Annotated in this window: 52 protein-coding genes and 1 riboswitch (1 of these 53 cut by a window edge); of the genes, 23 read left to right on the forward strand and 29 right to left on the reverse strand. The window is 69.5% G+C overall.

All coding sequences use genetic code 11. From position 1 onward, the window contains the following. Window positions 1–574 precede the first annotated feature (574 nt). On the forward strand, window positions 575–1,537 hold the full coding sequence (locus FDN03_RS00565; protein WP_138173091.1) for a nitronate monooxygenase: 963 nt from the start codon (window positions 575–577) through the stop codon (window positions 1,535–1,537). Here the strand turns inward: FDN03_RS00565 and panC are convergent. From panC to FDN03_RS00630, 13 genes are all read right to left on the reverse strand, one after another. Further along, window positions 1,534–2,415 (reverse strand): pantoate--beta-alanine ligase, encoded by an 882-nt coding sequence (gene panC / locus FDN03_RS00570; RefSeq protein WP_138173093.1) that lies wholly within the window; start codon window positions 2,413–2,415, stop codon window positions 1,534–1,536. The genes FDN03_RS00565 and panC overlap by 4 nt on opposite strands. A 4-nt stretch (window positions 2,416–2,419) precedes the next feature. Continuing rightward, the gene (locus FDN03_RS00575) at window positions 2,420–3,286 is read right to left on the reverse strand and encodes a DUF2520 domain-containing protein (RefSeq protein WP_138173095.1); all 867 of its coding nucleotides are present in this window, start codon (window positions 3,284–3,286) and stop codon (window positions 2,420–2,422) included. 3 nt (window positions 3,287–3,289) lie between these two features. Next, window positions 3,290–4,651: a PH domain-containing protein gene (locus FDN03_RS00580; RefSeq protein ID WP_138173097.1), complete on the reverse strand. Its 1,362-nt coding sequence runs from the start codon at window positions 4,649–4,651 to the stop codon at window positions 3,290–3,292. Then, window positions 4,648–5,133 carry a PH domain-containing protein gene (locus FDN03_RS00585; protein WP_171021076.1) on the reverse strand — a complete coding sequence of 162 codons (486 nt, stop codon included), beginning with the start codon at window positions 5,131–5,133 and terminating at the stop codon, window positions 4,648–4,650. The genes FDN03_RS00580 and FDN03_RS00585 overlap by 4 nt, the downstream gene beginning before the upstream one ends. After that, window positions 5,120–5,596 (reverse strand): DUF3180 domain-containing protein, encoded by a 477-nt coding sequence (locus FDN03_RS00590; RefSeq protein WP_138173101.1) that lies wholly within the window; start codon window positions 5,594–5,596, stop codon window positions 5,120–5,122. Before FDN03_RS00590 ends, FDN03_RS00585 begins: the two co-directional genes overlap by 14 nt. After that, window positions 5,593–6,432, reverse strand: coding sequence for a 2-amino-4-hydroxy-6-hydroxymethyldihydropteridine diphosphokinase (gene folK, locus FDN03_RS00595; RefSeq protein WP_138173103.1), 840 nt, complete (start codon window positions 6,430–6,432; stop codon window positions 5,593–5,595). The genes FDN03_RS00590 and folK overlap by 4 nt, the downstream gene beginning before the upstream one ends. Then, window positions 6,419–7,321: a dihydropteroate synthase gene (folP, locus tag FDN03_RS00600; RefSeq protein WP_138173105.1), complete on the reverse strand. Its 903-nt coding sequence runs from the start codon at window positions 7,319–7,321 to the stop codon at window positions 6,419–6,421. The genes folK and folP overlap by 14 nt, the downstream gene beginning before the upstream one ends. A gap of 4 nt (window positions 7,322–7,325) precedes the next feature. Then, window positions 7,326–7,901: a GTP cyclohydrolase I FolE gene (gene folE, locus FDN03_RS00605; protein WP_138173196.1), complete on the reverse strand. Its 576-nt coding sequence runs from the start codon at window positions 7,899–7,901 to the stop codon at window positions 7,326–7,328. Window positions 7,902–8,120: 219 nt separating this feature from the next. Then, window positions 8,121–10,049, reverse strand: coding sequence for an ATP-dependent zinc metalloprotease FtsH (gene ftsH / locus FDN03_RS00610; protein ID WP_138173107.1), 1,929 nt, complete (start codon window positions 10,047–10,049; stop codon window positions 8,121–8,123). 110 nt (window positions 10,050–10,159) lie between these two features. Then, entirely contained in the window at window positions 10,160–10,711 is a 552-nt protein-coding gene (hpt, locus tag FDN03_RS00615; protein WP_054821563.1) for a hypoxanthine phosphoribosyltransferase, read from the reverse strand. A gap of 64 nt (window positions 10,712–10,775) precedes the next feature. After that, window positions 10,776–11,726 (reverse strand): tRNA lysidine(34) synthetase TilS, encoded by a 951-nt coding sequence (gene tilS / locus FDN03_RS00620; protein ID WP_249354142.1) that lies wholly within the window; start codon window positions 11,724–11,726, stop codon window positions 10,776–10,778. A 10-nt stretch (window positions 11,727–11,736) separates the two neighbouring features. Further along, window positions 11,737–12,660 (reverse strand): zinc-dependent metalloprotease, encoded by a 924-nt coding sequence (locus FDN03_RS00625; RefSeq protein ID WP_138173109.1) that lies wholly within the window; start codon window positions 12,658–12,660, stop codon window positions 11,737–11,739. Between the two features lie 27 nt (window positions 12,661–12,687). Beyond that, window positions 12,688–14,049, reverse strand: coding sequence for a D-alanyl-D-alanine carboxypeptidase (locus tag FDN03_RS00630; RefSeq protein ID WP_138173111.1), 1,362 nt, complete (start codon window positions 14,047–14,049; stop codon window positions 12,688–12,690). Window positions 14,050–14,147: 98 nt separating this feature from the next. On the opposite strand from FDN03_RS00630, the gene FDN03_RS00635 reads away from it, so the two are divergent. Further along, window positions 14,148–14,627, forward strand: coding sequence for an inorganic diphosphatase (locus tag FDN03_RS00635; protein ID WP_054822082.1), 480 nt, complete (start codon window positions 14,148–14,150; stop codon window positions 14,625–14,627). 94 nt (window positions 14,628–14,721) lie between these two features. After that, complete coding sequence (locus tag FDN03_RS00640) at window positions 14,722–15,189, forward strand: hypothetical protein (protein WP_138173113.1); 468 nt, start codon at window positions 14,722–14,724, stop codon at window positions 15,187–15,189. 3 nt (window positions 15,190–15,192) lie between these two features. On the opposite strand, the gene FDN03_RS00645 is transcribed toward FDN03_RS00640, so the two are convergent. After that, window positions 15,193–15,534, reverse strand: a complete 342-nt coding sequence (locus FDN03_RS00645; RefSeq protein WP_054821889.1) for a hypothetical protein — start codon at window positions 15,532–15,534, stop codon at window positions 15,193–15,195. A gap of 86 nt (window positions 15,535–15,620) precedes the next feature. Beyond that, window positions 15,621–16,856, reverse strand: coding sequence for a DNA recombination protein RmuC (gene rmuC, locus FDN03_RS00650; RefSeq protein ID WP_138173115.1), 1,236 nt, complete (start codon window positions 16,854–16,856; stop codon window positions 15,621–15,623). A gap of 85 nt (window positions 16,857–16,941) precedes the next feature. On the opposite strand from rmuC, the gene FDN03_RS00655 reads away from it, so the two are divergent. Both FDN03_RS00655 and FDN03_RS00660 read left to right on the forward strand, forming a co-directional pair. Then, window positions 16,942–17,556: a pyroglutamyl-peptidase I gene (locus tag FDN03_RS00655; protein WP_138173117.1), complete on the forward strand. Its 615-nt coding sequence runs from the start codon at window positions 16,942–16,944 to the stop codon at window positions 17,554–17,556. A 60-nt stretch (window positions 17,557–17,616) separates the two neighbouring features. Next, entirely contained in the window at window positions 17,617–18,264 is a 648-nt protein-coding gene (locus FDN03_RS00660) for a hypothetical protein (RefSeq protein WP_138173119.1), read from the forward strand. Here FDN03_RS00660 and FDN03_RS00665 read toward each other — a convergent pair. Continuing rightward, window positions 18,227–18,703 carry a DNA-binding protein gene (locus tag FDN03_RS00665; protein ID WP_138173121.1) on the reverse strand — a complete coding sequence of 159 codons (477 nt, stop codon included), beginning with the start codon at window positions 18,701–18,703 and terminating at the stop codon, window positions 18,227–18,229. The two genes, FDN03_RS00660 and FDN03_RS00665, sit on opposite strands and share 38 nt — an antisense overlap. A gap of 86 nt (window positions 18,704–18,789) precedes the next feature. Between FDN03_RS00665 and FDN03_RS00670 the strand changes: the two genes are divergently transcribed. Together FDN03_RS00670 and FDN03_RS00675 are read left to right on the forward strand one after the other, a co-directional pair. Beyond that, window positions 18,790–20,784, forward strand: a complete 1,995-nt coding sequence (locus FDN03_RS00670) for a VWA domain-containing protein (RefSeq protein ID WP_171021077.1) — start codon at window positions 18,790–18,792, stop codon at window positions 20,782–20,784. Then, window positions 20,781–22,031: a hypothetical protein gene (locus FDN03_RS00675; protein WP_138173125.1), complete on the forward strand. Its 1,251-nt coding sequence runs from the start codon at window positions 20,781–20,783 to the stop codon at window positions 22,029–22,031. Before FDN03_RS00670 ends, FDN03_RS00675 begins: the two co-directional genes overlap by 4 nt. A 7-nt stretch (window positions 22,032–22,038) precedes the next feature. On the opposite strand, the gene FDN03_RS00680 is transcribed toward FDN03_RS00675, so the two are convergent. Further along, window positions 22,039–23,352 carry a serine/threonine-protein kinase gene (locus FDN03_RS00680; RefSeq protein ID WP_138173127.1) on the reverse strand — a complete coding sequence of 438 codons (1,314 nt, stop codon included), beginning with the start codon at window positions 23,350–23,352 and terminating at the stop codon, window positions 22,039–22,041. Window positions 23,353–23,464: 112 nt separating this feature from the next. On the opposite strand from FDN03_RS00680, the gene FDN03_RS00685 reads away from it, so the two are divergent. Both FDN03_RS00685 and FDN03_RS00690 read left to right on the forward strand, forming a co-directional pair. After that, window positions 23,465–24,067, forward strand: coding sequence for a hypothetical protein (locus FDN03_RS00685; RefSeq protein ID WP_138173129.1), 603 nt, complete (start codon window positions 23,465–23,467; stop codon window positions 24,065–24,067). Window positions 24,068–24,158: 91 nt separating this feature from the next. Further along, window positions 24,159–25,601, forward strand: coding sequence for an HNH endonuclease signature motif containing protein (locus FDN03_RS00690; RefSeq protein WP_138173131.1), 1,443 nt, complete (start codon window positions 24,159–24,161; stop codon window positions 25,599–25,601). Here FDN03_RS00690 and FDN03_RS00695 read toward each other — a convergent pair. Next, window positions 25,598–26,428, reverse strand: a complete 831-nt coding sequence (locus tag FDN03_RS00695; protein ID WP_138173133.1) for an HAD family hydrolase — start codon at window positions 26,426–26,428, stop codon at window positions 25,598–25,600. The two genes, FDN03_RS00690 and FDN03_RS00695, sit on opposite strands and share 4 nt — an antisense overlap. Before the next feature lie 123 nt (window positions 26,429–26,551). On the opposite strand from FDN03_RS00695, the gene FDN03_RS00700 reads away from it, so the two are divergent. The 3 genes from FDN03_RS00700 (at window position 26,552) to FDN03_RS00710 (ending at window position 29,610) form a co-directional block, all read left to right on the forward strand. After that, a complete protein-coding gene (locus tag FDN03_RS00700) occupies window positions 26,552–27,313 on the forward strand; it encodes a Crp/Fnr family transcriptional regulator (protein WP_138173135.1) in 762 nt (253 codons plus the stop codon). Window positions 27,314–27,430: 117 nt separating this feature from the next. Beyond that, window positions 27,431–27,664, forward strand: coding sequence for a heavy-metal-associated domain-containing protein (locus FDN03_RS00705; protein ID WP_054822077.1), 234 nt, complete (start codon window positions 27,431–27,433; stop codon window positions 27,662–27,664). Window positions 27,665–27,672: 8 nt separating this feature from the next. After that, the gene (locus FDN03_RS00710) at window positions 27,673–29,610 is read left to right on the forward strand and encodes a cation-translocating P-type ATPase (protein ID WP_249354144.1); all 1,938 of its coding nucleotides are present in this window, start codon (window positions 27,673–27,675) and stop codon (window positions 29,608–29,610) included. Window positions 29,611–29,668: 58 nt separating this feature from the next. On the opposite strand, the gene serS is transcribed toward FDN03_RS00710, so the two are convergent. Beyond that, window positions 29,669–30,946, reverse strand: coding sequence for a serine--tRNA ligase (serS, locus tag FDN03_RS00715; RefSeq protein WP_138173137.1), 1,278 nt, complete (start codon window positions 30,944–30,946; stop codon window positions 29,669–29,671). A 38-nt stretch (window positions 30,947–30,984) separates the two neighbouring features. Between serS and FDN03_RS00720 the strand changes: the two genes are divergently transcribed. Continuing rightward, on the forward strand, window positions 30,985–32,028 hold the full coding sequence (locus FDN03_RS00720) for a diacylglycerol kinase family protein (protein ID WP_138173139.1): 1,044 nt from the start codon (window positions 30,985–30,987) through the stop codon (window positions 32,026–32,028). Here the strand turns inward: FDN03_RS00720 and pheA are convergent. Together pheA and FDN03_RS00730 are read right to left on the reverse strand one after the other, a co-directional pair. Continuing rightward, window positions 32,025–32,948, reverse strand: a complete 924-nt coding sequence (pheA, locus tag FDN03_RS00725; RefSeq protein ID WP_138173141.1) for a prephenate dehydratase — start codon at window positions 32,946–32,948, stop codon at window positions 32,025–32,027. The genes FDN03_RS00720 and pheA overlap by 4 nt on opposite strands. Next, entirely contained in the window at window positions 32,945–33,271 is a 327-nt protein-coding gene (locus FDN03_RS00730; protein WP_054821759.1) for a rhodanese-like domain-containing protein, read from the reverse strand. Before FDN03_RS00730 ends, pheA begins: the two co-directional genes overlap by 4 nt. A gap of 67 nt (window positions 33,272–33,338) precedes the next feature. Between FDN03_RS00730 and FDN03_RS00735 the strand changes: the two genes are divergently transcribed. After that, window positions 33,339–34,691, forward strand: a complete 1,353-nt coding sequence (locus FDN03_RS00735) for an amidase (RefSeq protein ID WP_138173143.1) — start codon at window positions 33,339–33,341, stop codon at window positions 34,689–34,691. A 79-nt stretch (window positions 34,692–34,770) separates the two neighbouring features. Beyond that, window positions 34,771–36,228: an oligopeptide:H+ symporter gene (locus FDN03_RS00740; protein ID WP_138173145.1), complete on the forward strand. Its 1,458-nt coding sequence runs from the start codon at window positions 34,771–34,773 to the stop codon at window positions 36,226–36,228. A gap of 70 nt (window positions 36,229–36,298) precedes the next feature. Here the strand turns inward: FDN03_RS00740 and FDN03_RS00745 are convergent, their stop codons facing one another. After that, a complete protein-coding gene (locus FDN03_RS00745) occupies window positions 36,299–36,622 on the reverse strand; it encodes a DUF4190 domain-containing protein (protein ID WP_171021078.1) in 324 nt (107 codons plus the stop codon). Window positions 36,623–36,734: 112 nt separating this feature from the next. Here FDN03_RS00745 and pgm point away from each other — a divergent pair, with 112 nt between their 5' ends. Continuing rightward, entirely contained in the window at window positions 36,735–38,339 is a 1,605-nt protein-coding gene (pgm, locus tag FDN03_RS00750) for a phosphoglucomutase (alpha-D-glucose-1,6-bisphosphate-dependent) (RefSeq protein WP_138173149.1), read from the forward strand. Between the two features lie 21 nt (window positions 38,340–38,360). Here the strand turns inward: pgm and FDN03_RS00755 are convergent, their stop codons facing one another. Continuing rightward, window positions 38,361–39,794, reverse strand: a complete 1,434-nt coding sequence (locus FDN03_RS00755; RefSeq protein WP_138173151.1) for an aldehyde dehydrogenase family protein — start codon at window positions 39,792–39,794, stop codon at window positions 38,361–38,363. Between the two features lie 76 nt (window positions 39,795–39,870). On the opposite strand from FDN03_RS00755, the gene FDN03_RS00760 reads away from it, so the two are divergent. The 6 genes from FDN03_RS00760 (at window position 39,871) to FDN03_RS00785 (ending at window position 47,341) form a co-directional block, all read left to right on the forward strand. Next, window positions 39,871–41,460 (forward strand): hypothetical protein, encoded by a 1,590-nt coding sequence (locus FDN03_RS00760; protein ID WP_138173153.1) that lies wholly within the window; start codon window positions 39,871–39,873, stop codon window positions 41,458–41,460. 66 nt (window positions 41,461–41,526) lie between these two features. Beyond that, window positions 41,527–41,621, forward strand: a riboswitch (TPP riboswitch). Further along, on the forward strand, window positions 41,613–42,398 hold the full coding sequence (thiM, locus tag FDN03_RS00765) for a hydroxyethylthiazole kinase (RefSeq protein WP_138173155.1): 786 nt from the start codon (window positions 41,613–41,615) through the stop codon (window positions 42,396–42,398). (Overlaps the previous riboswitch by 9 nt.) A gap of 68 nt (window positions 42,399–42,466) precedes the next feature. After that, window positions 42,467–43,108: a thiamine phosphate synthase gene (thiE, locus tag FDN03_RS00770; RefSeq protein WP_138173157.1), complete on the forward strand. Its 642-nt coding sequence runs from the start codon at window positions 42,467–42,469 to the stop codon at window positions 43,106–43,108. Continuing rightward, on the forward strand, window positions 43,105–44,547 hold the full coding sequence (locus FDN03_RS00775; protein WP_138173159.1) for a bifunctional hydroxymethylpyrimidine kinase/phosphomethylpyrimidine kinase: 1,443 nt from the start codon (window positions 43,105–43,107) through the stop codon (window positions 44,545–44,547). Before thiE ends, FDN03_RS00775 begins: the two co-directional genes overlap by 4 nt. Before the next feature lie 34 nt (window positions 44,548–44,581). Then, window positions 44,582–45,874 (forward strand): solute carrier family 23 protein, encoded by a 1,293-nt coding sequence (locus FDN03_RS00780; protein WP_138173161.1) that lies wholly within the window; start codon window positions 44,582–44,584, stop codon window positions 45,872–45,874. Window positions 45,875–45,934: 60 nt separating this feature from the next. Further along, on the forward strand, window positions 45,935–47,341 hold the full coding sequence (locus tag FDN03_RS00785) for a sugar porter family MFS transporter (protein WP_138173163.1): 1,407 nt from the start codon (window positions 45,935–45,937) through the stop codon (window positions 47,339–47,341). Between the two features lie 10 nt (window positions 47,342–47,351). On the opposite strand, the gene FDN03_RS00790 is transcribed toward FDN03_RS00785, so the two are convergent. Further along, on the reverse strand, window positions 47,352–50,549 hold the full coding sequence (locus FDN03_RS00790) for a beta-phosphoglucomutase family hydrolase (protein ID WP_138173165.1): 3,198 nt from the start codon (window positions 50,547–50,549) through the stop codon (window positions 47,352–47,354). Between the two features lie 89 nt (window positions 50,550–50,638). Between FDN03_RS00790 and FDN03_RS00795 the strand changes: the two genes are divergently transcribed. After that, entirely contained in the window at window positions 50,639–51,619 is a 981-nt protein-coding gene (locus tag FDN03_RS00795; protein ID WP_138173167.1) for a hypothetical protein, read from the forward strand. 126 nt (window positions 51,620–51,745) lie between these two features. On the opposite strand, the gene FDN03_RS00800 is transcribed toward FDN03_RS00795, so the two are convergent. The 5 genes in view from FDN03_RS00800 to FDN03_RS00820 are tightly spaced (at most 5 nt apart) and all read right to left on the reverse strand, a layout consistent with a single transcriptional unit that may run on beyond the window. Continuing rightward, the gene (locus FDN03_RS00800; protein WP_138173169.1) at window positions 51,746–52,474 is read right to left on the reverse strand and encodes a glycerophosphodiester phosphodiesterase family protein; all 729 of its coding nucleotides are present in this window, start codon (window positions 52,472–52,474) and stop codon (window positions 51,746–51,748) included. Further along, window positions 52,471–53,256, reverse strand: coding sequence for an HAD family hydrolase (locus tag FDN03_RS00805; RefSeq protein WP_171021079.1), 786 nt, complete (start codon window positions 53,254–53,256; stop codon window positions 52,471–52,473). Before FDN03_RS00805 ends, FDN03_RS00800 begins: the two co-directional genes overlap by 4 nt. A 5-nt stretch (window positions 53,257–53,261) precedes the next feature. Beyond that, window positions 53,262–54,164 (reverse strand): carbohydrate kinase, encoded by a 903-nt coding sequence (locus tag FDN03_RS00810; RefSeq protein WP_138173173.1) that lies wholly within the window; start codon window positions 54,162–54,164, stop codon window positions 53,262–53,264. Then, window positions 54,161–54,841: an alpha/beta hydrolase gene (locus tag FDN03_RS00815; RefSeq protein WP_138173175.1), complete on the reverse strand. Its 681-nt coding sequence runs from the start codon at window positions 54,839–54,841 to the stop codon at window positions 54,161–54,163. The genes FDN03_RS00810 and FDN03_RS00815 overlap by 4 nt, the downstream gene beginning before the upstream one ends. After that, on the reverse strand, window positions 54,838–55,618 hold the 3' portion of the coding sequence (locus tag FDN03_RS00820) for an enoyl-CoA hydratase-related protein (protein ID WP_138173178.1). 8 nt of this gene lie beyond the right edge of the window; only the last 781 of its 789 coding nucleotides appear in the window; its start codon lies off the right edge, out of view; the stop codon is at window positions 54,838–54,840. Before FDN03_RS00820 ends, FDN03_RS00815 begins: the two co-directional genes overlap by 4 nt.

Genomic DNA, 55,618 nt, shown 5'->3' on the forward strand with positions numbered 1-55,618 from the left:
CACCACCAACGACCACACGGCAGCCAATGATGCAATCCCGGCGAATAAAAAACACTCAATCACCACACACGGGGGTGCGGGCGATCAAGCAAATAAATGTTTCGTATTCACCAAACAAAAATAATTTGGTATCAACAAACTTGGCACACTATTGAGTTCTCAAACAACAAGCGCTTCCGACACCACGAACCACCATCATCTGGCTGGCCGCTTCGCTCCGGAGCAACTTTCCAACCTTACCACATCCCCGACCCGAGTCAAAACGACCCGAACATCCGGTGACCTGCAAAGGAAGGGATTCTCGCTGCCAGGTAAACTTCCCGTTTCCGGTGTGTGTTTCCCGCTGGCAACAGATAAAAACTATACGCAGGTTCCACCACCCACGCAAATCGAAAAGCGGTGTTCTGCGTCATACTCCCGCGGGGCCGTCATGGGGGCGTTTCACGGTGCCTGGTGTCCGGGCTGGGCGCGGAAACCCGGATGATGATCGCCCGGGCTGTTTCATCGTCTTCGTTGGCGTATCTGCCTGCCCCACTCTTCGGACCGGCCGGTGCTCTGCCCTAGTGTGGGAGTCATGAGCGATCTGCAGAAACGTCTTGGCTACCGTTACCCGATTTTCAATGCCTCAATGGCCGGAGCGGCCGGCGGTCAGTTGGCCGCAGCGGTGTCCACGGCCGGAGGTGTGGGCATGATCGGTGTTCCGGCGGCACCGAGCCCGCAGTGGATCGAGGAACAGCTCTCCCATGTCCGGGAACTGCCCACACCATGGGGAGCGGGATTCATGGGCTGGGCCCTGGAGCAGGACATGGGTCCGCTGCAGGCCTTCCTGAATGAGCGCCCTTCCCTGGTGTGCATCAGCTTCGGCGAGGTGGGCCGCCCAGCCGCGCTGGCCCGCGAGTCCGGGGTGCTCACCGCCATGCAGATCGGCAATGCGCAGGACCTGCAGCGGGCTCAGGACGCCGATATTGACATCATCATTTGCCGCGGCGGCGAGGGTGGCGGCCACGGGCGGAACGAGGCCGGGACCTTGGCACTGTTGCAGCTGGCGGTTAATGCAACCGACAAACCGGTGGTGGCCGCGGGCGGGATCGGCACCGCGCGCGGCGTGGCGGCCGCATTGGCCGGTGGCGCGCAGGCGGTGTGGGTTGGCACGCGCTTCATCACCGCGGCCGAAGCCAGCGGCCATGCCCGCTTCAAGGATGCGGTTAATGCCGCGGGCCTGGATGACACCGTCTACACCCGGGCGTTTGACATCGCCCAGCAGCTGCCGTGGGCGCCCGAGTTCGGTGGGCGGGCGCTGGCCAATGAGTTCTCCCGGCGCTGGGCCGGGGATCTGTCCGGGCTGGAAGAGCGCGCCGATGCCGCCCTGCGGGAGCGGATGAAGCAGGCCCGGGCGGACGCGGATCCGCAGATCGCCCCGGTCTACGCCGGCCAGGCGGCAGCGTTCAGCATCCGGGTGCAGCCCGCGGCGCAGATCATGGAGGAGTTGTGCGGGTTCCGCGAGCTGCTGGCGGACGCGGCACGGCGCTTTGCCTAGATCGGCTGGTTGTCGATCAGCCGCACCCCGCCGACGGTGGCGGCCACCAGGATCAGCCCCTGCCCGGTGAACGGGGTGTCCTGGCAGTTGAAGGCCAGCTCCTGCAGGGTGTCCGGGTCCACCACCACAAAGTAGTCCAGCTCAACTTCCGGTTCCATCTGGAACAGCCCGACCGCGTCCTCCAGATACAGCGGTTCGTGGCGGGCGGCCCGCCCGGCGATCAGTTCGATGGCCCGATGGATGACCAGGGCGGCGGTGGCCTGCCGCTGGCTGAGCAGCGCGTTGCGGCTGGACAGGGCCAGCCCTTGGGCGGTGCGAACGATCGGCACCGCGCGGATCTGCACCGGGTAGTCCAGGTCGTCGACCATGCGGCGCACCAGCACCAGCTGCTGGGCGTCCTTCTGCCCGAAGTAGGCACGGTAGTGCCCCTGCCCGGGATCGGCGTAGTGCAGCAGCTTGGCGACCACCGCCAGCATGCCGTCGAAGTGCCCGGGGCGTGAGGCCCCCTCATACATGCGTCCCAAGGCGCCGCTGTCCAGCCGGATCAGCGGGGTCCCGGCATGGTAGACCTCCTGTGGTGCGGGCGCGAAGACCAGGTCCACCCCGGCCCGGGCGGCCACCTGCACATCGGCCTGCAGGTCGCGCGGGTAGCGCTGGTAGTCCTGCTGGTCGTTGAACTGCAGTTCGTTGACGAAGATGGAGATCACCACCAGCTCGTTTTCCTCCCGCGCCTGCCGGAACAGCTGTTCGTGTCCCGAGTGCAGGGCGCCCATCGTCGGCACGAAACCCAGTGAGGCGGGGGCGGCGGCGCGGATGGCGGCGCGCAGTTCGGCGCGGGTGGTCAGGACCTGGGGGCTTTTCGCGGCGGGGCTTTTCACAGCACTATTCTAGGATGCCCAGCAGTTCGCGCAGCGTCGCCTCGGAGATCAGGCCCTGGGCGCGGGCGCGGATGGCGGTCGCGCGGGACAGGGTGCGGTAGCTGTCCGTGGTTTCCTGCGGATCATTGGCCAGGGATTCAACGTGGGCCTGCACGGTGCCCACATCCCCGCGCGCCACCGGGCCGGTGAGCAGACCGGCCCCGGAACGCAGCGCATTGTCCAGGCTGGCGCTCATCAGGGCACGCAGCGTGTTGCCCGGCTCCTGCACCCCGATGCGCCGCAGCAGGTCCATGGACTGGGCGGTGATGGTGTTCAGGTGGTTGGCCCCGTGGGCCAGGGCCGCATGGTAGCTGGTGCGGTCGGCCTCGGCGATGGTGACCGGCTCACCGCGCAGCTCCACCACCAGCGCCTGGGCGACCGGCAACATCGGCTCGTCGGCGGTGACCGCGAACGCGCAGTCGGTCAGCCGATCCAGGTCCAGGCTCATCCCGGTGAACGTCATGGCCGGGTGGATGGCCAGCGGGAACGCGCCGGCGGCACGCACCGGTTCCAGGATGCGCGTGCCGTAGCGTCCGGCCGTGTGGGCCACCAGCTGCCCGGCCACGAAGTGCCCGGCGGCGGCCAGCCCGGCCACCAGTTCCCCCAGTACGTCGTCGGGCACCGCGAACAGCACCAGTTCGCTGCGCCGCAGGATCTCATCCGGGGGCAGCACCTGGGCGTCGGGCAGCATGGCGCCGGCCCGTTCCCGGGAGGCCTCGGACACGGCGTGCACCCCGGTGATGTGGTGCCCGGCCGCGGCCAGCGCCGCGCCGAGCACGCTGCCGACCCGGCCGGCGGAGATGATTCCAATTCCTAGTCGTGGAGCGTGCACTGTCTACCTTTCGGCCGCTCGGTGCGCCTGGGCCTCGAACAGTTCGAGCGCCTGGCGGCTGTCTATCTGGTGGGCATAACCCATGATGCTGCCCCCGGCCGAGTGCACCCGCACCCCGGCCAGCCCGCGGCGCCGCTCCAGCGGCCCCTGGTGCCAGGTGACCCCCTGGATCCGCCGGTGCGGGATGAAGCTGGCCACCCGGGCCAGCCAGCCGTAGCGGGTGATCAGCACCGTGTCGGTGTGCAGGTACCCCTGGTGCCGCCACGCCCCGGGGGAGATCAGCCGGGCGCTGGCCGGGGAGGTGGTGAAGCCGTGGTGCGCGCCGGTGGACAGCGCCGTGTGCAGCACGGCGCGCTGTTCGTTCACGCCCAGGTCCGGCAGCAGGATCCACATCACCTGGCACACCGAGTCGAAGTCGCCCACCGGCATCACCAGGGTTTCGCTCTCCGCGCCCTCCCCCAGGCCCAGCGCGTTGACCTCGATCCGGTACCAGCCCAGCGGCCGCCACAGGGCCGGGGCGCTGATCTTGACCGCCTGCACCCGCCCGGCGGGGATCGACTGCTGGCGGGTGTCGGCCAGCCCGCGGCTGATCCGCAGCCCGGTGTCGGTGTTGGAGGCGGTGAAGTTCCAGGAGTTGTTCAGCTCCTTGTACAGCCAGCCGCCAAAGCCCAGCAGCGCCGGAATCACCCCGGCCAACGCACCGGCGTTGCCCAGCAGCACCATCACGGCGAAGAACAGGGCGAAGAGCAGGCCCACGATGGTGGGGATGCGCAGCAGCAGGGAGCCAAGCAGCCGCCCGGCCGGGACCCGGGAGACGATCAGCTGCCCGGTGTCCGCCGCCGGGGCCGGGTGATCGGCCGTGCCGGTCTGCGGGCCGGGCGCCGGCGGGGCGGAGCCGTGGCGGGCGGCGTGGGCGCGGTCCAGGATGACCCCGCGCAGCCGGTGCGCGTCGGCCTTCTTCAAGAACGCCAGGCGCATCACCGAATCGGAGCCGTCGGCCACGTCAAAGCGCAGTTCGGCCAGGCCCAGCAGCCGGGCCACCAGCGGCTGGGCGATGTCGATGGCCTGCACCCGTTCGATGCGCGCCTGCTTCTGGCTGCGAAAGAGCATCCCGGAGTTCACGTACACGTGCGTTTCACTCAGCCGGTAGCGGGTGAAATACCAGGACAGGGCGTAGAAAACCAGGATCACCAGCAGTGCCGCGGAACCGATCGCCGCGGTCCAGCCCAGCCGGGGGCCCTCGAAGCGTTCGGACCAGGACAGTTCGTCGGTGTTCGTGTAGTAGACGTAGATCAGCCCGACGATCGCCAGCCAGCCGTGCACGAACGGACTGGCCGGGTGCACCCGCTGCCACGGCCCGCTCATAGCCCGATCATCTTCTCTTCACCGGCCGCCACCAGCCGTTCGCGCAGCTGCTGGCCCTCCCGGGCCGGGATCCCGGGGATCACCGCGGTCGCGGCCCCGGCGGCGGTGTTCACCGTCAGCCGGCACAGCCCGTAGCGCCGCTCCAGCGGCCCGGAGCTCATCTCCACGTACTGCAGCCGCCCGTAGGGGATCACCACGCGTTTGCGGAACAGCACCCCGGAACGCACCACCAGGTCCTCGGCGCGTTCACTGTAGCCCAGGGCGCGCACCCGGCGCCGGATCAGCGCCAGCGCCCACAGCGCGATCCCCAGCACGAGCAGCGGCGGGAGCACCACCAGCCACCGGGGCACCTGCACCCCGAACAGCGCCAGCCCCAGCGGCACCAGCGCAATGATCAGGTACAGGGCGGTGTTCGCCAGCCAGGTCAGCAGCCGGACCTTGAAGTAGGCGGGGTCCACCGCGGTGAAGTCAGTCGGTGGCATATCCTTGGGCTCCATCGGCATCCTCATCGTTGTCCTGCGGGGGCAGCTTGCACAGGTGCTGGACAATGAACCCGATGACCACCATCAGCACCCCGGCCCCGGCCAGCACGATCGCCCGGGTGGCGGTGGGACTCGGGCCGCTGGCACCCAGCAGCGCCGCCATCAGGCTCAGGTGCCACCCGGCGATCACCGCCCCGGCGTACGCCCCGGCCTGGGCGAGCACCAGGATGCGGGCCGCGGCGATCGGCTCCACCCGGTGCCGGGTGCGCCCGGCGGTGAACAGCTTCACCCGGATCCCCAGGATCAGGGTGATCACCGAGACCGCGGCCATGGAAAACAGCGCCGAATAGTCCAGCACCGGGGCCATCATCCCCCGCCCGCTCATCACCAGCATCAGCACGTAGCCGATCACCGCGCCGGCGACGGCGCACAGGGCCAGGGGCAGGAAACGCAGTGTGCTCATAGCCGGATGATGCCGGGGGTGTCTTCGGCCTGCGCGGCCAGGCGGGAGACCAGCTGGCCGCCGAGCACCGCGTCGGGGTCCATCCAGCTCCACGGCGCCAGCACGAAGCCGCGCAGGTGCGCGCGCGGGTGCGGCAGGGTCAGCCGCTCGTCCTGCAGCACCAGCTGGTCATAGGTGATCACATCCACGTCCAGGGTCCGCGCCTCCCAGCGCACGGTGCGGGTGCGGTGGTGCTCCCGCTCCACCTGCTGGCACAGATCCAGCAGCTGGTGCGGGTCCAGGGTGGTGCGCACGGCGATGACCTGGTTCAGGTAGTCCGGCTGGCCCCCGGGCCCGCCCACCGGCTTGGTCAGCGCCAGCGGGGACACGGCTTCGACCCGCACCTGCGGGTGGTCCTGCAGTTCGCTCACGGCCGCCTGAAGCGTCTGCCGGCTCTCGCCCAGGTTCGAGCCCAGCGCCAGCACCGCGCGGTGCTCCCTCTGCACGCGGCTGATCGCCACGGTGACGTCGTCAAAGGGCACCGGGATCGGGGCCTGGGGCTTGTGCACGGTGACGTCAACCCGCGCCACGCTGGGGTAGCCGGTGAGGATCGCCTGGGCGATCTGTTCGGCCAGCTTCTCGATCAGGTCCCAGGGCCCGGCCTGGATCTGGTCGACGACCAGCTCGCTGACCTCCCCGTAGTGCACGGTGTCTCTCACGTTGTCGCTCAGCGCCGCGCGGGTGGTGTCGGTGTGCAGCACCACGTCCACCGTAAACGGCTGGCCTTCGCGCTTCTCGTGCTCGAAGACCCCATGGTGGCCGGTGGCGGTGATGCCGGTGACGCTAATGCGATCCATGCGCCTTCACTACTTCGATGGCGTCGCGGCTGGACTGCACGTCGTGCACGCGCACCGCCCAGACACCGTTGGCGGCGGCCAGCGTGGTGGTTGCGGCGGTGGCGGCATCGCGGTTCTGCACGTCGCGCGGCTTGCCGCCCTCGCGCAGCAGTTCACCCAGGAAGCGTTTGCGGCTGGTGCCAATCAGCACCCTGTGCCCCAGCGCCTCCAGCTCGCCCAGCGCGGCCAGCAGCGCCCAGTTGTGTTCGGCGTCCTTGGCGAAGCCCAGCCCCGGGTCCAGGATGATCTGTTCGGGCCGCACGCCCTTGGCCACGAACTCGTCGCGCAGCTGGCGCAGTTCGCCCACCACCTCGGTGACCACGTCCTGGTAGTTCGCCTCGGTGACCATGCTCTGCGCGGTGCCGCGGCGGTGCATCAGCACGTAGGGGACCCCGGTTTCGGCGATCAGTTCGGGCATGCCCGGCTCGTAGGTGAGCCCGGAGACGTCGTTGATCAGGTGCGCGCCGGCGTCGATGGCGGCACGGGCGGTGTCCACGTGCATGGTGTCCACCGACACCACCGCCCCGCCCTTGGCCAGGGCCTGGATGACCGGGATGATGCGTTCGCGTTCCAGCTGCGGGTCCACCTCGGCGGCGCCGGGGCGGGTGGACTCCCCGCCCACGTCAATGATGTCCGCGCCGGAGTACAGCAGCTTCAGGCCCTGGTCGATGGCGGCCCCGGAGTCCAGGTACTTCCCGCCGTCGGAGAAGGAGTCCTCGGTGATGTTCAGGATCCCCATGACCAGGGTGCGGTCGGTGGGCAGATCGGCGAAGGTCTTGCGCTTGATCTTGCGGATCACGGTCAGCGGGCTGGTGGCCGGGCCGGTGCCCGGAATCGCTCCTAGAGACATATCACTACTTTCCTAAGATCAGGCTCATGGCTTCGGCGCGGGTCGCGGTTTCGCGCAGCTGGCCGCGCACCGCACTGGTGACGGTCTTCGCGCCGGGCTTCTGCACCCCGCGCATGGACATGCACATGTGTTCGCATTCCACGACCACGATCGCGCCCTGCGGGTGCAGGTGCTCAACCAAGGCGTCGACGATCTGGGTGGTCAGCCGCTCCTGGACCTGGGGGCGGCGGGCGAAGACCTCCACCAGCCGGGCCAGCTTGCTCAGCCCGGTGACCTTTCCGGCCTTGCCCGGAATGTAGCCGATGTGCGCCGAACCGTGGAACGGGACCAGGTGGTGCTCGCAGGTGGAGTAGAACGGGATGTCCTTGACCAGCACCAGTTCATCGTGCTCGATGTCGAAGGTGGTGTCCAGGTGTTCGGCCGGGTCCTGGCTGAGCCCGGCAAAGAATTCGGCGTACGCCTTGGCGACCCGCTTGGGGGTGTCCACCAGCCCGTCACGGTCCGGGTCCTCGCCGATGGCCAGCAGGATCTCGCGCACCGCCGCCGCGATGCGCGGCTGGTCCACTTCTTTGGCCGGCACGCCGTTGGAGGACTGGGCTCCCTCGGGACCGGGCACGCTGTCCTGGCTCTTCGAACTGTCTATGGTCTTGGAACTACTCACGTTCTAGATCCTATCCGGTTTGGGGTGCCGGCCCGCGCATCGAAAGGTAACACGGGCACCGCCGGCACCCGTGGGCGGTGGGCGATACGCCGCGGGCGGCCGGGGCGTTTTGCCTCCGGCCGCCCGCGGGGTGCCTGCCTAGTCGCTGGCCTGCGCGGCCCGCTCCTTGGGGCTGAGAATCGGCCCGGCCTCGTGCACGGGGCGCTGCGCGTTGGACAGCCACACCTCGCGCTTGTCGATCTTGACCAGGTCGGAGAAGATCTCCTCGATCTCCTTCTGGTTCAGCGTCTCGTGCTCCAGCAGCGCCAGCGCCAGCCGGTCGAGCACCGGACGGTTGTGGGTCAGCGCCCAGTACGCGTCGTCGTGCGCCGCCTCGATGAGCTTGCGCACCTCGTCGTCGACCAGCGAGGCCATCTCATCGGAGTATTCGCGGCTGCCGGCCTGGCCGTACATCGCATCCCCGGAGGAGGAGGACAGGCGCACCGCGCCGACCTTCTCGCTCATCCCGTATTCGGTGACCATCTTGCGCGCGGTGGCGGTGGCCTTCTCGATGTCGTTGCTGGCCCCGGTGGACGGGTCGTGGAAGACGATTTCCTCGGCCACGCGCCCGCCCATGGCGTAGGCCATCTGGTCCAGCAGTTCGTTGCGGGTCACCGAGTACTTGTCCGACTCGGGCACCACCATGGTGTAGCCCAGGGCGCGGCCACGCGGCAGGATGGTGATCTTGGTGACCGGGGCGGTCTGGTTCATGGCCGCGGCCACCAGCGCGTGCCCGCCCTCATGGTAGGCGGTGACCTTGCGCTCGTGCTCGTCCATCAGCCGGGTGCGCTTCTGCGGGCCGGCCATCACCCGGTCGATCGCCTCATCCAGGGCGCGGTCATCGATCAGGTTCGCGTTGGAGCGCGCGGTCAGCAGCGCCGCCTCGTTCAACACGTTGGCCAAGTCCGCGCCGGTGTACCCGGGGGTCTTCTTGGCCACCGCGGTCAGGTCCACGGACTCGTCCACGGGCTTGCCCTTCACGTGCACCTTCAGGATCTGCTCGCGGCCCTTCAGGTCCGGGGCCTCGACCGGGATCTGCCGGTCAAAGCGGCCCGGGCGCAGCAGCGCCGGATCCAGCACGTCGGGACGGTTGGTCGCGGCGATCAGGATGACGTTGGTGGTGGCGTCGAAGCCGTCCATCTCCACCAGCAGCTGGTTCAGGGTCTGCTCGCGTTCGTCGTTGCCCCCGCCGATGCCGGCGCCGCGGTGGCGGCCCACCGCGTCGATCTCATCGACGAAGATGATCGCCGGGGAGTTGTTCTTCGCCTGCTCAAACAGGTCGCGCACGCGCGAGGCGCCCACGCCGACGAACATTTCCACGAAGTCCGAACCGGAGATCGAGTAGAACGGGACCTGCGCCTCACCGGCGACGGCCTTGGCCAGCAGGGTCTTGCCGGTGCCCGGGGGACCGTAGAGCAGCACGCCCTTGGGGATCTTCGCGCCCACGGCCTGGAACTTGCCCGGCTCGCGCAGGAACTCCTTGATCTCGTGCAGCTCCTCCACGGCCTCATCGGCCCCGGCCACGTCCTTGAACGTCACCTGCGGCATGTCCTTGGTGATCAGCTTCGCCTTGGACTTGCCGAACTGCATGACCTTCGAGCCCCCGCCCTGGGAGCGGGCCAGGATGAACCAGAACAGGCCCGCGATCAGCAGGAAGGGGATGATCACGCCCAGCATGGAGACGAACCAGTTGTTCTGCACCGGCTGGTCGGTGAACTTGTTCAGCTTCGCGCCGTTCATGGCGTCGATGACCTGCTCGCTGCGGGCCACCGAATAGTAGAAGGAGACGTTCTTGCCCTTGTCGACCCCGTCCACGTTCAGCGGGTCCTTCAGCAGCAGGTCCACCCGCTGGTCCCCGTCGAAGATCTTCGCCTCGGCGGCGTTGCCCGAACGCAGCTGGTTCAGACCCACCGAGGTGTCCACGCGCGCGCTGTTCTGCCCGAAAAGCATCGGCAGGAACAACAGCACGGCGGTGACCCCGACGAGCACCCAAATGATCCAGCTGTTAAAAAGTTTCTTGGTTTTCATCGATCCGGAGGTTCCCGTTCCCCCGCATCCCCCTCACGCACTTCATCCGACGTCCGGGCTACGCCATGTCTATCGATACTGATCAACGCACGCGGCGCACGAAAAGTTCCCTACTGGTAGATGTGGGGCGCCAGGGTGCCGATGCAGTCCAGGTTGCGGTACTTCTCCGCGTAGTCCAGCCCGTAGCCGACCACGAACTCGTTGGGGATGTCCATGCCCACGTACTTCACGTCGATCTTCACCTTGGCCGCCTCCGGCTTCTGCAGCAGGGTGCAGATTTCCACGCTGGCCGGGCCGCGGGATTCCAGGTTGGACTTCAGCCACGACAGGGTCAGCCCGGAGTCGATGATGTCCTCCACGATCAGCACGTGCTTGCCCATCAGGTCGGTGTCCAGGTCCTTGAGGATGCGTACCACCCCGGAGGACTGGGTGCCCGAACCGTAGGAGGAGACCGCCATCCAGTCCATGGTCACGTGCGACTTCAGTGCGCGCGAGAGGTCGGCCATGACCATCACCGCGCCCTTGAGCACACCCACCACGAGGATGTCGCGGCCTTCGTAGTCCTTGTCGATCTGCGCGGCCAGTTCGTTGATCCGGGCCTGGATCTCTTCCTTGGTGTACAGCACGTGGGCCAGATCGGCCTTGATCTCGTTCGAATCCACGAAGGTTCTCCTGAATGTAGAGGGGTGGTACCCCACTAGATTGCCACACTCCGGCCCCCAGTGTTTAGCCGGGTCTGGTGAAAACGATCACCGGACCGCGCCGGTAGGCGTAGATCTCTCCCTCCAGCTGCACCGGGCCAGCCGAACGGCTCGGCGCCGTGCCCAGTCCGGCCAGCTGCTGCAGCGCCGCGGTGCGTTCCCGGCTCGGGTTCGTTCCCCCGGCCGCGCGCACGGCCAGGCGCAGCACCCGCGAGGAGATGGCCGGGGGCAGTTCACGCAGCCCGCGCAGCGGCAGGCGGTGCCCGTCGGCCAGCTGCCGGTAGCTCTGCGCCGCCCACTCATCCAGCGCGTCCGCGTCCTGGGCGGCCAGTTCGGCGGTGCCCGCCAGCGCCTGGGGCAGGTGGGCGCCCAGCTCCCGGACCAGCACCGGCAGCACCCGGTGGCGGATCTGGTTGCGCCGGTAGCGCACATCGGTGTTGCTCGGGTCCTGCCACCAGTTCACCGACGCCTGCAGGCAGATCTGCTCCAGCTGTTCGCGGCGCAGGCCCAGCAGCGGGCGCCGGTAGGGGCCGCGCACCGCGCGGATTCCGGCCAGCGAGCGCGTCCCGGAACCGCGCAGCAGCCCCAGCAGCACCTGTTCGGCCTGGTCATCCAGGGTGTGGGCGAGCAGCAGGGCCTGGGCACCGGTGGCGCCCAGGGCGTGCTCGAACTGCTGGTAGCGGGCATGGCGGGCGCTGGCCTCATCCGCGGCGGTGCTCACCTGGCGCACCAGCACCGGGTCCAGGCCCAGGCTCCGGCAGGTTTCGGCCGCCTGCCGGGCCACCGCGTCGCTGCCCGCGGCCAGCTGGTGGTCCACGATCACCGCCCCGGCGCGCAGCTTGCCGGCGCGCACCAGTTCGGCCGCGGCCACCGCCATCCCCAGCGAGTCCGATCCCCCGGAGACCCCCAGCAACACGAACTGCCCGCCAACCTGGCGCTGAATGGCGATCCGGGCCTGGGACAGGGCGCTGCTCATCGCGCCGGCCTCACGCCATCCTCGCCAGCCACTGCTGCGGGTGGTCCAGCTCGCTGGCCGTGGGGAAGGCCTGGCGGGATTCGAAGATCCGGTTGAACCCGTCATAGCCGATCTGCCCGACGATGTGGCGCACGAACTTCTCCCCGCGCTCGTACTGCCGGGCCTTGGCATCCATGCCCAAAAGCTTGCCCACCCAGGTGGCGATCACCCCGCGGTTCTGGCCGCGGGCGGCGAAGCGCTGGCGGATGGTCTTGATGCTGGGGATGTCGTGCACGTCGTTCATCACGGCCATCGCATGGCCCTCAAGCACCGACATGATGGTGGTCAGCTCCCCCACCTCGCTGCGCAGCGACTTCACCCGCTGGCCGATCTCGGCCATGGAGCGGGTCTTGCCGCCGGTTCCGGTGAAGATCGCGGCCAGCGTTTCACGCATCACCTCCGGCACCCAGGTGGCCACCTCGAACTGCAGCCGGTGGGTCTGCTCGTGGGTGGCGATCCACAGGTAGAAGTCCGCCGCGTTCAGGTTCATCTCCCCACGGATCTGGGTGATGGTGGGGGCGTTGAGCAGCAGCCGCGAACCGCTGTAGGGGTCAAACTGGCCCAGCACCCGGGTGGAGAGGATGGAGAGCACCGCCCCCAGCTCGGCCCCGGCGATCACCGGCACGCTGGGCGGGGTGCTGGGCAGTTCGGGCATCATCGCGGCGAAGTTCTGGCTCACGGCCTTGGCCCATCCGGCACGGTCCACCACCAGCACCTGGGCCGGCTTGGTGGATCCCAGCCCCGAGATCGCCTCGGCCTTGCGCAGACCCAGTTCCGCCGCCTGGCGCAGCTCGGCCACGATCCGCGCGGCCTGCGCCCCGTCCAGGGCCGGCCCGGCGGGGGTCAGCGCCTTGGCGGTGGACAGGGCCACCTCCCAGTCAATCCACTGGTTCATGGTGTTTCTCCTTTGGTTGACGGTCTGCTAGCGGCAGCCGCAGGCGTGCAGCGCCCGCACCGCCGCATCCAGGGTCGGCTTGTGCGGGGCCAGTCCGCCGCCGGGGTGGTGGGCGAAGATGCTGAAGGCCACCGGGCGGCCATCGCTGGTCAGCGTCACCCCGGTGAGGGTGGCCACCCCGGACAGCGATCCGGTCTTGGCGCGGATCAGCCCGCGGGTGTCCGCCGTGCCCAGCCGATCGGCCAGGGTGCCACTGTACCCCGCCACCGGCAGCCAGTACGCCAGCTCGCGCAGCCCCGCGTCCGGGCTGTGGCTGGCGGCGTGCAGCAGGCCGGTCAGCGCGGCCGGGGACACTTTGTTGCTGGCGGCCAGGCCGCTGGTGTCGGCCAGCTCCAACCCCTGCGCGCCAAGCCGTTCCGCGACCTGCTGCACCGCCTGGTTCGCCTGTCCGGGCTCAAGCCCCAGCTCCACGGCCACCAGCCGGCCCATGGTCTCGGTCAGGTAGTTGTCCGAAACCAGCAGCATGTGCTTGATCTGCGCCCCCAGCGGGGCCGAGTCGACGCTGGCCAGCACCTCGCCGCCCGGATAGGCGCCGCGCCCGCCGTCGGTGACCTGCAGGTGCGCGGACAGTTCGCGGGCGAAGACCCGGCGCACCGCTTGGGCCGCATCCCGCTCATGGGCCGCGCCCTTCACGGCGGAGGCCCGCCCGGCATAGTGCGCCAGCGGGTAGAGGTCGGCAATGTTGTTCGAGGTATACAACGACTTGTCCCAGGCCGCGTTGCCCTGGGCGCCGGCGAACAGCGAATCGTCCAGCCACAGCTTGACCTGCTGCACCCCGCGCAGCTTCAGTTCCCTGGCCGTCTGCTCGGCCAGGGTCTTGATCCCGGCGTGCCCCACCGTCGCCGCCGGATCCGAGGCTCCGTCCCCCAGCAGCACGTCCCCGCCGCCGCGCAGCACCAGGGTGTCCCCGTCCAGCAGGGTGCTGGTCTGCAGCCGGTGCCCGGCGCCCAGGGTGTCCAGGACGGCGATGGCGGTGGCGATCTTCAGGCTGGAGGCCGGGGTGCCGGGCCCGGCGCCGTTCTTCTCGTAGAGCACCTGTCCGGTTGGCAAATCCAGCACCTGGGCGCTGAAGCCGGTGCCGTCCGGGGCATCGGCCAGGATCGCGTCGAGCTTGGCGGTCAGGATCCCGGCATCCGGGATCGGGGCCTGCTCACCCGGGTCGGTGACCTGCGCCGCGGGCGCCGGCTCCAGGGTGGCGCTGGCGGGGGTGTGGAAGGCCTGCGGGGCGCCGGTGAACAGGCGCGGGGCGCTGAACATCGCCACGATCATCGCCAGGGCCGCCGCCGTTGCGGCGATCAGGGTCACCAGCCGTCGGGTGGACGCCTTCATGCGCGAATTTTTCCCTTCCCCGGTTTATCAACTCTGCGTCGTTGCCATATACGCTTGGAATCGGATATCCCTAAGACTAGTTTAGGAGCGTGCTTTTAATGGGCCACGACGTCACTATCGAGATCCCGACCGGATCGCGCGTCAAGTACGAGATCGACCACGAAACCCACCGCCTGCGCCTGGACCGCGTGCTGTTCACCTCGATGCAGTACCCGACCCATTACGGCTACTTCGATGACACCCTGGGCGAGGACGGCGATCCGCTGGATGCCATGGTCTTCATCCCCGGTGTGGACCTGCTGCCCGGCGTGGTGGTCGAGGCCCGCCCGATCGGCGTGTTCAACATGACCGATGACGGCGGCGGCGACGCGAAGCTGCTGTGCGTTCCGACCGACAAGCGCTTTGAGCACATCAAGGAGCTTGAGGACATCGACCAGTGGCTGATCAAGGAGATCGAGCACTTCTTCACCCGCTACAAGGACCTGGAGCCGGGCAAGTGGGTCAAGGCCGAGGGCTGGGAGGGCCGCGAGGCCGCCGAGGCGGAGCTGGAGCGCTCCATCGCCCGCTTCAAGGGCTAGGCCAAACGGTGCAGGGGGCGGTGACCGCGGGGTTGCCGCCCTTCACCGTACCCGAGGGCGGATCGGGGCCGCCGCGGCCCGGGGAGGGAACAAGATGACATCGGCACACCCCACGGTGCTGTTGTGTAGGCAGCGTCCCCCGCGCTGGCTGCGCCGGGGCGGGGGCGTCCTGCTCCTGCTCGTGGCGGCCGGCCTGGCGGCGGGCACCGCCACGGCGGGCCTGCCGGCGCTGCTGGGGGCCGGGTTCTTCGCCCTGGCCGGGATCTGGTGGGCGTTCGCGGCCCGGATCTCGGCGCGGCTGGATGCCCACACCCTCACCCTGGCCGCCCCGTTGTGGCGGCGCAGGCTGCCGCGGGAGCAGATCAGCCAGGTCCGCGTCGAGCCGGATTCCGGGCTGAACCCGGGGCTGCTGAACTGGCCGGTGCTGCGCACCGGCGGGCTGATCCGCCTGAACATGGGCGGGCGCACGGCCGTGAGCTTCTCGGCCGGCGGGCGGCGCTACCAGTTCGTGCTGGACCGGCCGCAGCTCGCCCGGCAGCTGGCCCAGGCGCTGCGCGGCTGAGGTTCAGCTTTCCGGGTCGTCCTGAAAGACCCGCACCTCCTGGGCGCAGCGGCAGCCGGCGGCGAACTTCGCCGCCCATTCCAGCGCCTGCTTGTAGCTGGGCAGCTCCAGCACCGAGTACCCGCCTTCCAGCTGGCTGGTCTGCGGGTAGGTTTGCTTGCTCACGGTCCCGTCGGCGTGCACCATCACCGGCGGGATGCTCTCATCAATGCCGCCGCCGAACACCCACACCCCGGCCTCCTTGGCCTGCCGGACCACCTCGTGGGAGGCGCGCGCCACCTCGTGCAGGTCCTCGGGCGGGAAGTCCATCGCTCCGCTGGGAAATGAGATGAGGTATTTGCTCATGGTCAACTCCTTCGCTCGGGTTTTGGCCATGCTAGCCAAGCACCGGGACCGGCGCAGCGTTTCGCAGGCGCCGCCCAGCTGCCCGGCTAGAGGATGGAGTCCAGCACGTCGCCCTGGGTGACCTCGATGCTTTCCACATCCCGCAGCTTGCGCTCCACCGCCCGGGTGCGGGTGCCGGCTTCCCGCACGGTGTTCTGCGCGGTGGCCAGCTGCTTGCCCAGCTTGTCCCACACGTCCCCGTACTTGCGGAATTCCTCCTTCGCGGCGGCCAGCACCTGCCAGACCTCGCTGCTGCGCTGTTCGATGGCCAGGGTGCGGAAGCCCATCTGCAGCGAGTTCAGCAGGCTCATCAGCGTGGTGGGTCCGGTAATCAGCACGCGGTGCTCGGTCTGCAGCCGGCTGGCCAGCCCCGGGCGGCGCACCACCTCGGCGAACAATCCCTCGGTGGGCAGGTACATGATGGCAAAATCGGTGCTGTGCGGCGGGGCGATGTACTTCCCGGAGATCAGCTTCGCCTGCTCAATGATCGCCCGGTCCAGGGCCCGGCTGGCCTGCTCGATGTCCTGCTTGATTCCCGATTCCTGGGCGTCAAGCAGCCGCTCATAGTCCTCCTGCGGCAGCTTCGAGTCGATCGGCAGGTACACCACCCCCTGTTCCCGGCCGGGCAGCACGACGGCGAACTCCACGCTTTCGCGGCTGCCGGGGCGGATCACCACGTTCTGCTCGTACTGCTCGGCGGTCAGGATGTCCTCCAGTTGCCGGGAGAGCTGCACCTCGCCCCAGGAGCCGCGGCTTTTCACGTTGGTCAGCACGCGCTTGAGCCCGCCCACGTCGGCGGCCAGGGACTGCATCTCCCCCAGGCCCTGCTGCACCATCTCCAGGCGCTTGCTGACCAGTTCGAAGGATTCGCCCAGGCGCTTTTCCAAGGTGCCCTGCAGCTTCTCATCCACCGTCTCGCGCATCTTCTCCAGCTTCGCCTCGTTGCCGGCGCGCAGCTTGTCCATTTCCTCGCGTAGCAGGCTCTGCAGCTGCAGGTGGCGCGCGGAGTTCGACTCGGTCAGCGTTGTCAGCCGCTCGTCGAGGGTGGCGCGCACCCGTTCCAGGCGCACCTCGTTGTCCTGGCGGACCTCACCCAGCGCCTGGCGCAGCTCGGCGCGCTGGCTGCCCAGGTCCTGGCGCAGTTCCCCGTGGGTGGCGCGCACCGCCTGCGTGATGGCGGCCGGGTCCTGTCCCGCCGCCCCGGTGCGCCGCACCACCAGCAGGCCGAGCAGCACGCTCAACAGGATGTTGATGACCACCAGGATCACGAGGGCCACGGTCATGGGATTCGTCCTTTTCGGGTTGGGAAGCGCTTCGTGTTCCCAGTTCTAGCACCCGTGCCGGACAGTTGGCGCGATAATGGGAGGCATGCGTCTTCTGGTCACCGGTTTTGAGCCCTTCGGTTCCGATCACTTCAATGCCAGCGGCCAGGTGCTGGCCCTGCTGCCCTCCCGGGTCGGGCAGCACACCCTGGCAACGGCGCTGCTGCCGGTCTCCTTCGCGCGTTCCGGCCCGGCCCTGCAGCACCTGGTCGCCGAGCACCGCCCGCAGGCGCTGATCTGCCTGGGCGAGGCCGGGGGCCGCAGCCGGATCACCCCCGAACGCTGGGGCGTGAATGAGGATGACGCCAGGATCCCGGACAATGACGGCGCCCAGCCCCGCAGCCGCCCGATCACCGCCGGGCCGCCGCGGGTGGCCAGCACCCTGGACCCCGAACCGCTCACCGCGGCCCTGAACGCGGCAGGGTTCGGCGCCCGCGTCTCCCAGGACGCCGGGCGCTTCGTGTGCAACCACGTGGCCTACCTGGCCTACCGGATGCCGCTGCCGGCCCTGTTCATCCACGTTCCGGCGCTGCGCCCGGCCGGGCAGACGGCCACGGTGGGGGCGGAGACCGATGCGGGGACCGGGAACAACCACGCGGCCGGGCCGCGGGATCTAAACGAGCTGGCCCGGGCGCTGGAAGTGGCGCTGGGCACATTGTGACCGGCCGCGTCCCGCGGCTTTTGGCCCCGGTTCGCGTCCTGGTCCTAGGCTGGATGGATCATGAGCCTGACCAACCTCACCCCCGTCCAGCAACTGCGGGCCGGGCGCCTGCCGGTGCGCCTGTTCAATCTGATCACCGGCCTGCTGCTCTTTGCGCTGGCGATGGCGCTGATGATCCGCGCCGGACTGGGGGTGGATCCGTGGGATGTGCTGCACCTGGGCCTGGCCGAACACCTGCCGCTGTCGCTGGGCACGATCGTGATCATCGTCGGCGCCCTGGTCCTGCTGGCCTGGATTCCGCTGCGCCAGTGGCCCGGGCTGGGGACGCTGGCCAATGTGGTGCTGATCGGGGTGGGCCTGGACCTGTTCCTGTGGCTGATCCCGCCGGTGCAGGGGCTGGGCTGGCAGCTGGGCGTGCTGCTGGCCGCAATCCTCATCAACGGGCTGGGCGGTGCGCTGTACATCGGCTGCCACTTCGGGCCCGGACCCCGCGACGGGCTGATGACCGGGCTGCACCTGCGCACCGGCTGGTCGATCCGGCTGATCCGCACGCTGATCGAGCTGGGCGTGCTGGGAGTGGGCTGGGCGCTGGGCGGCCCGGTGGGGCTGGGCACCGTGGTCTATGCGCTGCTGATTGGCCCGGCCACCCAGTTCTTCTTCCGCTACACGATCATTCGCCTGCCCGCGCCGCAGCCGGCGGGGGCGTAGTTCCGGGCCGGTCGGCCGCTTCGGTGAACAACTGCGCCAGCGCCTGGTCCCCGCCCTGCCCGGCGACCTGCGCCAGCCGGCGCAGCAGCTGCGGGTCGCTGCCGCGCAGGTAGTCCAGGGCCCCGGCGCGCCCGGCGCCGGTGCGCGGGGTCTCGGAGTGGGTGGCGGTAACCGCGTCGGCGGCCTGCACCTCGCGCAGCACCGCCTGCCGGTCCGGCTCGCCCACCCGCGCCTCGAGCATCAGCAGCCGCCCGTAGACCGCCGGGTTGCCGATCTTGATGCGCCGGGCGCCGATCAGTTGGGAGAGCATCGGCGCGCTGATGCCCAGCACGGCGGCCAGGGAACGCTGGGACAACCCGTAATCCTTCATCACCGCGCCGAAACGTTCGGCCAGGGACGTGCCATAGATGGCCCGTTGCTGTTCGATGGTGTTGTCCATGGAAATAGTTTCCCACGGACGTTTGCATTTGCAAACGCATGAGCTATATTTGCTTTTGCAAACACTCGCAACGGAAGGATCGAGAGATGCCCCGCTATCTGACCCGCCTCGTGGCGCTGCTGGCCACCGGGCTGCTCTGCGCGGCACCCCTGGCCGCCGCGCAGGCCGATGAGCCCCCGGCCGCCGAACTGCAGCCGGTCATGGTGGTCATGGACTACTCCAGCTCCATGCTGGCCAAGGACGCGGACGGGAAGGGCACCACCCGCATCGACGCCGCGAAGAAGGCCACCAAGCACCTGATCAACAACGCACCCCAGGACGCGTCGATGGGCCTGGTCGTCTACGGCTCCAAGACCCCGAAGAAGTGCGATGACATCACCACCGTGCAGAAACCGGGTCCGGTGGACAAGAAGGAGCTGGCCGGCAAGCTGGACGGGCTGAAGGCCGTGGGCGAAACGCCGATCGGGGCCTCGCTGCTGCACGCGGCCAAGGAGCTGCAGCAGGTCAAGGGCCCCAAGTCGATCATCCTGGTCTCCGACGGCGAGGAGAACTGCTTCGAGCCCCCGGCCTGTGACGCGGCGAAGGACCTGGCCGGGCAGGGCATCGACCTGACCGTGCACACCATCGGCTTCAAGGTGAACTCCAAGGCCCGGGCCGAACTGGAATGCATCGCCAAGACCACCGGCGGCAGCTACGTCACCGCCCAGGACGCCGACTCGCTGCAGCAGGAGCTGACGGTGCGCACCCTGCGCGCCTTCGCCGGCTACACCCCGGCCGGCGCCCCGATTCAGGGAGCCACCCAGATGCATGAGGCCCCCACCATGGTTCCCGGCCAGTACCTGGACACCCTGGAGCGCGGGGAAACCGAGAGCTGGGTCAGCAAGGACGGCACCACCAAGTACTACAAGATCGGTCCGCTCAAGCCCGGCGAGCGCGCCCACTTCTCCGCCACCATGATCCCGGACCAGACCTACGACCACGCCACCGTGGCCTCCGGCCGGGTGCGGGTGCAGCTGGTCAACGGGCAGGGGCGCGAGTGCACCTCCGCGCAGAGCGCCAACTCCAACACCAGTGAGCTCGGCCGCCCGATGAGCGGCTACGTCAACAGCCCCGAGTACCGCCAGGACGCCTCCACCGGCTGCTTCGCCGACGGCACCGGCGAACTGTTCGCCAGGGTGACCCGCGACGGGGAACTGCAAAAGGACGCCCCCATGGACGTGGAGCTGCTCTACGTGCTGGAACCGGCCGTGGACGCCACGCTGCTGGGCGCCGAGGCGCGCCAGGCCGATGAACCCAGCTCCGTCACCGTGACCGGGCAGGCGGACCCGGTGCTGGGCGGCTCCAGCTTCAACGACGCGCTGCCCATCGAGTCCGGGAAGATCTATGCCGACTCCGCACTGACCAGCGAGGGACGCTACTACAAGGTGCACGTGGGCAACGGGCAGAAGCTGAACCTGCGCGCCACCAGCGGGAACAACACCGAAGCGGGCACCAACAAGGTGGGCGTGGCGGTGTACTCGGCGGTGCGCGAGCAGGTGCAGATGGTGGGGGAAAATTCCCTGTACCGCTCCAAGACGAACTCCACGGCGACCTTGAACATGCGCACCGCGGTCGACCAGTCCAACCGTTCCGGTTCGATCGGCAAGGACGCCTACCTGGGCGGGGACTACTACGTGGTGGTGTATTCCGACACCTGGCAGCAGAAGTCCAATGCGGTGCCCTTCGAATACGAGCTGGCCGTGGAGGTCACCGGCACCGAGCAGCCCTTCCCGGGCGCCGCGCCGATCTTCGAGGGCGAACCGGCCGGCGAACCGGACACCGACCAGGATGCCGGGCAGGCTTCAGCCGAACCGGCCCCCGCCGAACAGCAGCAGGATCAGCCGGAGCCCAGCCAGCAGCCGCAAGCCACCGGGCAGGCAGGCCCCTCCAGCGGCCCGCTGTGGCCCTGGTTCACCGCCGGGCTGCTGATCACCGCGGCCGTGCTGGCTGCCGGCAGCTTCCTGCAGCGCCACCGCGCCACGGCGGTCGTGGAACCGGCGACCACCCAGATCCAGAACAACGAGCCGAAGGGACGGCCATGAGGAAGCTTGTACTGAGCACGGCGCTGGGCCTGGCCCTGGTGGCCCAGGGCGCCACCGCCGCGGTGGCCGAGCAGAGCCCGGAGAGCAAGATCCTGGCGCACCAGCCGGTGGGCGCCGATATCACCGGCTCGGATTCCATGGATTCGGCGCCCCGGCTGGAGGCGGGCGCCCACCAGGACCGCCTGCCGGTCACCGGTGAGGAGCAGGCCCGCTACTACAAGCTGCCCGACATCCAGGACGGCGAGCGCCTGACGGTCAGCGGCCAGCCGATCGTGGACATGATGGGCGAACCCACCAGCCGCGAATCGATGCGCTTGCGCGCCGAGCTGCTTGATTCGCAGGGGCGCGCCTGCGCCGGCAACTCGAACGCTTCGATCTCCCGCAGCAATTCCACCCCGCTGCCGGTCCTGCACCTGCAGACCACGGCGAAGGACACCTACTCCACCTGCTTCTCCAACGAGGATGACACGGTGTACCTGAAGCTGCAGCGCACCGGGCAGTGGCAGGCGCAGGACGAGGTGCCGGTGGAGCTGCGGGTCAGCGTCGAACCGGCGGTGGATCCGACCTCGCTGTCCGGGGTGATGCCCGAACAGCAGCCCCCGGTCTCGGTGAGCCTGAGCGGGGAGCCGAGCCCGGTGTCCGGCGGCAGCGGTTTCGCCACCGCCACCGGGCTTTCCGCCGGCACGATCTCCGCCGATTCGGTGCTGCCCTACGAGGTCAAGTACTACAAGGTGCACCTTTCGGAGGGTCAGCGGCTGAGCTACCGGTTGAGCGTGCAGCCCTCCGAGAACGCCAGCGCCTCCGGGCTGGCCACCGGCACCTATTCCCCCCTGCTGGCTCCGGACGTGGCCGGCACGAGCTGGGACAAGCTCTCCCGGGAGGATGTGGGCGCCTCGGTCACCCGCAGCACGCTCAGCGAGGTCTCCCGCGACCTGGTGGACGGCTACGGGGGAAGGTTCGGCCTGCGGGTGCCCGGCGACTACTACATCGCGGTGGCCGGCACCGCTAATGACCCGCGTGGACTGAATCCGCTGAACTATTCGCTGGCCGTTGAGGTCAGCGGGGAGGCGAAGAACACCGGCGCCTGGGAGCCGGAAATCGGCGAGCAGGGCCAGGCCCTGGCCGCAGGGGCCGGTTCCTCCTCCTGGCTGCCCAGCGGCGCCCAGCTCGGCGCATTCCTGGGCGGGGCGGCGGTGGCGCTGGCCGGCTTTGCCGGGCTGTGGCTGCTGCGCCGCAAACGCGCCTAGCGCGCCCCTAGGGGGACGGGGACATCGGGTGCCATCGGTACCCGGTGTCCCCTTCTTCGCAGCGCAGCTGCTCATCATCCAGCCCGCGCACCTTCAGCCCGGCCTCCAGAACGGTGCACTGCTCCCCAGCCTGCACATTGGAGCTGATCTCCACCCCCGGGTCGCTGGCCGACGGCTTGCTGGCCGGAGTGCTGGGCGCGCTGGCCGGGGTGCTGGGCGCTGCGGACGCCGTGCCGGGCTCGGGGCCGGGTGTCTGCTGCTGCGGTGCCGGGTCCGTGCTGCCCTGCCCCGCGTCCTGTCCCGCCCCCTGGTCCGCCCCGATGAGCCACAGCGAGAGCGCCCCGAGCAGCACCGCGAGCGCCAGCAGCGCCCAGGGCAGCGCCTTGCGCGGTGCGCCGCGGCGCTGGGCCGCTTCCGCTTCCCGTGCGATCGCCGGTTCGGGCTGCGGCGGCACCGCGGCGTCTGGCCCTGCCGGGTCCGGCGCCTCGTTGGGCGGGAAGTGGTCGAACACCTCGAACACCTCCCCGGAGGCCACCCGGTAGCCTTCCCGGTTGCGCAGCCCGGCCAGCAGTTCCGGGGCCCGGGCGGCCGCCCGCTGCCGATCATCCGGCTGGGGGCTGAGCAGCCCAACCAGCACCCGCTCCAGCGGCCCGGCGGGTGGCTGGCCGGAGAGCGCCTCGCAACGCTCACGCAGCGCCGGGCCGTGCAGGGCCGGGTCAAGCAGCTGCACCCCCAGCACCCCCAGCGCGTACAGGTCCTGGGCGGGTTCCGGGTCGGCGCCGGCCCGCTGCCCCGGGGCCAGGAAGCCGTCGGTGCCCACGGTGATCCCCAGCTGGGTCAGCCGCGGCTGGTCCATGTGGGCGGCAATCCCGAAATCGGTCAGCCGCACCCGCGGCACCCCGGTCCCGGTCAGCTCCAGCAGCACATTGGCCGGCTTCACGTCCCGGTGGATCCACCCGGCGGCGTGCACGTGGCCCAGCGCCTCCAGCAGCTGGGCCAGCACCTCTGCCGTCAGCTCGGGGCTCATCGCCCCGTAGTCCTGCAGGGCGGTGTGCAGGTTTCCGCCGCGCATCAGCTGGGAGGCGATGACCACCCGGTCATCCACGGCCGCCCACCCGTAGGGGGTGAGCAGATGGGGGTGGTCGAACTTCACGCCCTGTTCGCGCACGAAGCGCAGCAGCTCCCCGCTGTAGCTTTGGCGCATCACCTTCGCGGCGCAGCGCCGCCGGCACTGCAGGTCCCGGGCCAGCCACACCGAACCCGAGCCGCCCTGGGCAATGTGCTCGATCAGCTCAAACCGCCCGGCTATGACCTCTGCCATGCGCTCTCCTTCAGTTTCCCTGCGGTACCAGCCTAGGTCACCGCCGCCCGCGCGCCGGGCCGGATTCGCGCAACATCAGGACAAAGCGGGCCTGGCACGCAATACTTAAGCCATGTTTGTCGTTGCGCTCAGCCCCCGGCCCCGTTCGGTCACTGACGTGGCCGCGGCCGGAGAGGCGTTGTGGCACCAGTTGGGCCAGGTGCACACCCACGCACCGTTTACCGCGCTGTCCGGGCAGCTGCTGCTGGGGATGCCGGCGGATGCGGCGGCGGCCGTGGACGCGGTGCTGCGGGTGGCGCGGCTGAACTTCTGCAACATCGGGCTGGGCATCGGCCCGCTGCACACTCCGGTGCCCGAGGATGCCGAGCAGATCGACGGGCGGGCGCTGCGCCGGGCGCTGGGTGCGCTGCAGGCGGCCGGGCACCGCGGGGAGCGGGTTCCGATCTGCGTCTCGGGGCCGGCGGCGGAGCTGGACACGGGCATCGAGGGGCTGTTGCGGTTGCTGGGCCAGTCCATCCGCACCCGCACCGAGGCCGAATGGGCGGTGGTGGATCTGATGACCCCGGGGGTCCGCGGGCAGCAGCGGGCGATCGCCCAGGCCCTGGACATCACCCCGCAGGCGGTCTCCGCGGCGATCGTGCGCTCGGGGTTCAACGACGAGCACGACGCCCGGGCCGGGGTGGCCCGGCTGCTGCAGCTGGCCGACGCGGGCTAGCACGCCGGCGCCCGAAAAGATTTTCGAACCATCTTGCGCGCTGCCCCGCAGCCGGACCCAAAGTGTCGGGGGTCACACCTACGCTGGAAGTATGGACCAGCAAGAACACAGCCGCCGCCGCAAGGCGGAGCGGAAGATCAGGCAGCAGATGCCTGAGGGCTGCCTGCACGATGAGGTGGCCGAGCTGATCGAGCAGCTCACCCGCCGCGTGGACATCCTGCTGCGCGCCGGGGAACGCGGGGACTGCGCGGAGGCGCTGCGTCAGCTGGAAAGCGCCAAGGCCAGCTACTGCGCCATGCAGGCCAAGCTGGCCTACCGCCTGGAAAAGGACACGATCTTGGATGCGGAGGACCGCTGCATCAACATCGACCAGTTTGAGCGCGGTGCCGCGGCCTCGGTGGCCATGGCCCGGCGCCAGTCCCAGCAGGGGGCCCGCTCCTATCTTCAGGCCTGCCGGATGCTGGTGGAGGACCTTCCCAACCTGTGCGCCAGTTTTGAGCGCGGGCATCTTTCCGAACGCCAGATCCTGGCGATCACCGGCCCGTTGACGGACGTGAACGCCCGCCGTCGTCGGGAATTCGATGAGCTTTTTGCCCGCGAACCGGAGATGTTCCAGGACCTGGGCACCAAGCGGTGCCGCGACGCGGTCGAACGCTTCACTATGCGCCATGAGAGCATCGAGAAGGCCGACCGGATCGGCAAGGCCGCGGAGGAACGCCACGTGATCTTCACCCGCGGGAAGGACTGCGTGTGGCTGCGCGCCAAGCTGCCCCTGGAGGAGGGTGTGGGCCTGGAGACCAGCCTGAAGCGGCGGGCCAGGCGGGAACGCGCGGCCGGGGACAAGCGCAGCATGGCCCAGTTGATGACCGATCTGCTCACCCGCCAGTCCATCACCGGCAACGCCGCGAAGCTTCCGGTGTTCGTGGACGTCAAGCTGATCATGACCGACCGCACGCTGCTGCTTGGGGATCGGGAGCCGGCCTACCTGTGCGGTTACGGCTTCGTGCCGGCCCAGTATGCGCGCAGCCTGGTCACGGAGATGGACACCCGGCTCTACGATGCGAAGTGGAATGAGGACACCGAGGAGCTCAGCGACCGGATCGGGGTCTTCCCGGAGCTCCAGCGCCTGTTCACGGCCCCCGGCACCGGGGAGCTGATCGCGATGGATTCCAAGGCCCGCGCCGTCCCGGAGAACCTCAAGGACTTCCTGCAGATCCGGGACGTGCGCTGCCGCACCCCGTACTGCGACAACGACGCCGCCGAATTTGACCACATCACCCCGTGGCGGGCCGGGGGCCTGACCAACGTGCGCAACACGAACTACCGGTGCCGTTGGTGCAACCAGGCCAAGGAAACCCCGGGATGGCATGAAAGGGTGGTGCGGGAGGACCCGCACACCATCCGGATCACCACCCCCGACGGGGCGGTCTACCAGTCACTGGCCCCACCGCCAACCACGGTCTACCGCAATCCTTCACCCTCGCTGATCGCCCAGGCCTGCTGGCTGCCTGCCGCCACCGACGCCGCAGCCTAGCGCGCCAGGACTCCGCGCAGCACCGGCACCAGACCGTCGTCCCACACCGAATCGGTCACCGAGTCGGCGACCGCCTTGACCTCATCTGGGGCCTGGCCCATGGCCACCCCCAGCCCGGCCCACTGCAGCATCTCAATGTCGTTGCGCCCGTCCCCGACCGCGATGGTCTGCTCCGGGGCAAAGCGCAGGATCCCGCGCAGCCGTTCCAGGCCACTGGCCTTGGTGGTGCCTTCGGCGGCGATGTCCAGCCAGGCGGTCCAGCCCACCGAGTAGGTGACCCCCGACAGTCCCAGCCCGTGCACGGCACGGCCGAACTCCTCGGCGCTGGAGTCGGTGGAGAACACCACCACACGCACCGCCTTGCTGTTCACCAGCTCCTCAAAGTCGACGACCCTGGCCGGGGCGCCGAAGCTGACGTCGCTGAACTGCTCGCTGGAAAGGAACTCGCCGCGCTCGTTCTCCAACGCGTACTTCGCGTTGGGCAGGGTGCGCCACAGGGTGGCCAACACCAGGGAGGGGTCAAAAATCTCGCGGTGGATGACCTCCACCTCTTCTCCGGTCACCTTGGCCAGCACCCCGCCGTTGCAGGCCACCACATAGCCGTGCTCGATGCCCAGTTCCTGCACCACGGGCAGGGCGGCGCCCAAGGAGCGGCCGGTGGAAATCACCACTTCATGTCCGGCGCCCACCACTTCGCGCGCGGCGCTGCGCACCTGCTGGCTCATCTGGTCCTGATGGTTCACGATGGTGCCGTCAACGTCTAGGCACACCATTAACTTATCGTTGGTCAACCGGTCTTCGTTGCCGGTCTTGGTCATGACTGTCATAACCCCAGTGAACCATCTTGTCCCACAATTGGCGATGATGCGGCGCACATGTGCGATGAACGTGCGGCGACTTCGTGGTAAACCTGAGCATAAGAGCGCCCATTTTGCAGGAGGGCAGCAACAATGCGCGAACCATCGGCCACCCGGCGCCACACGCCACTGGCCCAGGGGTGCGGCCAGCCGCACAGCTGCCCGGAACCGGTGCGTCTGCGGGTGCTCGGCCAGGTCCCGTATTTCCGCGGCCTCTCCGAGCAGCAGCTGCGGGTCATTGACGGCCAAATGCAGTCCCTGGCCTGGGCGGAGGGTGAGCACCTGTATGCGGCCGGACAGCCGGCCAGCGACCTGTACGTAATGGCGTCCGGGCGGGCCAAGGCGTTTCACGACACCGCCGAGGGCCAGCAAGTGGTGGTGGACCTGCTGGGCCCCGGCGACCTGTTCGGCGGGGTGCCGGCCCTGGGCCATGACCGCTACCCGGAAACCGTGCAGGCGCTGAGCACCACCTGCGCGCTGCGGATGGACAACGCCACGTTCGAAAACATCCTGGGGCAGTTCCCCCCGGTGGCGCTGCAGGTGCTCAACGCCCTGGCCGGGCAGCTGCGCACCACCCGCTCCACGCTGGCCGAACACTACGCCGCCCCGGTGGCCAGCCGGGTCGCCGCGACCCTGCTGCGCCTAGCAGACAAGTTCGGCACCCCCAGCCGGCAGGGTGAGCTGATCCAGTTCCCACTCTCCCGCGCCGATTTAGCCGGGATCACCGGGGCGAGCCCCGAATCGGTTTCCCGGGCGATGAGCTCTCTGCGCAAGGCCGGCATCATCGAGACCGGGCGGCGCTGGACGGCGCTGACCGACCGCGCAAGGCTCACGGAGATCGCTGAAAACTACTAGCCAGAGCGTATGTGCGGTTAACTGACGCAGATCATGGTGGGGGTCGGGGCCCGTTCGTAGGGTGAAGGTACTTCCTGGGATACCGGGAAGGACGCAACCTGCGAAAGGAAAGCCATCATGAGCACCACGACCAGCATTTGGACCACGCTGCGCGCCGAGGGATTCTCCTGCCCGTCCTGTGTGGGAAAGATTGAAAAGCAGGTCAAGAAGCTGGATGGGGTCACCGAGGTGAAGGTGCACTTCGCCTCCTCCCGTGTCCAGGTGCAGCACGACCCGCAGCGCGCCAGCGTGCAGGACCTGGTCTCCGCCATCGCCAAGGCCGGCTACAAGGCCGTCCCGGCGGCGTTCTAGAGGGCGTGATGATCATGCACAAGGTGTGGCAAACGCTGCGGCGGCTGACCGCCGGACGCTGGTTCATCCCCGCCGTTTCCGGGGCGCTGATCCTGGTTTCCCTCCTGCTCTCCGCCGGCTTGGGCCAGCAGCCGGCCGGCGACGTGTTCATGGTCGCCGCCGCGGTGCTGGCCGGGTACCGGATCGCCCTGGCCGCCGGACGGTCACTGTGGGGCCGGCATGTGGGCATCGACCTGCTGGTCACGGTGGCCGCGGCCGGTGCCGTGGTGATCGGCAACTACTGGGAGGCGGCCGCGGTGACGTTCCTGTTCGCCGTCGGGCACGCCCTGGAGGCCGCCACGCTGGACCGGACCCGTTCGGCGCTCTCGGCGCTGGTGGCCGTGGCCCCGGACGAGGCGGTGGTGCTGCGGGAGGGGCAGCAGCACCGCGTGCCGGCCGGGCAGGTGCTGGTCGGCGAGCTGGTGCTGGTCAAGGACGGGGCGAAGGTCCCGGTCGACGGCCGGGTGCAGCACGGCAGCGCCGGGGTGGATGAAAGTTCGATCACCGGGGAGTCCCTGCCGGTGGACAAGGCCGCCGGGGACCAGGTCTTCGCCGGCACCATCGCCACCAGCGGCTTCCTGCAGGTGGTGGCCGAGGGCATCGGCGCGGACACCACCCTGGCGCGCATCATCCACCGGGTCGAGGAGGCGCAGGACGCCCGGGCCCGCACGCAAAGCTTCTTCGACCGGTTCGCCACCTGGTACACCCCGGCGATCATCCTGCTGGCGCTGGTGGCCGGGCTGCTCACCTCCGATGTGGTGCTGGCCCTGACCCTGCTGGTCATCGGCTGCCCCGGCGCCCTGGTGATCTCCATCCCGGTGGCGGTGGTGGCCGGCATTGGCCGGGCCGCGAAGGACGGGATCCTGATCAAGGGCGGGGAGTATCTGGAGCAGGCGGCACGGATTGACACGGTGGCCGTGGACAAGACCGGCACCCTGACCGAAGGCCGCCCCCAGCTGACCGACCTGGTGCCGGTCGGCCGGGGCGTGGACGCCGCGCAGCTGCTGGAGGTCGCCGCCCGCGGCGAGGCCGGCTCCGGGCACCCGCTGGCCCAGCCGATCCTTACGGCCGCCGCGCAGCGGGGCCTGGTGGTGCCGCTGCCCGAGCAGGTCGAACCGGTGCTGGGCAAGGGGATCCTGGCCCGCTCCGCCGGCCAGCGGATCCTGATCGGCAACCCCGCCCTGCTGGCCGATCACGGGCTGGCGCCCGGAGCGCGGGCGGCCGCGGCGGCCGGGGAACTGGCCGCCGCCGGCAAGACCCCGATGCTGGTGGCGCTGGACGGTCAGGTGCTGGGGGTGGTCGCGGTCGCGGACACGGTGCGCGCCGACGCCGCGCAGATGGTGCGCGAGCTGCGCGCGGTGGGGGTCAAGCGCATCGTCATGCTCACCGGGGACAGCGCCCCGGTGGCGCACGCGATCGCCGCCCGCACCGGCATCACCGAGGTCAGGGCGTCGCTGCTGCCCGAGGACAAGCTGGAGATGGTGCGCGAACTGCAGCGCGGCGGACACACGGTCGCGATGGTCGGCGACGGGGTGAACGACGCCCCGGCCCTGGCCGCGGCGGACATCGGGGTGGCCATGGGCGCGGCCGGTTCGGCGGTGGCCGTGGAAACCGCCGATGTGGCGCTGATGGGGGACAACCTGCTGCGCCTGCCCCAGGCGATCGGTGCGGCCCGGCGCACGGTGCGGGTGATGCGCCAGAACATCATCATCGCGGTGGCCACCGTGGTGCTGCTGCTGGCCGGCGTGTTCACCGGCGGGGTGACCATGGCGCTGGGCATGCTGGTGCACGAGGCCTCGGTGCTGGTGGTCATCGGCAACGCGATGCGCCTGCTGCGCCGCAACCCGGCCCGCCGGGACGCCGGGGTCCAGCGCCCGGCCGCGCTGGGCGTCCAAGTCGAGGCATGAGGCGAAAAACGCCACGGCCGCCGGTACCCTACCGGCGGCCGTGGCGTTCGCGGGCGTGCTAGGACAGCACTTCCAGCCCGCCCAGGTAGGGCTGCAGCGCCTTGGGCACGTTCACGGTGCCGTCCGGGTTCTGGTGGTTCTCCAGGATCGCCACAATCCAGCGGGTGGTGGCCAGGGTGCCGTTCAGGGTGGCCACGGCCCGGGTCTTGCCCGCCTTGCCGTCCACCACCTGGCGTTCACGGATGTTCAGGCGGCGGGCCTGGAAGGTGGTGCAGTTCGAGGTGGAGGTCAGCTCGCGGAAGGTCCCCTGGGTGGGCACCCACGCCTCGCAGTCGAACTTGCGGGCCGCGCTCATGCCCAGGTCCCCGGCGGCGGTGTCAATCACCCGGTAGGGCAGCTCCATCTTCGCCAGCATTTCCTCTTCCCACGCCAGCAGCCGGGCGTGCTCCGCCTCGGCCTGCTCGATCGTGGTGTAGACGAACATTTCCAGCTTGTTGAACTGGTGCACGCGGATGATCCCGCGGGTGTCCTTGCCCGCGGCCCCGGCCTCGCGGCGGTAGCAGGAGGACCAGCCGGCGTAGCGCAGCGGCCCGTCGGACAGGTCCATGATCTCGTTCGCGTGGTAGCCGGCCAGCGCCACCTCGCTGGTGCCCACCAGGTACAGGTCATCGCGTTCCAGGCGGTAGATCTCGTCATCGTGTTCGACGTCGAAGCCGGTGCCCTGCATGATTTCCGGGCGCACCAGGGTCGGGGTGACCATCGGGATGAACCCGTAGGAGACCGCCTGGTCCAGGGCCATGTTCATCATCGCCATCTCCAGGCGCGCGCCGATCCCCTTCAGGAAGTAGAAGCGCGAACCGGAGACCTTCGCCCCGCGCTCCATGTCGATCGCGTCCAGCTTCTCGGCGATCTGCAGGTGGTCCAGCGGCTCGAAGCCCTCGGCGGCAAAGTCGCGGGCCGTGCCCACGGTCTTGAGCACCGTGAAGTCGTCCTCGCCGCCGGAGGGGATGCCCTCGACGATCAGGTTCGGGATGGAGCGCTGCAGGGCGCTGGCCTTCGCGGCGGCGGCGTCGGCGGTGGCCTGGGCCTGCTTGACCTTCGCGGCCAGGTCCTTGACCTCGGCCAGCAGGGCGGCGCGCTCCTCGCCCTTGGCCTTGCCGACCTTCTTGGAGAACACGTTCTGCTCCGAGCGCAGCGTCTCGAAGGCGGCAATGGTTTCACGGCGGGCCACATCGGCGTCCAGCAGCTGGTCAACGAGCGTCTCGTCGGCGCCGCGGGCACGCTGCGAGGCGCGGTACAGGTCCGGATTATCGGTGAGCATTTTCAGGTCGATCACAAGATAAGCGTAGCAACCATGAGTACGATGAAGTCACTATGCATAGAAACCGCGTGATCATCGCTTCATTGGCCGGCGGCGCCGGCGTGGCCGCGCTGCTGAGCTGGCGGTCGGTGCGCAAGCTCATCGAACCCAGCAGCCCGCTGAGCCGGGAACCGGATGAGGTGGAGCAGGTCGCGGCCGGCCAGGTCGCCATCGTGGTCAATCCCTCCAAGTCACAAGCCGAAACCGCCTGCCACGCGGTGCGTCGGGTGTGTGCCGAGGCCGGGCTGCCCGAGCCGCTGGTGTTTGAGACCACGGTGGACGACGCCGGGCAGGGCGGCGCGCGCCAGGCGCTGCAGGCCGGGTGCGACACCATCCTGGCCGCCGGCGGGGACGGCACGGTGCGCGCGGTGGCCGAGGTGATCGAGGGCGCGGAGGCAACCCTGGGCATCCTGCCGCTGGGCACCGGCAACCTGCTGGCCCGCAACCTGGAGATCCCGATCGACGATGTGCACACCACCGCGCTGCTGGCGGTGCGCGGCCGGGTGCGGCGCATCGACGTGGGGCATTTGCGCCTGCAGCACCTGAACGGCACGGAGGCGGACCACGCGTTCCTGGTGATCGCCGGGGTGGGCACCGACGCGGACCTCTTTGACGACACCGACGAGCAGCTCAAGCGCCGGGTCGGCTGGCTGGCCTACTCGGAGGCCGGGCTGCGCCAGCTGCCCGGGCAGCGCAAGCGCGTCTCCTTCCAGCTCGGGGACGGCCCCTGGCAGACCCGCCGGGTGCGTTCGGTGCTGTTCGCCAACTGCGGCAAGCTGCAGGGCCTGGACTTCGTGCCCGAGGCGAAGCTCGATGACGGGATCCTGGACGCGGTGGTGCTCTCCCCGCGCTCGGCGGCCGGGTGGGTGTGGATCTTTTTGAAGACCGCGTTCCGGGCGAAGAACGAGATCCCGGTGATTTCCTTCTACAAGACCAAGAAGGTCTCGCTGCGCTGCACGGAGCCGATGAACACGCAGATCGACGGGGACCCGACCGGCATGGTCAATACCCTGCAGGCCTGGATCAACCCGTCGGCGCTGCGCATCCGCACCGCCTAGAGGCGGTGCAGCAGCTGGCCCACCCATTCCCGGGCCCGGATGAAGGCCTCGTTGGAGTTGTGTGAGTCGATGCTCGGGGTGATCCCCTCCGCGGCGTTGTAGGAGCCCAGGAACTTCAGATCCGGGCACAATCGGTGCAGCCCGGTCAGCGCCGCTGCGACCCGCTCCTCGGCCAGGTGCCCGTCGATGTCCACGGAGAAGAAGTAGCTGCCCAGCCCCGTGCCGGTGGGCCGGGACTCGATGCGTGAGAGGTTCACCCCGCGCGCGGCGAACTGCTCCAGCAGCGCCATCAGCGCGCCGGGCTTGTCCTCGGGCAGCGGGACAATCAGGGTGGTCTTGTCCACCCCGGTGGGCGCCGGCAGCGGTCCGGGACGGGTGACCAGGAAGAAGCGGGTGACCGCCCCCAGGTTGTCCTCCACGCCCTCGACCAGCACCTTCAGGTTGCGGTCGTGGGCCACCAGCGGCGAGCAGATCGCCGCCTGGTGGTGCTGTTCGGGGTCCTGCAGCCCCACGGCGGCGGCCGCGGTGGAGGAGCCCTGGATAAATTCCGCTCCGGGAATATTGGCCTGTACCCAGCCGCGGCACTGCGCCCAGGCGACCGAATGCGTGGAAATCTGGGTGATCTGCTCCAGCGCGTCGATGTCCTCACGCACCGCCAGCACGAACGTGATCGGCACCAGCACCTCGCGCACGATCTGCAGGTGGTCGGCCCGGGCGATCGCGTCCAGGGTGGCCGAGACCCCGCCCTCCACGGAGTTCTCGATCGGCACCATCGCCCCGTCCACCGAGCCCTCCAGCACCATCGCCAGCGCCTCGTTCACGTTGGCGGCCGGGACCCGCTCGGCCTCGTCCGCGCCGGGAACCTGCAGCAGGGCGGCCTCGGTGAAGGTTCCCGACGGGCCCAGGTAGGCATATCTCATCGAACGGCCGGCTCCTGCCCGTTTTCGGATTCCATCGGCAGCTGCGCCTCGATCCACGCGTCCGAGCCCCCGGCAATGTTGTACACCGAGTAGCCCATCCCGGTCAGCCAGGCCGAGGCCTGGGCGGAGCGGCCCCCGGTGCGGCAGATGACATAGGTGTCCACATCCGGATCCAGTTCCTCGAAGCGTTCGGGAAGCTGGCCCAGCGGGATGTGGGTGGCGCCCTTGGCGTGGCCCTCAACCCATTCGAAGTCCTCGCGCACATCCAGGATCAGCGCCCCGTCGGGCACCTCGGTCACCGAGACGGTCTCGAAGTCACTCATGGTTAGCGTTCCTCTCGCATAGGGTGTTTGCTTATAAGACTAATGAGTTCGAGCATCGAAAGCAGACATGTTGACGTCATCCGCCCTGAAGTTGCGCAACCAGCTGGCCGCCGGGGAGGTCTCCAGCCGGGAAGTGACCGAACACTACCTGCGGCGCATTGAACGCTTCGCCTCCCTGGGCGCGTTCGTGCACGTGGAGCAGCGGGCGCTGCAGGCCGCGGCGGCCGCGGACCGCCAGTTCATGCGTGGGCCCATCGGGCGGCTGCACGGGATGCCGATCGCGTTCAAGGACCTGAACGAGGTCGCCGGGATGCCCACCACCTACGGGTCCAGGGCGGTGCCGCACCTGGTGGCGGCACGCGACCACCCGCTGGTGGCCCGGCTGCGCGCCGAGGGGGTGGTCATCACCGGAAAGACCCAGGTCCCGGAGTTCGGGCTGAGCAGTTATTCGGAGAACCTGATCGCCGCCCCCTCCCGCAACCCGCTGAACCCCCAGCTGTCCTCCGGGGGATCCTCCGGCGGGCAGGCGGCGGCGGTGGCCGCCGGGCTGCTGCCGCTGGCCCCTGGCAGCGACGGGGGCGGGTCGGTGCGCATCCCGGCCGCGGCCTGCGGGCTGGTGGGCCTGAAGCCGGCGCTCGGGCGGGTTCCGGCCGATGTCGCCGAGGGCTACCTGGACCGCTTCGGCGCCCCGAAGCTGACCGTGAGCGGTCCGCTGGGGCGCGATGCGAAGGACACCGCCCTGCTGCTGGATGCGATGCTCGGCCAGGACCGCTACCTGCCGGCCCTGCAGGACGGGCCGGTGGACGCGCTGCGCGGGCTGCGCATCGGCTACAGCACCCACTCCCCCTTTGAGCCGGTCTACCAGATCCGGCTCAGCAGTGACGCGCGGGCCGCGTTCGAGCGCGGGCTGCGGCTGCTGGAGCACCGCCACCACGTCATGCCCGCCGACCTGCGCTACGCCCCGGACTACCCCGAAACGTTCGCCACGGTGTGGACCAACGGGCTGAAGGACGTGGCGATCGGCGACGAATCACTGCTGGGCACCCTGGCCCGGGACTACCGGCGCCGCTCCCGCCAGCGCAGCGCGCAGGTCTCGCTGGGCGCCGCGACCCGGATTAAGCAGATCGCCGCGGACTTCATCGCCCAGTGGTCGGCCTATGACGTGATCGCCACCCCGGCGATGGCCCACACGCCCCCGCCGATCGGCTACTACACCCGCCATGACGCGGACACCGACTACCGGCTGCAGTGCCAGTACACCCCATACACCTCGATGGTCAACGTCGCCGGGTGCTCGGCGATCACCGTCCCGGTGGCCACCGCCGCCGATGGCATGCCAATGAGCATTCAGCTCATTTCAGCCCACGCCAACGAGGAAAAACTGCTCATTTTGGCACACCAGCTGCTGGCCGAAGCATAACAGGCTGTGATCCACCAAACCGTGTGAGATCTATCGCAAAAGTAGGCATCGAAGTCAAGAAGGGCGAAAAATGTTACGCATGTCTACTGTTTCACCGAGCACCACCGGCACGGGCAAGACCTTCTTCGGTCACCCCGGCGCGCTGGCCAACCTGTTCAGCGTCGAGATGTGGGAACGCTTCTCCTTCTACGGCATGCAGGCACTGCTGGCCTACTACATGTACTTCTCGGCCACCGAGGGCGGCCTGGGCATGGAGCAGGGCCTGGCGCTGTCGCTGGTGGGCGCCTACGGTGGCGCGGTCTACCTGAGCACCATCCTGGGGGCCTGGGTCTCGGACCGCCTGCTCGGCCCGGAACGGGTGCTGTTCATCTCCGCGATCGTGATCATGGGCGGTCACCTGGCCCTGGCGCTGCTGCCCGGCGTGGTGGGCCTGGCCATCGGCCTGGTGATGGTGGCCGTGGGCTCGGGCGGGCTGAAGGCCAACGCCACTGCCCTGGTCGGCTCGCTGTACTCCAAGGAGGACCCGAAGGCCGATGCCGGCTTCTCGATCTTCTACATGGGCGTAAACATCGGCGGGCTGGTCGGCCCGCTGCTGACCGGGCTGCTGCACAAGCACTTCGGCTTCCACGTGGGCTTCGGCGCCGCTGCGGTGGGCATGGCCCTGGGCCTGGTCATCTACGGGTTCGGACGCAAGAACCTGCCCGAGTCGGTGCGCCAGGTCGCCAACCCGCTGCCGACCGCTGAGCGCAAGCGCTACCTGCTGATCTTCGCCGCCGTGCTGGTGGTCATCGTGCTGGCCTTCACGCTGAAGATCGTCACCCCCGAGAACCTGGCCTCCACCATCGCCTACGTGGTGATCGCCGCCAGCATCATCTACTTCGTGCTGATCCTGCGCAGCCCCCGGGTGGATGCGACCGAACGCAAGCACGTGTACGCGTTCATCCCGTTCTACATCGCCTCCGCCGCGTTCTGGGCGCTGTTCCAGCAGCAGTTCACCTTCATCGCCGCGTACTCGGCCGAACGCCTGGACCGCCACCTGTTCGGCTGGGAAATGCCGGCCAGCTGGGTGCAGTCCATCAACCCGGTGTTCATCGTGCTGCTGGCCGGGGTGTTCGCCACCATGTGGACGAAGCTCGGTTCCCGCCAGCCGCGCACCAGCGTGAAGTTCGGCCTGTCGCTGGTCGTGGTGGGCATCGCCTTCTTGTGCTTCATCCCGCTGAACTCGCTGGCCAAGACCCCGCTGCTGGCCCTGGTGGGGATCCTGCTGCTGTGCACCATCGCCGAGCTGCTGCTCTCCCCGATCGGCCAGGCGGTGACCACCAAGCTGGCCCCGGCCGCGTTCGGCACCCAGATGATCGCCCTGTTCTTCCTCTCGGTCTCGCTGGGCACCACCCTGTCCGGCGTGCTGGCCGGGTACTACACCGAGGGCAATGAGGTCGCCTACTTCCTGTGGCTGGGCGGCACCGCGGTGGTGCTGGGCCTGGCGATGTTCGCCGCCACCCCGGCGCTGAAGAAGCTGATGGGCACCGTGCACTAGCAGGTCCCCGCAAACACACGATGGCCTGGTCCCCATGCGGGGGCCAGGCCATTGGCGTGTTTGCGCGCCCTTAGGCGTAGTCGGAGTACACGCTCTGGTTCAGGTCGGTGTAGAACGAGGCGGAGAAGAAGAACACGAAGATGATGAACGCGTAGCACAGCAGCGCCAGCACCAGCCCCACCCAGGAGGTGATCAGCCCGGCCAGGGCCATCCCGCGCCCGGCCGGCTCGCGCCGGTACCCCAGGTGGCCGGTGATCACCCCGGCCAGGGGGATGAAGATGATGACCAGGAATCCAAGCAGGGACAGGATTCCCAGGACCAGGGAGGCCACCGAGAGTCCGGTGGGCTGCGGCGGGGGCACATAGGTGTTCTGGGGGTACGGGTGGTAGCTCATCGCCTCCATCCTATAAACCGTCCGGGAACCAGGGAAACCGGCGCGGCGCGCACGGCCAACCCCGATAGGATGCCTAGTAGCAGACTCTTGACCTGGCAGACAAAGGATGGGCATGGCACACGAACGCGCGGGACAGCCGGCACGCGAAGAAGACCTGATCGACCTGCAGGAGGTCCTGGACGCATACTTCAGCCGCGTTCCCGATCCGCAGCAGGCCGGGCAGCGGGTCTCCTTCGGCACCTCCGGGCACCGCGGCAGCTCGCTGAACGACTCCTTCAACGAGGCGCACATCGCCGCGATCACCCAGGCGGTGGTGGACTACCGCGTCTCGGCCGGGATCACCGGTCCCATGTACGTGGGCAAGGACAGCCACGCCCTGTCCGAACCGGCGTACCGCACCGTGCTGCAGGTGCTGGCCGGCAACTCGGTGCGCGTGCTGGCCGAGGACGGGCTGACCCCCACCCCGGCGCTGAGCCACGCCATCCTGGTGCACAACGCCGCCGGCGGCCAGCAGGCCGACGGGCTGATCATCACCCCGTCGCACAACCCACCGGCCGACGGCGGGATCAAGTACAACCCGCCGCACGGCGGGCCGGCCGAATCCGAAATCACCGGCCCGATCGCCCAGCGCGCGAACGAGCTGCTTGAATCCGGGCAGATCCGCCGGGCCGAACCGGACGCCGAGGCGTTCGACTTCCGGGAACTGTACGTCACCGACCTGGCCGAGGTGATCGACTTCGCCGCGATCGCCGAGTCCGGGATCAGCATTGGCGCCGACCCGCTGGGCGGGGCCTCGGCCCACTACTGGGGGGAAATCGGGCGGCGCTACGGGCTGAACCTGGAGGTGGTCAACGAGCGGGTGGACCCGCGGTTCGGGTTCATGACCCTGGACAAGGACGGCAAGATCCGCATGGACTGCTCCTCCCCGGATGCGATGGCCTCCCTGGTGGCGAACCGCCGCAGCTACGACATCGCCACCGGCAACGACGCGGACGCGGACCGGCACGGGATCGTCACCCCGGACGCCGGGCTGATGAACCCGAACCACTTCCTGGCCGTGGCCATCGACTACCTGCTCACCCACCGCCCGCAGTGGCCGGGGGACGCGCAGGTGGGCAAGACCCTGGTCTCCTCGGTGCTCATCGACCGGGTCATCGCCGCCCACGGCCGCCAGCTGCTGGAGGTACCGGTGGGCTTCAAGTACTTCGTGCAGCCGCTGGCCACCGGCCGGGCGGTGTTCTGCGGGGAGGAATCGGCCGGGGCCTCCTTCCTGACCCGGGACGGGCGCCCGTTCAGCACCGACAAGGACGGGATCATGCTGGCGCTGCTGGCCAGCGAGATCCGTGCGGTCACCGGCAAGTCCCCCAGCCAGCTGCACGCCGAGCTGGTGCGGGAACACGGCACCAGCTACTACGCCCGCTTCGACGCGCCGGCGGACCTGCAGCAGAAGGAGGTGCTGGGCCGGCTTGATGCGCAGGCGGTGCAGGCCACGCAGCTGGCCGGGGACGCGATCACCACCAAGGCCACCGAGGCCAGCGGCTACCCGATCGGCGGGCTGAAGGTCTCCAGCCAGCGCGCCTGGTTCGCCGCCCGGCCCTCGGGCACCGAGGACATCTACAAGATCTACGCCGAATCCACGGTGGGCCAGGAGCACCTGCAGCAGGTGCTCGCCGAGGCCCGCCAGATCGTGGACGCCGCGCTGGCCGGCCAGGTGTAGCCCGCCGCCACGGCGCCGGGGCTAGATGAGCTTGTCGATGAACTTGCGCTTGGCCCAGGAGTAGGGCGGGTAGACGGCGTTCAGGGTGTCGATCACCGTGGTCTTGTTCAGCTCCGGACGCATCTGCGAGAGCCGCTCAAAGCCGTGCTTGCCGTGGTAGGAACCCATGCCGCTGTCCCCCACGCCGCCAAAGGGCAGGGTCGGGACGATCAGGTGGGTCATCGGCGCGTTGTGCACGATCGCCCCGGCCCGCACCCGGTCGGAGAAGATCGACTGCAGCCGCGGGTTCTCGCTCATCAGGTAGGCGGCCAGCGGGGCGGGGCGTTCGGCGATGAACTGCAGGGCCGCGTCGAAGGACTCCACCTCGATCACCGGCAGGATCGGACCGAAGATCTCCTCGGTCATCAGCGGGCTGTCCAGCTCCACGTCGCGCATCACCGTGGGGGCCAGGCGCAGGGTCTGGGCGTCGCTCTGCCCGCCGATGACCACCCGCCCGTGCTCCAGCAGCCCGGTGAGCCGCTCAAAGTGCTGGCGTGAGACGATCCGCCCGTAGTCCTGGTGGCTGATCGGGTCCCGGCCGTAGAAGCTGCTAATCGCCTTGGCCAGGCGGTCAACCAGCGCGTCCGCGTCCCCGATGGACAGGATGTAGTCCGGGGCCACGCAGGTCTGCCCGCTGTTCATGAACTTGGCGAACGCGATCCGCTTGGCGGTGGCCGGCAGGTGGTTGTCCACCACGGTCGGGCATTTGCCGCCCAGCTCCAGCGTGGTGGGGGTCAGGTGCTCGGCGGCCGCCCGCGCCACGATCCGCGCCACCCGCGCCCCGCCGGTGTAGAAGATGTGGTCCCAGCGCGCGGCCAGCAGCTCGGTGGCGGTGTCCACCCCGCCCTCGCACACCGCGTACACCCGCGGGTCCAGGTAGTGCGGCAGCAGCCGGGCGATCGTGCCGGAGGTGGCCGGGGCCAGTTCGGAGGGCTTGAGCACCGCCGCGTTGCCGGCCGCGATCGCGGCGATCAGCGGGGCCAGCAGCAGCTGCAGCGGATAGTTCCAGGCGCCGATGATCAGCACCACCCCCAGCGGCCGCGGCTCGATCTTGGCCATCGCCGGCTGCAGCGACAGCGGCACCTTCACCGAGGTGGAGTCCATCCACTCGGCCAGGTGGCGCTGGGCAACGTCGATTTCCGTGCGCAGGAAGTCGATCTCGGAGAACTTCGCCTCGGTCGCGCTCTTGCCCAGGTCCTCGGCGAGCGCGGCGATGAAGTCCTCCTTGCGTTCGGCCAGCATCTTCTCCAGGGCCCGCAGCTGCTGGGCGCGGAAACGGCGCGGATGGGTGATGCGCGCGTCGGCGGAGCGGCGCAGGTGCGCGATCATCTCCGCGATCTTGCCCGGGTGCTCGTCGACCGGCGGCGCGGTTTCCCCGACCGGTTCCGGCGGCTGCTGTGAGGTGAAGATTCCCATGGCTCGAGCGTACGTCATCCCCCGGCCCCCGTTTGCGCCACCGGGTTGATACATTGGGCTGGATAAAGGAGGGCCGATGACCGACCTGAGCGCCCCGCTGGGCTCGTTCGCCGTCGCCGCCGCCCTGGTGGCGCTGATCCTGCGGGCCCTCAGCCCGAGCGGGAGCGGGAACCTGCTGTCCCAGGCGCGCCGGTACGCCCGGTGGTGCGCGCTCATCGGGTTCCTCGCCGCCGTCTCCACCGACTGGTTCGATGCCTTCTACCTGATCAGCGCGGAGGGGCAGGCGGTGCCCGGCGGCTGGCCGGGCGCGGTGGGGCGGGCCGCCACCCCGGCGCTGTGGGTCGGGTTCGTCTACGTGCTGGCCCAGTTCACCGGGCCGCGCGTGCAGCGCAGCGCCGACCCGCAGCCGCGCACCGGGCTGGTGCCGGGCAAGCTGGTGGCGGCCCTCGTCCTGGTCCTGGCCGGCTCGCTCACCGCGCTGTGGGCGGCGGGCGATGTGCCCTACCGGGCTCCCACCGCGCAGCGCGAGCTCAGCGAAGAGGAAATGAGCTACTTCATCCCGGCCGCCGACGGGTTGCGCCCGGCCGGCGAGGTGCTGCCGTACCTGGCCCTCTGCCTGGGGCTGCTGGTGGCCGCCACCCTCCTGGCCAGCCTGGTGATCCTGCGCCGCAGGCCGCTGCCGGGGATCTCGCGGCACGACAACCGGGTGCTGCGCCGGGTGTGGCTGAACCGGCTGTACCGCACCGTGGCCGTGGTCCTGGCCGCCAACGGCGCGGCCGCCCTGCACTACAAGGCCCGGTGGTTCCACCAGCAGGCCGCGGACGGGGACCTTGAGCGGCTGCGCGCGCTGGGCGACGGCTGGGATTCGGTAGGGAACTACGCCGTGCTCGGCGTCGCCCTGGTGATGCTGTTCTGGCGCCCGCCGCAGAACTTCGAGGGCGTCACCGCCGTGCCGCGGCATCCGGTGCGCGCCCTGCGCGATCACCTGTTCGCCACCCAGTACGTGGCGCTGGGCGCCTCACTGATCCTGCTGCTCGTCCTGTGGCCCACGCACTCACCGCAGCCGCAGGCCCTGCCCGATGCACGGCCGGGGATGCACCTGATGGTGCTGATCACCGGCGCCGCCCTGCTCTACCTGGTGATCACCGGCAGCAGCATGGGGTACGTGCACGGCAAGGCCGGTCGGACCGGGCCCCGGCACTGGGGACCGCTTCCGCGCTGGATCTACCCGGTGGCCGGGCTGCTGATGGCCGCCAGCGTCTACTTCCTGCTGCGCCCGCCACTGGACTACCTGTGGGGGCTGGTCACCGCCCCGGCGGCGTTCATCCTGCTGCTGGTGGCGGTGCTGTTGCTGGCCCACGCCGCCGTGCGCCTGGCCAGCCGGCGGATGCAGGTGGCCTGGGCGGTGGATGGGCACTGGGAGCGCTGGTACCGGCAGGTGATCGAATTGCGTTCGCTGCGCACCGTGACCGCCGCCCTGGGCGCCCTGCTGTTCTGCGGCTACGGGTTTGACTACGGATGGGTCGGGCTCAGCCTGGCGGTGCTGTGCTTCCCGGCGCGGCTGCTCATCCCGCACCCCGGCCCCGAAAAGCACCCGTCAGCGGCACATGGGCGCCCGGCTGCTGCCGGCCCTGCAGCACCGCCGGGCGCGCCGGGCCGGCCCTGACCTGGGGCGGCGCGGTGCGGCGCGTCACAGGTTTGTCAACGGGTGGGCGATTGCGTACGCTCGGTCACGAGTGACACGGGGTGTCGGCGCCGCCGACTGAGATGACACCCGTCGAACCTGAACTAGTTCAAACTAGCGGAGGGATGTCGCACATGACCCTGCCTGCCGTGATCCATTCACTGCGCCACACCAGCCCCCTGGTGTTCTGCCTGACCAACACCGTGGTCGCCAACTTCACCGCCAACGCGCTGCTGGCCGCCGGCGCCGCCCCGGCCATGACGAACCTGCCCGGGGAGGCCGGGCCGTTCGCGAAGACCGCCTGCGCGGTGCTGGTGAACCTGGGCACCCCCAGCACCGAACAGCTGGCCGCCATGGATGAGGCGATCGAGGCCGCGAACCAGGCCAACACGCCCTGGGTGCTGGACCCGGTGGCCGTTGGCGCGCTGCCGGTGCGCACGCGCTACGCCCAGCGCATCGTTTCGCTGCGCCCCGCCTTGATCCGCGGCAACGCCTCGGAGATCATGGCCCTGGCCGGGCACCAGTCCGCCGGGCGCGGGGTGGATTCGGCCGACCCCGTGGCCGCGGCCATCGCCGCCGGGCGGGAACTGGCCGAACGCCACGGCGCGGTGGTCGCGATTTCCGGGCCGGCCGACGCCGTGGTCAGCGCCCAGCGCACGGTCATGGTGCACACCGACGGGATCGAACTGACCCGCGTCACCGGCGGCGGGTGTGCCCTGGGCGCGTTCGCCGCGGCGGCGATCGCCGCCGGGCAGGACGTGTTCACCTCCACCGTTGCCGCCCACGCCTATTATGGGCGGGCCGCCGAACGCGCCGCCGCCCTGTCCCTGGGGCCGGGCAGCTTTGCCGCGCAGTTCCTCGACGCCCTGGCCCTGACCGATCCGCAGGAACTGGGTGCGGTGCGCATCGAGGAACTCTAGATCCCTCATTCTTCATCCCCCCACGACTCAACCCGCCGGCCCCGCAGGGGGGCGGTTTAAGGACAATCATGCGAAATCTCGGCGTATATTTGGTCGCCAACACCGCCAGCTGCACCCCACACCGCACCCTTGAGGTCATCCAGGCCGCCGTGCAGGCCGGCGTGCAGTGGATCCAGCTGCGCGCCAAGGAGGAAAGCGCGCGCGAATTCTATGAACTGGCCCTGGCCGCCGGTCAGCTCACCGCGGGCCGGGCCGAACTGCTGGTCAACGACCGGGTGGACGTGTACCTGGCGGCACGGGCCGCCGGGGCCGCGGTCACCGGGGTGCACATCGGGCAGCAGGACCTGCCGGTGCAGCGGGTGCGCGAACTGATCGGGGACGCCACCTTGGGGTTGAGCGCCTCCACCGATGAGCAGCTGGCGGCGGCGAACGCGAACGCCTCGATGATCGACTACCTGGGCGTCGGGGCGATCCGGGCCACCCCCACCAAGAAGGACCACCCCACCCCGATCGGGATCGAGGGCTTCGCCCGGGCCCGGAAGATCGCCCAGCTGCCCTGCGTGGCCATCGGTGCGCTGCAGGCCGAGGACGCCCCGGCGCTGCGCGCGGCCGGGGCCGAGGGCATGGCGGTGGTGCGCGCCATCTGCTCCAGCACCGACCCCGGTGCGGCCGCCGGCGGGCTGCTGCGCGCCTGGCAGGAGGCGAAATGATCCACAACATCCTGTCCATCGCCGGTTCCGACCCCTCCGGGGGCGCCGGAATCCAGGCGGATTTGAAGGCGATCGCCGCGACCGGGGGCTACGGGATGGCCGCCATCACGTCCCTGACCGCGCAGAACACCCGGGGCGTGGACGCGGTGCAGGCCGTTGAGCCGCAGTTCGTCACCGCCCAGCTGCGCAGCATCGCCGCCGATGTGCGCATCGACGCGGTGAAGATCGGGATGCTGGCCAACGCCGGGATCATCGACGCGGTGCAGCAGTGGCTGGGCGAACAGCCGGCCGGGCTGCCGGTGGTGCTCGACCCGGTGATGATCGCCACCAGCGGGGACCGGCTGCTGGATGACGCGGCCCACCAGGCGATGTCCCGGCTGCTGGCCCGGGCCACGGTGCTGACCCCGAACATGGACGAACTGGCGGTGCTGCTGGGTGAAGCGCGCGCCACCACCTGGGATGGCGTGTTGGCCCAGGCGCAGCGCCTGGCCGCCGCCCACGACGTGCTGGTGGTGGCCAAGGGCGGGCATCTGGGCGGGGAGCAGTGCCCGGACGCGCTGGTGGACGCCACCGGGGTGCTGGCCGACTTCCCGGCCGCGCGGATCGACACCGAAAACACGCACGGCACCGGGTGCACGCTCTCCAGCGCCCTGGCCAGCCTGTACGCGCGCGGCGGTAACTGGGCGGCGGCGCTGGGCGCGGCCAAGGAGTACCTGGCCGAGGCGATCGCCGCCTCCGGGCAGCTGTCAGTGGGGGCCGGGCACGGGCCGGTGCACCACCTGGCCGGGCTGTGGTCCGGGCAGGGGCTGGCGCCGGCGCAGGACCCGATGCAGCAGTGGTGGCAGGACATCGCCGGGATCCGGGAGGGGATCGATGAGCTGGACTTCATCCGCCAGCTGCGGGCGGGCACCCTGCCGCGGGCGAACTTCGACTACTACATCAACCAGGACGCCCTGTACCTGCGCGGCTACGCCCAGGTGCTGGCCCAGGCCAGCATCATCGCCCCGGACGCGGCCGCCCAGCGCTTCTGGGCCGCCGCCGCCTCGGCGACGTTCGAGGAGGAAATGGCGCTGCACCGCGAATTCGCGCTGGACACCGCGGCGCACGGCAGCGAGACCACCGCGAACTATGTGAACCACCTGGCGGCGGCCGGGCACCACTACCCGGTGCTGATCGCCGCGATCCTGCCCTGCTACTGGATCTACCAGGACGTCGGGTCCCGGCTGGCGGCGGCCGGGCACGGGCAACACCCCTACCGGCAGTGGCTGGCCACCTACTCCTCCCCCGAGTTCGATGCGGCCACCGCGGCGGCGATCGGCATGGTGCGTGCCGCCTACCGGCGGGCCGATGAACGCACCCGGCAGGCAATGTGGCGGGCCTTTGAGACCTCCAGCCGCCACGAGCTGGCGTTTTTCGCGCAATCGGGGGCCGAAGCGTAAGATACTTCCCGGCCCATAATCAGGAGGAACACGCATGAAATGGTCGATCCACGGCGACGGGAAGTCCATCACCCCCGGTGAGGTGGTCGCCCCGGATGAGCGGCTGCACTGGCCGCAGACCATTTCCATCGGCACCCAGCACATCCTGGCGATGTTCGGCTCCTCCATCCTGGTGCCCACGCTGACCGGCTTCCCGGTCACCACCACCTTGCTGTTCACCGGGGTGGCCACCATCCTGTTCCTGCTGATCACCGCGAACAAGGTGCCCAGCTACCTGGGTTCCTCCTTCGCGCTGATCGCCCCGGTGATGGCCACCATGTCCAGCCATGACATGTCCGCGGCCCTGGGCGGGATCGTGATGACCGGCGCGCTGCTGTTCGTGGTCGGGCTGGTGGTGCAGAAGACCGGCACCGGCTGGATCCACGCGCTGATGCCGCCGGTGGTGATGGGCACCATCGTGGCGCTGATCGGCCTGAACCTGGCCGGGGCGACCCTGGAGCCGATGAAGCAGGTTCCGCTGACCACCTTCGCCACGGTGCTGGCCGTGGTGCTGGCCACCGTCGTGTTCAAGGGGCTGCTGGGCAGGCTCTCGATCCTGGTGGGCCTGGTGCTCGGCTACCTGGTGGCCCTGGCCCAGGGGCAGGTGGACTTCGCCCCGGTGGCCGACGCCCCCTGGTTCGGGCTGCCCGAATTCAACACCCCCAGCTTCCACCTGGACACCGCGCTGATGTTCCTGCCGGCCGTGTTCGTGCTGATCGCCGAGAACATCGGCCACGTGCGCACCGTGGGGCTGATGACCGGGCGGGACCTGTCCCGCTTCAACGGCCGGGCGCTAATGGCCGACGGTGCCGCCTCGGTGTTGGCCGGGCTGGGCGGCGGCTCGGCGACCACCACCTATGCGGAGAACATCGGGGTGATGGCCGCCTCCCGCGTCTACTCCACCGCCGCCTACTGGGTGGCGGCGATCGCCGCCATGGCGCTGGCGTTCCTGCCCAAGTTCGGGGCGCTGATCGGCACCATCCCGGCCGGGGTCATCGGCGGGGCCGGGATCGTGCTCTACGGCATGATCGGCATCATCGGGGCCCGGCTGTGGATCGAGCACCGGGTGGACTTCGGCAACCCGATCAACCTGATGACCGCCGGGGTAGGCCTGATCATCGCCATCGCGGTCACCTCCGAGATCAGCTTCGGCCAGTTCCAGCTGGGCGGGATCGCGCTGGGGACCATCGCCACCCTGGTGGTCTACCACCTGATGTCCCTGGTGGCGCGCTGGCGCGGCAGCGATCCGGCCCACGCCCCGGCCCCGACCGCAGGCGAACAGCGGTAGCCGGAAACCAGCGCACGCGAAAGCCTAGGGTTGACACCGTCCACGCGCTACGATCGGCTCATGAGCTCACACACAACGGATGGCAAGATATCGGCCCGCCTGATCGGGATCGCGCTGGGCGCGGCCCTGGGCGGGCTGCTCTTTGGCTATGACAGCTCCATCGTCAACGGCACCGTGGATGCGGTGCAGGAACAGTTCGGGCTGAACGCGGTCACCATCGGCTTCACCGTCTCCTGCGCCCTGATCGGCGCCGCGATCGGCGCCTGGGTGGCCGGGGTGGTGGCCGAGCGGGTGGGCCGGGTGCGCACCATGATCATCGCCGCCGTCCTGCTGGGCGCCTCCGCCCTGGGCGCCGGGTTCTGCTTCGGTCCGGTGGATCTGATCATCTGGCGGATCGTGGGCGGGCTGGGCGTGGGCTTCGCCTCGGTGATCGCCCCGGCCTACATCGCCGAGATCTCCCCGGCCGCGCACCGCGGCCGGCTGGGCTCGCTGCAGCAGATGAGCATCGTGGTGGGCATCTTCATCGCCTTCCTGGTCAGCGCGCTGCTGGTGTACGTGATGGGTTCGGCCGACGCGGTGGGCTGGTTCGGCCTGGAGGCCTGGCGCTGGATGTACCTGTCGCTGCTGGTGCCCGCGGTGGTCTACGGGGTGCTGGCCGCCCGGCTGCCCGAGTCCCCGCGCTACCTGGTCGAACGCGGACGCTACGTGGAGGCCGCCCAGGTCCTGTCCCGGGATGTGGGCATGGAGCCGGGCGCCATGACCGAGCAGAAGATCGAGGAGATCCGCGCCACCGTGCACCTGGAGCGCCACCAGACCTTCTCCGATCTGATCGGGCGCTTCGGCTTCCACCCGGTGGTGTGGATCGGCATCCTGCTTTCGATGTTCCAGCAGCTGGTGGGCATCAACGTGATCTTCTACTACTCCACCACCCTGTGGAAGTCGGTGGGCTTCGCCGAATCGGACTCCTTCACCATCTCGCTGATCACCTCGGTGACCAACATCGTGGCGACCATCATCGCGATCTCGCTCATCGACGTGCTGGGGCGCAAGCTGCTGCTGCTGCTCGGCTCCGGGATCATGACCCTGTCCCTGGGGGCCATGACGCTCGCGTTCTCCCAGGCCGTGACCGTCGACGGGGCGCTGAGCCTGCCCGGGGCCTGGGGCACCATCGCCTTGATCAGCGCGAACCTGTTCGTGATCGGCTTCGGCGCCAGCTGGGGCCCGGCGGTGTGGGTGCTGCTGGGGGAGATGTTCCCCAACTCCATCCGCACCCTGGCCCTGGGCGTGGCGGCGGCCGCGCAGTGGCTGACCAACTTCCTGGTCTCCACCACGTTCCCGTCCCTGGCCGAGGCCGGGCTGCAGCTGGCCTACGGCATCTACGCCAGCTTCGCGCTGCTCTCCTTCCTGTTCGTGCTGTTCATGGTCAAGGAGACCAAGGGACGCAAGCTGGAGGAGATGACGCTCTAGCCCGCGCGGGTCAGAACCCGCGCGGGGGCTGCATGACGTCGGCGGAGTCCTCGCTGTGCAGCGCCACCACGTGCTCCATGCTGGGCTTGCCCTCGCGGACCTGGCCGTGGGCGTCCAGTTCGATCTCCACCGGTTCGGAGGCCGAGAGCGAGTAGTTCTTCCCGCGCACCGCGAAGTACAAGGTGGCCCCGCCCTCCATGCTCAGCCGCATGGAATCGCTGTTCAACCGCACCGTGATCATCGAGCCGCGCCACGCCAGCCGGAAGGAGAGCGTGGACCAGCTGGCCGGCAGCCGGGGGTCGAAGCTGAGCACGTCCCCGTCATCGCGCATGCCGGCGAATCCGTAGATCAGCGTCGCCCACACCCCGCCGGTGGAGGCCACGTGCACCCCGTCGGCGGTGTTGCGGTGCGAGTTCTCCAGGTCCACGTTCAGCGCCGCCTGGAAGTACTCGTAGGCCAGGTCCCGGTAGCCGACCTCCGCGGCCACGATGGACTGCACGGCCGCGGAGAGCGAGGAGTCCCCGGTGGTCAGCGGGTCGTAGTAGTTGAAGTCCGCCAGCTTCTCCGCATCGGTGAAGTCGCTGGAGCGCAGCCACAGGGCCAGCACCGTGTCCGCCTGCTTGATCACCTGGAAACGGTAGATCACCAGCGGGTGGTAGTGCAGCAGCAGCGGCAGCTTCGCCGGGTCGGTGTTGGACACATCCCAGATCTCCCGGTTCAAGAAGTGCTCGTCCTGCGGGTGGATGCCCACCCGTTCGGAGAACGGGATGTGGAAGCAGTGCGCGGCCTTGCGCCAGTTCTCGGCCTCCCCCTCGCGGATCTGCAGGCGCTCGGTGAGTTCGGCGTGGAAGCGCGGGAAGCGGTTGGCCAGGGTGTCGAGCATGTCCGCGGCGCAGCGCAGGTTAAAGCGCGCCATCACGTTCGTGTAGACGTTGTCGTTCACGATCGCGGTGTACTCATCCGGTCCGGTCACCCCGTGGATGTGGAAGCTCTGCCGGCTTCCGGTGGTCCGCCAGAACCCGAGCGAGGACCACATCCGGGCCGTGCCCACCAGGATCTCCGCGCCGCCCGAACGCAGGAACTCCACGTCCCCGGTCGCGTTCATGTAGCGGTTCAACGCGTAGGCGATATCCGCGTTGATGTGGTACTGGGCGGTACCGGCCGGGTAGTAGGCGCTGGCCTCCTCACCGTTGATGGTGCGCCAGGGGAACAGGATCCCGTCCTCGTTCATGATCTGCGCGCGGCGGGTCGCGGCCGGCAGCATCGAGACCCGCGCCCGCAGCGCGTTGCGCGCCCACTGCGGGTTCGTGTAGGTCAAGAACGGCAGCACATAGATCTCGGTGTCCCAGAAGTAGTGCCCGGAGTAGCCGTTGCCGCTGGTGCCCTTGGCCGAGATCCCCAGCCCGTCGGCGCGGGCCGAGGCCTGGGCCAGCTGGAAGATGTTCCAGCGGATCTTGCGCTGCAGCGTCTTGTCGTCGCTGTCCACCCGCACGTCGCTGCGCTGCCAGAACTCGCCCATGTAGGTGCGCTGGCCGCGGAAGTGGTCATCGGCGCCGCGCGGCACCAGGTGGCCCAGGGCGCGGTGCGAGCGGGCCAGCATTTCCCGGGCGGTGTGCCGCCGCGAGGAGTGGTAGGCCACGAACTTGCTCAGCCGCAGACCCTCCCCGGGCTGCAGCGAGGCGCTGGCCACGTGGTCCGAACGCTCCGCGCTGACATCGGTGGTGGTGTGGATCCGGGATTGCGAGCCGCCGGTGAGGCTGGCGCGGTGTTCAGCGACCGTGGCCACGCTCATCCCCGAACCGCGCACAATGTAGGACAGCCCGGCCCGACCGTCACGCTCATAGTGCCCGGCCGGCTGCAGCGGGTTCTGCCCGGTGGATTCGGACTTGCGCGGATCCAACGGGGAGGGTTCCCCGGCATCCAGGTCCGCCGGGGTGGGCACCAGGGTGGTGGGCGGGATGCCGATCACCGAGGACTGCACCACCACGTGCCCCGGCGCGTCGAGCAGGCGCACGTTCACGTCCACCACCGCCAGGTGCCGGTCGGTGAAGGAGACCATGGCGCGGCTGGTGACCGCCACCCGGTGGCCCTCGGCGGTGCGCCACAGCGTGGTGGAGACCAGGGTGCCGTCCCGGAAGTCCAGGCGCAGGTCATCGCGCACCATCTCGGTGCGGCCCACCTCCAGCGCCTCGTCGTTGATGTACACGCGCATGGTGCGGAAGTCCGGGGCCGCGATCATCGTCTGCCCGGTGGAGGCCAGCCCGTAGGCGTTCTCCGCGTAGCGGATCTGCCAGGTCTCGTGCAGCCCGTTGATGAAGCTGCCCCCCACCTGGTCCCCCACGCCCAGCATCGGGGCCTTGGCCCCCAAAAAGCCGTTGCCCAGGGAGAACACGGTGTCCTGGGCGCCCTCATCGTCGCGCGCCTCATCCAGGGTGATGGACCACGGGTCGTAGCTCAGCGCATCCCCGGATTCGTCGGTCATCACCTCGGACAGGTCGGTGACCACAAAGTCCGCGCCGGCCTCGGCCAGCGAGGCGGCGTTGTTTTCCCGGGCCACCCCGATCACCCGGAAGCCGCCGGCCACCGCGGCCTGCACCCCGGAGACCGCGTCCTCGATGACCACGCACTCCTCCGGGCGCCAGCCCAGGTCCCGGGCGGCGGCCAGGAACGTGTCCGGCGCCGGCTTGCCCGGCAGCTGGCGCAGCGTCGCCTCGGTGCCCGAGACGACGGTGGGGAAGAAGTCCGCCAGCTCGGCGGCGTTCAGCACGGTGCGGGCGTTGCGCGAGGAGGAGACCACCGCCACGTCCAGCCCGGCATCCAACACCTGGTTCAAGAAGTCCAAGGACCCCTGGTAGGGGGCGATGCCCTCCCGTTCCAGGATGTCGATGAACACGTCGTTCTTCAGGTTCCCCAGCGCGCACACGGTCTCAAACCCGGGCAGGTCCCGCCCGGTGCCGTGCGGCAGGCTGATGCCGCGCGAATCCAGCACCGCCTGCACCCCGTCGTAGCGCGGGCGCCCGTCAACCAGCGTGAAGTAATCATCCAGGGTGTAGGGCGCCGCCTCGGGGTGGCGGGCCGAGAGGAACCGGTCAAACAGCTCCTGCCAGGCCTCGCGGTGCACCTGGGCGGTGGGGGTCAGCACCCCGTCCAGGTCGAAGAGCACGGCTTTGAAGTCACGGTGTCGGTACATCGGACGCGAAGAGTTCACAGGCAAAATCCTTTGGTGGAGGACAAACTGGCCGTCAGCCCCACGGTAGCAACATCGGGGGCTTGCGGCGACATACTACGATGGAATACGTGGCTCACTGGATAGACGTGTGGAACAGCAATGAATGGCGTGAGGACACCGCCGCCTGGATCGATGCCGCGTGCGAGGCCTATGGCATCCAACGTGAGGGGGACGTGGACTTCTGGCCCGCCACCCTGCAGCAGATCAGCGCCCTGGTGCGCACCGACGCCGCCGATTTGATCTTCACCGCCACCGCCCCGGGCCTCACGGCCGAGGCGGCGATCACCGTGGCGGCCGGGCAGCTGCTGCCCGAACGGGTGGTCATGCCCCTGGCCATCGACCGCACCGCCGGCTACCTGCTCAGCCCCGACTTCGGGCACACGGTGCAGGCCCTGGGGGAAACCGTGGAAAGCTGGGAATTTGCCCTGCGTTCGCTGGCCTCGCTGCAGGTGGGGCTGATGGGCCAGGAACAGACGTTCTTTGACGCCGGGATGCCGGTGGTGGATCCGCAGTTCCTGCCCGAGCAGTTCGACCAGGCCCTGATGCTGCACGTGTCCCTGGAAAACGGGCACCCGCTGGCAATCACCGGTGAACAGGCCGACGAACTGTATGCCGGCACCCCGGCCCTGGCCGAAGCCTGCCAGGTGCTGGCCCAGGCCCCGGTTCCCCTGAGCGTGGAACACGGCGCCTTCGGCCTGGACCAGGTGGTCATTCCCCCGGAGGTGGGGCTGCACGGGCGGATCCTGAACCTGGGGGCCGGGCACTGGGCCCACCCGTTCTCCTCCCTGGCCCAGCCGCTGGCGGCGATGCAGCAGCAGTGGGATTGCGAGATCCAGGACGAGCGCATCATGCGGGCGCTGTTCGCCTACCTGGAGGAGTTCTCCGCCTACGGCACCCCGGACGAGCTCTACGCGCTGATCGACCCGGCCTGCCTGATCGCCCCGCTGGCCCAGCATGAGGCCTGGCTGCGGCTGCTGGTGGAGGCCGAACCGGCGGAGATCGAGCACTTCGCCCCGCAGATCCTGCAGACCCTGCAGATCTCCGGGTAGCGGTCCCGGGCGCGTTCACCGGCACAGAGTCCCCAGCCACGGGGCTGCCGGGGATGAGATTGGCGATCGAAGCTGAGGCATGCGCGCGAGGCTGCGGTTTGCCGGATAATTCAGCTGACGGCAGCGCTACCTGGGGTAGTCCTGCAGCACCCGGCTGAGCAGCTGCGCCTCATCGCTGACCAGTGCATCCACCCCCTGATCCAGCAGCCGCCGCATGCTCGGCTCGTCATTGACCACCCAGACATGCACCTGCATGCCCGAACGCCGCACCGCGCGGATGAAGCGCCCGGTGGTCACCGGGATCATGCCGTGGCGCCGGGGAACCTGGACGGCCCAGAACTCCTTGGGGTATTTCGCCGGAACCCGCCCGATCAGATGGGCCCAGAGCCAGATGCGGGTCATTTCCCGGGTGCCCGGGCTGGTGCGCACCGGGCGGGAGAGCAGGTGGGCGGTGGCCCGGGTGCGGGCGGTGTCGAAGGAGGCCAGCGCCACCCGGTCATGGCTAGCGGTGCGCTCAATGACCTTGGCCAGCGGCGCAATGACCGCCACGTCCTTCACATCGATGTTGAACATGACATCGGGGAAGGCGTTGATGAGCTCTTCCAGGGTGGCCAGCGGCTCGGTGCCGGCCCGCAGCGCACCGACCTGCTCGGCGCTCAGGTCGTTGAACCGGCCGGTCCCGGCGGTGATGCGCTCCAGGGTTTCGTCGTGGAAGGCATAGACGGTCTGGTCGCTGGTGGCGCGCACGTCGGTCTCGAAATGGCGGATCCCGGCCGCATAGGCGCGCTGAAACGCGGCCAGCGTGTTCTCCTCGGCGCCGCGGCGGTACCCGCGGTGGCTGAAACCGAACTTCACTTCAGCAGCCGTTCGATCACCTGGGCCACCCCGTCCTGGGAAAACGGCGGGGCGGTCAGCCGTGTGGCGGCCAGCGTCTCGCGGTGGCCATCGGCCATCGCATACCCATGCCCCACGAACTGCAGCATTTCAATGTCATTGGGCATGTCCCCGAACGCCATGATCTCCTCGGGCTTGATGTCCAGTTTGCGGGCGTACTCATCCAGCGTGTGCGCCTTGTGGATCTCCAGGTGCGCCATCTCCAGCAGCGAGACGTCGGTGGCCGAATGGGTCAGCCACAGCAGCTGGGACAAATCCGGGTACACGGCCTGGTAGAACTCCTCGACCGGCAGCCCCGGCGAGCGCGCCAGGAACTTCACGATCCCCTCCGTGTCCAGCTCCTGGCTGTGCAGGTCCAGTTCCGCCAGGGAGCCCAGGGTGCGCCCGGCCTGGGCGAACCCCTGGCCCAGGTGCAGGCCCTTGGTGGTTTCGGCGGCGAAGCTGGCCTGGGGTTCATGGTGCAGGATGATCTGCTGGGCCTGGCGGGCGGTGGCGATGTCGATGGTCTGCGCCCACAGCACCTGGTCGTTTTCCAGGTCGTACAGCACCGCCCCGTTGGAGCAGATCACCGTTCCCAGCCCGCCAAAGGCGTCCACGATCGGGGTCAGCCAGCGGTAGGGCCGTCCGGTCACGAAGACGATGTGGATCCCGGCGGCCCGGGCGGCCAGGAACGCGTCCCGGGTGCGGGCCGAGATCTGCCCGGTTCCCGAGACGATCGTGCCATCCAGGTCGGAGGCGATCATCTTGATCACGCCAGCTCCCGGCGGTAGGGCGGGTTCGCCCCGGCCCGGGTGACGGTGACGGCAGCGGCCTTCGAGGCGAAGTCCAGGGCGGCCTGCAGCTCCTGCAGGCTCACCGCGGCCAGCCGCTCACGCTGCCCGGCGCCGATCAGCCCGTGGTCGGCGAACCAGCACAGCAGCGCCGCGGTGAACGAGTCCCCGGCGCCCACGGTGTCGGTGACCTCCACCAGCCTGGACTGCTGTTCCACGGTTCCGGCGCGCACCACCCCGAAGGACCCGGCCGAACCGGCGGTGGAGACCACCATGGCAGGTCCCAGCTCCAGCCAGGCGCGGGCGGTCTGCTTGACCGAGCGCATCGGGTAGAGCCAGCGCAGGTCGATGCCCGAAACCCGCACCACGTCCGCGGCGGCGACGAACTGCTCCACCTCGGCCACCGTTTGGGCATGGTTGGAGACCAGCGAGGGGCGCAGGTTCGGGTCATAGCTGATGGTCGCGTGCTGCCGGGCGCGGGTGATCAGCGGCAGCAGCTCCGCGGGGCTGAACAGGGTGGCGATCGAGCCGGTGTGCACCAGCTGGCTGCCCGGATCCAGTTCGGTGACCAGGGTGGGCATCTGCCAGAACGCGTTGAAGGCGAACGTCGCTCCCCCGGCCGGGTCCAGCACGCCATGGGCGATCACGGTGGGCTTGTCATCGGCGCCGCCCAGGAACTTCACCTGGTTCTCGGCCAGGTGCTGCTCGATGGTGCGCCCCTTCTCGTCCTGCCCCCACCGGGAAACCAGGGTGCCGGGGTAGCCCAGCCGGGCCAGGGAGACGGCCACGTTCAGCGGGCTGCCGCCCACGAACTCCTGGGGCGGGGAAATCCCGGGGGCCAGGACATCGACCAGCGCCTCGCCGATCACCGTCGGGTTCATGTGCTTCCTCCAAAGTGCCAGGGTGCCAGTTCTGCGACGCAGGCCCGCCACTGGTCGCTGGCCGGGTCAATCCACGTGTAGTGGTCCCCGCCGAAAATTTCGGTGCGGTGCTCCTGGCCGCGGGCGCGGGCCTGTGCGGCGGCCTGCTCGGCCACCTGCAGCGGAACATCCTCGTCCTGGCTCCCATGAAAGATTATGACACGCGCCCTCATCGGCCACAGCGCCACCGGGTTGACCTCTGCCAACGGGGTGTCGCCCAGCATCAGGGGCACCGCGTCGTCACTGAGCCGCAGCCGTTGGGCCAATTGCAGGTCCAGCAGCCCGGCCTGGCTGATCACCTGGGTGATGCGCGGCTCGGCGGCGGCCAGCACACAACCCAGCTGGGCGCCGGCCGAATGCCCGATGACGCTCAGCGGCCCGTCGGCGGGAATCAGCCCCAGCGCGGTGCGCGCGTCCTGCACCATCTGCCGGGCGCTGCCCGGCCCGCGGCGGTATTCCAGGTTGTAGGCCGCCACCCCGCGCCGGGCCAGGTCCGCGGCCAGGGGCCGGCCCAGGCCGGCGTTGTAGCCGGTGCGCCAGTAGCCGCCGTGGATGATCAGCACGGCCCCGGACCCGGTGGCCGCCGCGGGCAGGTGCGCCTCCAGGTACTGGTCCGGGTGCGTGCCGTAGCGGATCACTTGCCCGGGAATTGCGCTTTCCTCTTCTCCACGAACGCCGCCCGGCCCTCCACCGAATCCTCGGTGGTGAAGGCCTTGCGGAAGCTGGCGGCCTCCAGGTCCAGTCCGGCGTGCACGTCGGTGTCGGCGATCTGGTTGATCGCCCCCTTCACGTTGGCCACCGCCATCGGGGAGACGGCGGCGATCTCCTCGATGGTGGCCACCGCCGTGTCGATCAGCTCCGCGGCCGGCACCACCCGGTTGGCCAGTCCAATGCGCAGCGCCTCGGCGGCCTTGATGCGCCGGCCGGTGAAGATCAGTTCGCGGGCCATGGCCACGCCCACCCGCCGCGGCAGGCGCACCGACCCGCCGAACCCGGGCACCAGGCCCAGGTTGACTTCCGGCTGGCCGAAGCTGGCGTTCTCCGCGGCGTAGATGAAGTCGCAGGCCAGCGCCAGTTCGCAGCCCCCGCCCAGGGCGAAGCCGTTGACCGCGGCGATGACCGGAACCTGCAGGGCCTCCAGCGCCTCGGTGACCCGGTGCATGCGCCGGCCATAGGCGTCGGCGGCGTCGGCGTCCATGTCCTTCATCTGCACGATGTTCGCCCCGGCCACGAAGGACTTTTCCCCGGCCCCGGTCAGCACCACGCCGCGGTGCTCGAACCCGGTGCCCGCCAGGTGCGTGACCAGCTTCTCCAGGTCCTCCACGACCTCCAGGGCCAGTGCGTTCATCGACGCGGGGCGGTTGATGGTGACGATCAGGGCGCTGCCCTGGGTGCGTAGGCTCAGTGTCTCAAAT

This window comes from Glutamicibacter sp. V16R2B1, assembly GCF_005774635.1.
Taxonomy (GTDB): Bacteria; Actinomycetota; Actinomycetes; order Actinomycetales; family Micrococcaceae; genus Glutamicibacter; species Glutamicibacter creatinolyticus.

What these genes read in the sequence shown, in the direction of transcription:
- rmuC (WP_138173115.1), bottom strand. Translation starts at nt 16,856, where the DNA reads ATGACCGTGGCCCTCGTGATCCTGGTGGTCATCAACATCCTGTTGAGC.
- FDN03_RS00810 (WP_138173173.1), bottom strand. Translation starts at nt 54,164, where the DNA reads ATGAACCCGACGGTGATCGGCGAGGCGCTGGTCGATGTCCTGGCCCCC.
- FDN03_RS00690 (WP_138173131.1), top strand. Translation starts at nt 24,159, where the DNA reads ATGGACCAGCAAGAACACAGCCGCCGCCGCAAGGCGGAGCGGAAGATC.
- FDN03_RS00680 (WP_138173127.1), bottom strand. Translation starts at nt 23,352, where the DNA reads ATGGCAGAGGTCATAGCCGGGCGGTTTGAGCTGATCGAGCACATTGCC.
- FDN03_RS00635 (WP_054822082.1), top strand. Translation starts at nt 14,148, where the DNA reads ATGGGCCACGACGTCACTATCGAGATCCCGACCGGATCGCGCGTCAAG.
- FDN03_RS00755 (WP_138173151.1), bottom strand. Translation starts at nt 39,794, where the DNA reads ATGGGAATCTTCACCTCACAGCAGCCGCCGGAACCGGTCGGGGAAACC.
- folP (WP_138173105.1), bottom strand. Translation starts at nt 7,321, where the DNA reads ATGTCTCTAGGAGCGATTCCGGGCACCGGCCCGGCCACCAGCCCGCTG.
- ftsH (WP_138173107.1), bottom strand. Translation starts at nt 10,049, where the DNA reads ATGAAAACCAAGAAACTTTTTAACAGCTGGATCATTTGGGTGCTCGTC.
- FDN03_RS00625 (WP_138173109.1), bottom strand. Translation starts at nt 12,660, where the DNA reads ATGAACCAGTGGATTGACTGGGAGGTGGCCCTGTCCACCGCCAAGGCG.
- FDN03_RS00660 (WP_138173119.1), top strand. Translation starts at nt 17,617, where the DNA reads ATGAGCCTGACCAACCTCACCCCCGTCCAGCAACTGCGGGCCGGGCGC.
- FDN03_RS00665 (WP_138173121.1), bottom strand. Translation starts at nt 18,703, where the DNA reads ATGGACAACACCATCGAACAGCAACGGGCCATCTATGGCACGTCCCTG.
- FDN03_RS00710 (WP_249354144.1), top strand. Translation starts at nt 27,673, where the DNA reads ATGATCATGCACAAGGTGTGGCAAACGCTGCGGCGGCTGACCGCCGGA.
- FDN03_RS00670 (WP_171021077.1), top strand. Translation starts at nt 18,790, where the DNA reads ATGCCCCGCTATCTGACCCGCCTCGTGGCGCTGCTGGCCACCGGGCTG.
- FDN03_RS00735 (WP_138173143.1), top strand. Translation starts at nt 33,339, where the DNA reads ATGTTGACGTCATCCGCCCTGAAGTTGCGCAACCAGCTGGCCGCCGGG.
- FDN03_RS00695 (WP_138173133.1), bottom strand. Translation starts at nt 26,428, where the DNA reads ATGACAGTCATGACCAAGACCGGCAACGAAGACCGGTTGACCAACGAT.
- tilS (WP_249354142.1), bottom strand. Translation starts at nt 11,726, where the DNA reads ATGAGCAGCGCCCTGTCCCAGGCCCGGATCGCCATTCAGCGCCAGGTT.
- FDN03_RS00760 (WP_138173153.1), top strand. Translation starts at nt 39,871, where the DNA reads ATGACCGACCTGAGCGCCCCGCTGGGCTCGTTCGCCGTCGCCGCCGCC.
- FDN03_RS00630 (WP_138173111.1), bottom strand. Translation starts at nt 14,049, where the DNA reads ATGAAGGCGTCCACCCGACGGCTGGTGACCCTGATCGCCGCAACGGCG.
- FDN03_RS00585 (WP_171021076.1), bottom strand. Translation starts at nt 5,133, where the DNA reads ATGCCACCGACTGACTTCACCGCGGTGGACCCCGCCTACTTCAAGGTC.
- FDN03_RS00655 (WP_138173117.1), top strand. Translation starts at nt 16,942, where the DNA reads ATGCGTCTTCTGGTCACCGGTTTTGAGCCCTTCGGTTCCGATCACTTC.
- FDN03_RS00700 (WP_138173135.1), top strand. Translation starts at nt 26,552, where the DNA reads ATGCGCGAACCATCGGCCACCCGGCGCCACACGCCACTGGCCCAGGGG.
- FDN03_RS00645 (WP_054821889.1), bottom strand. Translation starts at nt 15,534, where the DNA reads ATGAGCAAATACCTCATCTCATTTCCCAGCGGAGCGATGGACTTCCCG.
- FDN03_RS00590 (WP_138173101.1), bottom strand. Translation starts at nt 5,596, where the DNA reads ATGAGCACACTGCGTTTCCTGCCCCTGGCCCTGTGCGCCGTCGCCGGC.
- FDN03_RS00640 (WP_138173113.1), top strand. Translation starts at nt 14,722, where the DNA reads ATGACATCGGCACACCCCACGGTGCTGTTGTGTAGGCAGCGTCCCCCG.
- thiM (WP_138173155.1), top strand. Translation starts at nt 41,613, where the DNA reads ATGACCCTGCCTGCCGTGATCCATTCACTGCGCCACACCAGCCCCCTG.
- pgm (WP_138173149.1), top strand. Translation starts at nt 36,735, where the DNA reads ATGGCACACGAACGCGCGGGACAGCCGGCACGCGAAGAAGACCTGATC.
- FDN03_RS00805 (WP_171021079.1), bottom strand. Translation starts at nt 53,256, where the DNA reads ATGATCGCCTCCGACCTGGATGGCACGATCGTCTCGGGAACCGGGCAG.
- FDN03_RS00730 (WP_054821759.1), bottom strand. Translation starts at nt 33,271, where the DNA reads ATGAGTGACTTCGAGACCGTCTCGGTGACCGAGGTGCCCGACGGGGCG.
- FDN03_RS00775 (WP_138173159.1), top strand. Translation starts at nt 43,105, where the DNA reads ATGATCCACAACATCCTGTCCATCGCCGGTTCCGACCCCTCCGGGGGC.
- thiE (WP_138173157.1), top strand. Translation starts at nt 42,467, where the DNA reads ATGCGAAATCTCGGCGTATATTTGGTCGCCAACACCGCCAGCTGCACC.
- FDN03_RS00565 (WP_138173091.1), top strand. Translation starts at nt 575, where the DNA reads ATGAGCGATCTGCAGAAACGTCTTGGCTACCGTTACCCGATTTTCAAT.
- FDN03_RS00580 (WP_138173097.1), bottom strand. Translation starts at nt 4,651, where the DNA reads ATGAGCGGGCCGTGGCAGCGGGTGCACCCGGCCAGTCCGTTCGTGCAC.
- FDN03_RS00705 (WP_054822077.1), top strand. Translation starts at nt 27,431, where the DNA reads ATGAGCACCACGACCAGCATTTGGACCACGCTGCGCGCCGAGGGATTC.
- FDN03_RS00785 (WP_138173163.1), top strand. Translation starts at nt 45,935, where the DNA reads ATGAGCTCACACACAACGGATGGCAAGATATCGGCCCGCCTGATCGGG.
- FDN03_RS00745 (WP_171021078.1), bottom strand. Translation starts at nt 36,622, where the DNA reads ATGAGCTACCACCCGTACCCCCAGAACACCTATGTGCCCCCGCCGCAG.
- FDN03_RS00675 (WP_138173125.1), top strand. Translation starts at nt 20,781, where the DNA reads ATGAGGAAGCTTGTACTGAGCACGGCGCTGGGCCTGGCCCTGGTGGCC.
- FDN03_RS00780 (WP_138173161.1), top strand. Translation starts at nt 44,582, where the DNA reads ATGAAATGGTCGATCCACGGCGACGGGAAGTCCATCACCCCCGGTGAG.
- folK (WP_138173103.1), bottom strand. Translation starts at nt 6,432, where the DNA reads ATGGATCGCATTAGCGTCACCGGCATCACCGCCACCGGCCACCATGGG.
- FDN03_RS00720 (WP_138173139.1), top strand. Translation starts at nt 30,985, where the DNA reads ATGCATAGAAACCGCGTGATCATCGCTTCATTGGCCGGCGGCGCCGGC.
- FDN03_RS00685 (WP_138173129.1), top strand. Translation starts at nt 23,465, where the DNA reads ATGTTTGTCGTTGCGCTCAGCCCCCGGCCCCGTTCGGTCACTGACGTG.
- pheA (WP_138173141.1), bottom strand. Translation starts at nt 32,948, where the DNA reads ATGAGATATGCCTACCTGGGCCCGTCGGGAACCTTCACCGAGGCCGCC.
- FDN03_RS00740 (WP_138173145.1), top strand. Translation starts at nt 34,771, where the DNA reads ATGTCTACTGTTTCACCGAGCACCACCGGCACGGGCAAGACCTTCTTC.